Source organism: Bordetella genomosp. 13 (assembly GCF_007679965.1).
Classification (GTDB): domain Bacteria; phylum Pseudomonadota; class Gammaproteobacteria; order Burkholderiales; family Burkholderiaceae_B; genus Bordetella.
The window spans coordinates 169,278-226,948 of record NZ_VEHL01000004.1 but is presented as its reverse complement, the minus strand read 5'-3'; the positions used below and the strand labels follow the sequence as shown (position 1 = coordinate 226,948).

General features: G+C 70.0%; 39 protein-coding genes (2 of these 39 cut by a window edge). 6 read left to right on the top strand and 33 right to left on the bottom strand.

Going from position 1 to position 57,671, the window contains the following annotated elements; all coding sequences use genetic code 11:
• From FS845_RS12335 to FS845_RS12305, 7 genes are all read right to left on the bottom strand, one after another.
• Positions 1-4,303: the start of a non-ribosomal peptide synthetase gene (locus tag FS845_RS12335; RefSeq protein WP_144635198.1), read on the bottom strand. The gene continues 4,937 nt to the left of window position 1, outside the view; the window shows 4,303 of its 9,240 coding nt (coding positions 1-4,303); the start codon lies at positions 4,301-4,303; its stop codon lies beyond the left edge, outside the window.
• Positions 4,304-4,306: 3 nt separating this feature from the next.
• Complete coding sequence (locus tag FS845_RS12330) at positions 4,307-10,777, bottom strand: non-ribosomal peptide synthetase (RefSeq protein ID WP_144635194.1); 6,471 nt, start codon at positions 10,775-10,777, stop codon at positions 4,307-4,309.
• On the bottom strand, positions 10,774-11,787 hold the full coding sequence (locus FS845_RS12325) for a TauD/TfdA family dioxygenase (RefSeq protein ID WP_144635191.1): 1,014 nt from the start codon (positions 11,785-11,787) through the stop codon (positions 10,774-10,776). The genes FS845_RS12330 and FS845_RS12325 overlap by 4 nt, the downstream gene beginning before the upstream one ends.
• 38 nt (positions 11,788-11,825) lie before the next feature.
• Positions 11,826-12,560, bottom strand: coding sequence for a thioesterase II family protein (locus FS845_RS12320; protein ID WP_144635188.1), 735 nt, complete (start codon positions 12,558-12,560; stop codon positions 11,826-11,828).
• A gap of 5 nt (positions 12,561-12,565) precedes the next feature.
• On the bottom strand, positions 12,566-12,823 hold the full coding sequence (locus tag FS845_RS12315) for an MbtH family protein (protein ID WP_144635185.1): 258 nt from the start codon (positions 12,821-12,823) through the stop codon (positions 12,566-12,568).
• A gap of 210 nt (positions 12,824-13,033) precedes the next feature.
• Positions 13,034-13,282 (bottom strand): FecR/PupR family sigma factor regulator, encoded by a 249-nt coding sequence (locus tag FS845_RS12310; RefSeq protein WP_144635182.1) that lies wholly within the window; start codon positions 13,280-13,282, stop codon positions 13,034-13,036.
• A gap of 101 nt (positions 13,283-13,383) precedes the next feature.
• Positions 13,384-13,914: a sigma-70 family RNA polymerase sigma factor gene (locus FS845_RS12305; RefSeq protein WP_144635179.1), complete on the bottom strand. Its 531-nt coding sequence runs from the start codon at positions 13,912-13,914 to the stop codon at positions 13,384-13,386.
• 327 nt (positions 13,915-14,241) lie between these two features.
• On the opposite strand from FS845_RS12305, the gene FS845_RS12300 reads away from it, so the two are divergent.
• Positions 14,242-15,594 (top strand): alpha/beta hydrolase family protein, encoded by a 1,353-nt coding sequence (locus FS845_RS12300; protein ID WP_186332256.1) that lies wholly within the window; start codon positions 14,242-14,244, stop codon positions 15,592-15,594.
• 379 nt (positions 15,595-15,973) lie between these two features.
• Positions 15,974-17,566 carry a TerC family protein gene (locus tag FS845_RS12295; protein ID WP_144635173.1) on the top strand — a complete coding sequence of 531 codons (1,593 nt, stop codon included), beginning with the start codon at positions 15,974-15,976 and terminating at the stop codon, positions 17,564-17,566.
• A 79-nt stretch (positions 17,567-17,645) separates the two neighbouring features.
• On the opposite strand, the gene FS845_RS26525 is transcribed toward FS845_RS12295, so the two are convergent.
• The 22 genes from FS845_RS26525 to clpS form a co-directional block, all read right to left on the bottom strand.
• A complete protein-coding gene (locus FS845_RS26525) occupies positions 17,646-17,801 on the bottom strand; it encodes a hypothetical protein (protein WP_186332255.1) in 156 nt (51 codons plus the stop codon).
• Between the two features lie 211 nt (positions 17,802-18,012).
• Complete coding sequence (locus FS845_RS12290; protein ID WP_186332254.1) at positions 18,013-18,744, bottom strand: ABC transporter ATP-binding protein; 732 nt, start codon at positions 18,742-18,744, stop codon at positions 18,013-18,015.
• Positions 18,741-19,538, bottom strand: a complete 798-nt coding sequence (locus FS845_RS12285) for an ABC transporter ATP-binding protein (RefSeq protein ID WP_144635170.1) — start codon at positions 19,536-19,538, stop codon at positions 18,741-18,743. Before FS845_RS12285 ends, FS845_RS12290 begins: the two co-directional genes overlap by 4 nt.
• Positions 19,535-20,614 (bottom strand): ABC transporter permease subunit, encoded by a 1,080-nt coding sequence (locus FS845_RS12280; protein WP_144635167.1) that lies wholly within the window; start codon positions 20,612-20,614, stop codon positions 19,535-19,537. The genes FS845_RS12285 and FS845_RS12280 overlap by 4 nt, the downstream gene beginning before the upstream one ends.
• 55 nt (positions 20,615-20,669) lie before the next feature.
• Positions 20,670-21,521, bottom strand: a complete 852-nt coding sequence (locus tag FS845_RS12275) for a branched-chain amino acid ABC transporter permease (protein ID WP_409929292.1) — start codon at positions 21,519-21,521, stop codon at positions 20,670-20,672.
• Between the two features lie 169 nt (positions 21,522-21,690).
• Complete coding sequence (locus tag FS845_RS12270) at positions 21,691-22,836, bottom strand: branched-chain amino acid ABC transporter substrate-binding protein (RefSeq protein ID WP_144635161.1); 1,146 nt, start codon at positions 22,834-22,836, stop codon at positions 21,691-21,693.
• Positions 22,837-23,092: 256 nt separating this feature from the next.
• Entirely contained in the window at positions 23,093-24,157 is a 1,065-nt protein-coding gene (locus tag FS845_RS12265) for an extracellular solute-binding protein (RefSeq protein WP_144635158.1), read from the bottom strand.
• A 151-nt stretch (positions 24,158-24,308) separates the two neighbouring features.
• A complete protein-coding gene (locus tag FS845_RS12260; protein ID WP_144635155.1) occupies positions 24,309-25,307 on the bottom strand; it encodes a CobW family GTP-binding protein in 999 nt (332 codons plus the stop codon).
• The gene (locus FS845_RS12255) at positions 25,285-26,898 is read right to left on the bottom strand and encodes an amidohydrolase family protein (protein WP_144635152.1); all 1,614 of its coding nucleotides are present in this window, start codon (positions 26,896-26,898) and stop codon (positions 25,285-25,287) included. The genes FS845_RS12260 and FS845_RS12255 overlap by 23 nt, the downstream gene beginning before the upstream one ends.
• Before the next feature lie 23 nt (positions 26,899-26,921).
• Positions 26,922-27,896 carry a N(4)-(beta-N-acetylglucosaminyl)-L-asparaginase gene (locus tag FS845_RS12250; protein ID WP_144635149.1) on the bottom strand — a complete coding sequence of 325 codons (975 nt, stop codon included), beginning with the start codon at positions 27,894-27,896 and terminating at the stop codon, positions 26,922-26,924.
• An 11-nt stretch (positions 27,897-27,907) separates the two neighbouring features.
• Entirely contained in the window at positions 27,908-31,726 is a 3,819-nt protein-coding gene (gene putA, locus FS845_RS12245; protein WP_144635144.1) for a trifunctional transcriptional regulator/proline dehydrogenase/L-glutamate gamma-semialdehyde dehydrogenase, read from the bottom strand.
• 7 nt (positions 31,727-31,733) lie between these two features.
• Entirely contained in the window at positions 31,734-32,981 is a 1,248-nt protein-coding gene (locus FS845_RS12240; protein WP_144635141.1) for a metal-dependent hydrolase family protein, read from the bottom strand.
• A gap of 48 nt (positions 32,982-33,029) precedes the next feature.
• Positions 33,030-33,917 (bottom strand): ABC transporter permease, encoded by an 888-nt coding sequence (locus FS845_RS12235; protein ID WP_144635138.1) that lies wholly within the window; start codon positions 33,915-33,917, stop codon positions 33,030-33,032.
• A gap of 10 nt (positions 33,918-33,927) precedes the next feature.
• Positions 33,928-34,977 carry an ABC transporter ATP-binding protein gene (locus tag FS845_RS12230; RefSeq protein ID WP_144635135.1) on the bottom strand — a complete coding sequence of 350 codons (1,050 nt, stop codon included), beginning with the start codon at positions 34,975-34,977 and terminating at the stop codon, positions 33,928-33,930.
• 6 nt (positions 34,978-34,983) lie between these two features.
• On the bottom strand, positions 34,984-35,742 hold the full coding sequence (locus tag FS845_RS12225) for an ABC transporter permease (protein WP_144635781.1): 759 nt from the start codon (positions 35,740-35,742) through the stop codon (positions 34,984-34,986).
• Positions 35,743-36,018: 276 nt separating this feature from the next.
• A complete protein-coding gene (locus FS845_RS12220) occupies positions 36,019-36,777 on the bottom strand; it encodes a membrane integrity-associated transporter subunit PqiC (protein WP_144635132.1) in 759 nt (252 codons plus the stop codon).
• The gene (locus FS845_RS12215; RefSeq protein WP_144635129.1) at positions 36,778-38,451 is read right to left on the bottom strand and encodes an intermembrane transport protein PqiB; all 1,674 of its coding nucleotides are present in this window, start codon (positions 38,449-38,451) and stop codon (positions 36,778-36,780) included.
• 33 nt (positions 38,452-38,484) lie between these two features.
• A complete protein-coding gene (locus tag FS845_RS12210) occupies positions 38,485-39,852 on the bottom strand; it encodes a PqiA/YebS family transporter subunit (RefSeq protein WP_144635126.1) in 1,368 nt (455 codons plus the stop codon).
• Positions 39,853-39,862: 10 nt separating this feature from the next.
• Positions 39,863-42,184 (bottom strand): ATP-dependent Clp protease ATP-binding subunit ClpA, encoded by a 2,322-nt coding sequence (clpA, locus tag FS845_RS12205; RefSeq protein ID WP_260986273.1) that lies wholly within the window; start codon positions 42,182-42,184, stop codon positions 39,863-39,865.
• A 37-nt stretch (positions 42,185-42,221) separates the two neighbouring features.
• Positions 42,222-44,414 (bottom strand): penicillin-binding protein 1C, encoded by a 2,193-nt coding sequence (gene pbpC / locus FS845_RS12200; RefSeq protein WP_144635119.1) that lies wholly within the window; start codon positions 44,412-44,414, stop codon positions 42,222-42,224.
• The gene (locus FS845_RS12195) at positions 44,411-49,705 is read right to left on the bottom strand and encodes an alpha-2-macroglobulin family protein (RefSeq protein WP_144635116.1); all 5,295 of its coding nucleotides are present in this window, start codon (positions 49,703-49,705) and stop codon (positions 44,411-44,413) included. Before FS845_RS12195 ends, pbpC begins: the two co-directional genes overlap by 4 nt.
• A gap of 91 nt (positions 49,706-49,796) precedes the next feature.
• Positions 49,797-50,111 (bottom strand): ATP-dependent Clp protease adapter ClpS, encoded by a 315-nt coding sequence (clpS, locus tag FS845_RS12190; RefSeq protein WP_144635112.1) that lies wholly within the window; start codon positions 50,109-50,111, stop codon positions 49,797-49,799.
• A gap of 220 nt (positions 50,112-50,331) precedes the next feature.
• On the opposite strand from clpS, the gene FS845_RS12185 reads away from it, so the two are divergent.
• Together FS845_RS12185 and FS845_RS12180 are read left to right on the top strand one after the other, a co-directional pair.
• Entirely contained in the window at positions 50,332-50,577 is a 246-nt protein-coding gene (locus FS845_RS12185; protein ID WP_012417758.1) for a cold-shock protein, read from the top strand.
• 125 nt (positions 50,578-50,702) lie between these two features.
• Positions 50,703-51,191, top strand: coding sequence for a DUF192 domain-containing protein (locus FS845_RS12180; protein ID WP_144635108.1), 489 nt, complete (start codon positions 50,703-50,705; stop codon positions 51,189-51,191).
• Positions 51,192-51,343: 152 nt separating this feature from the next.
• Here the strand turns inward: FS845_RS12180 and pcaF are convergent, their stop codons facing one another.
• The 4 genes from pcaF to xseA form a co-directional block, all read right to left on the bottom strand.
• Entirely contained in the window at positions 51,344-52,552 is a 1,209-nt protein-coding gene (gene pcaF, locus FS845_RS12175) for a 3-oxoadipyl-CoA thiolase (protein ID WP_144635104.1), read from the bottom strand.
• 133 nt (positions 52,553-52,685) lie between these two features.
• Positions 52,686-54,095, bottom strand: coding sequence for a chloride channel protein (locus tag FS845_RS12170; protein WP_144635100.1), 1,410 nt, complete (start codon positions 54,093-54,095; stop codon positions 52,686-52,688).
• A 152-nt stretch (positions 54,096-54,247) separates the two neighbouring features.
• Positions 54,248-54,826: a superoxide dismutase [Fe] gene (gene sodB, locus FS845_RS12165; RefSeq protein WP_144635097.1), complete on the bottom strand. Its 579-nt coding sequence runs from the start codon at positions 54,824-54,826 to the stop codon at positions 54,248-54,250.
• A gap of 154 nt (positions 54,827-54,980) precedes the next feature.
• Entirely contained in the window at positions 54,981-56,339 is a 1,359-nt protein-coding gene (gene xseA, locus FS845_RS12160) for an exodeoxyribonuclease VII large subunit (RefSeq protein ID WP_144635094.1), read from the bottom strand.
• 322 nt (positions 56,340-56,661) lie between these two features.
• Between xseA and FS845_RS12155 the strand changes: the two genes are divergently transcribed.
• Positions 56,662-57,327, top strand: coding sequence for a MotA/TolQ/ExbB proton channel family protein (locus tag FS845_RS12155; protein ID WP_144635091.1), 666 nt, complete (start codon positions 56,662-56,664; stop codon positions 57,325-57,327).
• Positions 57,324-57,671, top strand: the 5' portion of a protein-coding gene (locus FS845_RS12150) for an ExbD/TolR family protein (protein ID WP_144635088.1). The gene runs 66 nt beyond the window's last position; only the first 348 of its 414 coding nucleotides appear in the window; the start codon lies at positions 57,324-57,326; its stop codon lies off the right edge, out of view. Before FS845_RS12155 ends, FS845_RS12150 begins: the two co-directional genes overlap by 4 nt.

The window sequence follows — 57,671 nt, the reverse complement described above, 5'->3', positions numbered from 1 at the left end:
AGGTCACGCCGATGGTGACCTCGTCGGTGCCGCCCAGGCGCGCCAGGATCAGCGCCCATGCGGCCTGGAACAGCGTGTTGACGGTGACGCGCGACTGCTGCGCGGCGCGCTGGAATCCCGCGGTTTCCTGCTCGTCGAACTGCAGCACGCCCTCGCGCACGGCCGACACGACGCCGCCGCGCTGCCCGCCCTTCCGGCCGCGCATCCACGGGATCGGGGTGGTGGCATCCATGCCGCGCAGCGCGTCGCTCCAGAAGCGCAGCGCCGCCGCCCGGTCCTGGCCGCGCAGCCAGTCGATGAAATCGCGGTAGGGACGCTTGCGCGTGGTGCGCGGCGTGCGGCCGGTGCGGTAGGCGTCGTAGTGTTCGAAGAAATCGATCAACATGATCGAGCGGCACCAGGCGTCCATCATGATGTGATGGAAGCTCTGCACCAGATGGAAGCTGCCGTCGGACAGCTTGACCAGGCGCTCGCGCATCAGCGAGGCGCGGCGCAGGTCGATGCCCTGCTCGCGTTCTTCGCGCAGTTCATCCTCCAGGCGCCGCAGCGCCTCGTCCTCGCCGATGCCGCTCCAGTCGCGGAAGTCGACGACGCTGGGAACGCTTCGGTACACGATCTGCAGCGGCTCGCCTTCGTCCTCCCAGGCCAGGGCGGTGCGCAGCGCCGGATGCAACGCCACGACGGCGTCCCAGGCGCGCGTGAAGGCCGGCACGTCGATGCCCACGCCGAACCGGTAATGGTCCTGCACCACGTACATGCCCGAGCCGGGGTTCATCAGCGAATGCAGCAGCAGGCCGTGCTGCATGGGCGCCAGCGGATAGACGTCCTCCACCTCGGCCGGGTCCAGGCCCAGCGCCTGGATGCGCTCGACGGCGTCGCTCTCGGCAGGCCGGCCGGCGTGTTGTTCCTGCGCATGCCGCGGCTCGGACCACGCCGGCGGCTGGGGCGATCCGGCCTGCGGCGCGGCTGCCTGCGTCGGCGTGGACGATGCGGCGGACGGCGAGTCGGCGGGCGCGGCCGCCTCGTCCAGCAACGCGGCGACCCGCGCCACCGTCTGGTGGGCCAGCAACTGCTTGGGCAGCAGGGCCAGGCCCCGCTTGCGGGCGCGCGCGACCACCTGCAACGCCAGGATGGAATCGCCGCCCAGCTCGAAGAAATTCTGGTTGCGGCCGATGCCTTCGCGTCCCAGCACCGTGCCCCACACCGCGGCCAGCATGGCCTCGGTGCCGGCGCGCGGGGCCTCGTCGTCGGCGCTCTCGCCGTCGGCCACGGGGCCGGGCAAGGCGCGCGCATCCACCTTGCCATTGGGCGTCAGCGGCATCGCGGCCAGCACCACGATGGCGGACGGCACCATGGCGTCGGGCACGCGCGCGGCCAGGGCATCGCGCAGCCCGCGCGCGTCCAGCGCGGCGCCCGCGTGCGGCACCACGTAGGCCAGCAACTGCGCGCGGCCGTCCGGACCGTTGCGCACCACGGCGTGCGCCTGCGCCACGCCCGGCTCGGCCAGCAGGCTGCCGGCGACTTCGCCCAGTTCGATGCGGTAGCCGCGCACCTTGACCTGCCCATCGGTACGGCCCAGGAAGGCCAGGCTGCCGTCGGCCAGCATGCGCGCGCGGTCGCCGGTGCGGTACAGGCGCAGTCCCGTGCCGTACGGATCCGCCACGAAACGTTCGGCGGTGGCGCCGGGCCGGCCGCCATAGCCTTGCGCCAGGCCGGGACCGCCCAGGTACAGCTCGCCCGGCAAGCCGGCGGGCAGCGGGTTCAGGTCCGCGTCCAGCACATAGGCCCGGGCGCCCGGCAGCGGCCCGCCCAGCGGCAGGCTGGACGTGTCGCGCTGCGCCCGCGCGGCCTCCTGCGTCAGGATGCCCACCGTGGTCTCGGTGGGCCCGTAGTGATTCATGACGCGCAGCTCGGGCCGCAGCTGCGCCACGCGCCCCAGCAGCGGCCAGCCCGTGGCCTCGCCGCCCAGCACCAGGCGGCGGCGCGGCAGCACGCCCGCGGCATCGGCGGCGGCCAGCAGCGCCTGCAGGTGGCTGGGCACGATCTTCAGCACGTCCACCTCGTGCTGCCGCATGTAGGCCGCGAAACGGTCCGGATCGAACGCCAGGTCCGTCGGCATCATGTGCAGCGCGCGGCCGGCGCACAGGGCGCCGAACAGCATGGTGTGGCCCAGGTCCGCGGCCACGGTCGACGCCATCGCCATGCTGCGCGCCTGCTCGGGCAGGTCCATGCGCGCCAGCACGCCGGCCACGTACGCGGCCAGCGCGCCGCGGCCGATCACCACCGGCTTGGGCTGGCCGGTCGAGCCGGACGTGAAGATGACGTAGGCCGGCTGCGCCGGATGCACCGGGACGTCGGAGAAACCGGCGGCCGCCTCGGCCTGCGGGACCTGGGCGGGACGCGGCAGCGGCAGCACCCGTGCGTCCTGCGCCCAGGCGGCCACGGCGCCGGCATCGTCGGCCGACAGCACCAGGCGGGCGCCGCTGGCCTGCACCTGATAGGCCAGCCGTGCGGCGGGCAGCGCGGGATCGAGCGGCACGTACACCCCGCCCGCGCGCAGCACGGCCAGCATCGCGGCCACCATCCCCGCCGAGCGCGGCGCATGCACGCCCACCGCCACCCCGGCGCCCACGCCGTGCCGGCGCAGTTCGTACGCCAGCGCCGCGCTGCCGGCCCGCAACTGGTCCTGGGTCAGCGCGCCGTCCTCGCCGGTCACGGCCAGCGCCCGCGGCGCGCGCTCGGCCCACGTCCGCCACGCCTCGACGACATCGGGAGCGGCAGCCGTCATGGCGGCCTGCATGGGTGCGGACTCCGAGGCCGCCGGTGCCAACGCCTCGCCTTCCACCATCGCCAGTCCGGCCGCATCTCCGACGTGCACGGTCGCGCCCAAAGGCTCGGCAGGACGGCGCATCGCCCGCGCCAGCGTCTGCACATACACGTCGCGCAGCGCCTGGATCGTCGCCGGCTCGAACAGTTCCGACGCATACGCGAAGTAGCCGCGCACCTCGTCGCCCTGATCGGTGAAATCGAAGGTCAGGTCGAAGTGCGCGCGCTCCCCGGACAGCGCCTCCAGCTCCATCGACAGATCGCCATGGCGCCGCGCGGGCGGCAGCGGCGGCAATTCCGCGCACTTCACCTGGAACAGCGGATGCGCGCCGCTCGCGCGGGCGGGCGCCAGGGCGTCGACCAGCGCATCGAACGGCAGGTCCTTGTTCTCCTGGGCATGCAGCACCGCGTCGCGCGTGGCCGCCAGCAAGGCATCGAAGCCGGCCTTGGGATCGACGCGCAAGGCCAGCACCACCAGGTTCACCAGATGGCCGACCATGTCGCGCGTCTCGCTGCGATCGCGGCCGGCCAGCGGCGTGCCGATGCGCACGTCCGCCTGGCCGCCGCAGCGGTACAGCGTCCACGCCAGCACCGCGACCATGTAGATGTACAGCGATACGCCATGGCGGCGGGCCGCCGCGCGGAGGTCCGCCGCCACGCCGGCGGGCAGGTCCAGCGCCACGCGCGCCTCGGCGTGCGTGGCGGCGGCGTCCCGCGGACGATCCGGCGGCAATGCCAACGTGCCTTCGTCCGAGGCCAGCCGGTCGCGCCAGTACGACAACTGCCGATCGCTCTCGCCGGCCTGCATCCACGTGCGCTGCCAGGCCGCATAGTCGGCATACTGGATCGCCAGCGCCTGGCGCGCCGAAGCGCGGCCCGCGCGGGCGTCCTCGTACAGCCCTCCCAGTTCGTCGATCAGCACCTGGATGGACAGGCCATCGGCGACGATGTGATGCAGCACCAGGCACAAGGCGTGCGTCCGCGCGTCGACCCGGGCCAGGGCCACGCGCAGCGCGGGCTCGGCGTCCAGGGCGAACGGCTTGACGGCATGCTGCCGCGCCCACCCGCGCACGGTCGCCAGCGCCATCGGCTCGGGCTCGAGCGCCACGGGTGCGGCCGGCAGCACCACCTGCAGCGGACCCTCGCCATTGCCCGCCGCGAAGTGCGTGCGCAGGGTCTCGTGCCGCTGCACCAGTTGCGTCAGCGCGGTCCGCAGGGCCTGCAGATCCAACGGCCCGCGCAGCCACAGGATGCCGGGCAGGTTGTAGGCCGGGCTGGAAGGATCCAACTGCCACGTCAGCCACAGGGCGCGCTGCGCATACGACAGCGGCAGGGCCCGGTCGCGCGGGCTGCCGACGATGGGCAGTTCCGCGAAGCTCAGCCCGGTGGCGCGCAGCCGCTCCAGGAACGTGCGCTGCGCCGCCGCGTCCAGGCGCGCGAAACGCCGCGCCAGCTCGATGCCTACAGGCTCAGACATGCTTCATCCTTCCAGTTCGTCCAGCAGGGAGGCCAGTTCCGACAGGCGTTGCGCCTTGGCGTCGGGTGCGTCGAACGGGGCCGGGTCCAGGGTGGCCGCCATCTCGCGCAGGGTCTGGTGATCGAAGAAACTGCGGATCGGGATCTCGCAGCCATACCGTTCCGCGACCATCGCCTTGACCCGTATGGCCAGCAGCGAATGACCGCCTATCTCGAAGAAGTTGTCGTCCCGGCCCACGCTGTCCAGGCTCAACGCCTGACCCCAGACCTGCGCCAGGGCCTGTTCGACGGCCCCTTGCGGCGGCTCGGACGCGGCGGGCCGCGCGGCCACCTCGGGCTCGGGCAGGCCGCGGTAATCGAGCTTGCCGCTGGGCGTGCGCGGCAGGGCATCCACCAGCGCGTAATGGCCGGGCACCATGTACTCGGGCAGCAGGCCCGCCAGGCGGGTGCGCACGCGCGCCGGCAAGGCGGCCAGCCGCTGGGCGCGCAGGGGGTCGGTGGCCACTGAGCGCCCGTCGTGCCTCGGCGCCGGCGCGGCCGACCGCGCCGCGCCGGGCCGCGCGAATTCGACGTCGTAGCCGCCCTCCGGGTCCGCGCCGCGCCAATCCGCGTGGGCCTCGCAGCCCAATGCCTCGGCCAGCGCAAGCAGCTCCTGCGGCTCGATGCCGACGGCCCGGACGTCCTGCATCTCGGCGCGCAGCGCGGCCGCCGTGACCTCGGCGCGCGCCGCGTCCCGCAGCGCCCGCCACACGGCCGCGTCGCGCGACAGCCTGGCATTGGGGATGCCCGTCACGCGCAGCGCGGCGTCCGGCTGCTGGCGCAGCAGAGCCTCGACGTCCGCCACGCCCGCGGGCAGCGCGTCCCAGGGCACCTCGCGGACATCCCGCGCCTGGCCCAGCGTCTCGGCCGGGCCCAGGGCCACGTCGTAGCGGTAGCGGGTCAGCTCGTTGCCGTCGCCACCTCGCTTGAGCATGACCCGGGCCGCGCCCAGGCCCAGGCGCGCCGCGGCCTCGTGGAAATACGCCGGATCCACGACGAGTTCCTTCTCGCGCTCCACCGCGCGCTCGACGCGCTGGCGCAGCTGGCGCAGCGGCGTATCGGGATCGGCCTTGTGCAGCAGCACCGTCGCATGGAACAGATGCAGGTGCGCGGGATGCCGCAGGTCGCCGACGAAGATCCGCCCCCCGGGCGCCAGCGCGGCGGACGCATTGCGCAGCACCTCGCCCAGATAGGCCAGCGCCGGGAAATACTGCGCGACCGAGTTCAGCACCACCACGTCGTGCGGCCCCGGCGGCACGTCGGTCGCCTGCGCGCGAACCAGCTGGACGTGGCGCAGCGCCGGCTGCGTCGCCAGCCACTGCCGCAGGTCGCCCACCGCGCGCGCCGACAGGTCAGTGCCCAGGTATTGCTCGGCACCCGTCGCCAGGTGCTGCACCAGCAGGCCCACGCCGCACCCCAGTTCCAGCATGCGCCGCCCGCCCAGGGCACGTATGCGCGCCACCGTGTCGTCCAGCCAGCGCTGCATCTCGGCCTCTGGAATCGGCGCGTCCGTGTAGCTGCTGTTCCAGCCGCGGAAGCTGGGCGCCACGTCGGTATGCTCGTAGGTGCCGTCGAACACGGTTTCCCACTGCGACACCAGCGACGGCGCCTCGTCCTGCGCGCTGCCGGGCTGGTCCGCGGCCGGCACTACGTAGGCCACCAGGCGGCCCTGCCCGTCCGGCCCATCGCGCAGCGAGACCGCCGCGTCGGCCACGCCGGGGCACGCGCGCAGCTGCGTCTCGATCTCGCCGGGCTCGATGCGAAAGCCACGCAGTTTCAGCTGATGATCGATGCGGCCGAGGTACTCGGTCTCGCCGTCGGCGCGGCGGCGCGCCATGTCGCCCGTGCGGTACAGGCGCGCGCCGTCGGCGGCGAACGGATCCGCCAGGAAGCGCTGCGCCGTCAGGCCCGGACGGTTCAGGTAGCCGCGCGCCACGCCGGCGCCGGACACGTACAGCTCGCCGGCGATGTCCAGCGGCGCGACGCGCAGCGCGGCATCCAGCACGTACAGGCGCAGGTCGTCGATGGCGCGGCCGATGGGGCTGCGGCCGCCGTCCACGTCGGCGCGCAGGATGCGCCGGTGCGTCACGTGCACGGTGGTCTCGGTGATGCCGTACATGTTGACCAGCGCGGGGCGCTGGTCGCCGTAGCGCTCGATCCAGGGCCGCAGGCTGCCCACGTCCAGCGCCTCGCCGCCGAACACCACCAGCCGCAGGGACTGCAGCGCGCCGGCCTGGGCCAGCTGGGTCTGCATCAGCGAGCGGAACGCCGACGGCGTCTGGTTGAGCACCGTCACCGACTCGTCGCGCAGCAGCGCGGCGAAATCCTCCGGCGAACGGCTGACGGCGTGGTCCACCGTGACCAGCCGCCCGCCCAGGCACAGCGCCCCGAAGATCTCCCAGACGGAGAAGTCGAAAGCATACGAATGGAACAGCGTCCACACGTCGGCGCTGCCCAGCGCCAGGTCGGCCTGCGTGGCATCCAGCAGGCGCGCCACGTTGTGATGGGTCACGCCCACGCCCTTGGGCTGCCCCGTCGAGCCCGAGGTGTAGATCACGTAGGCCAGCGCCTGCGCGGGCAGATCGAGCGCGAGGTCGTCTTCCCGGCCGCCAGTCTCGGCCAGCGCGTCCAGCGTCCAGATGTTCAACCCGGGCGCCAGCTCCGCCGCCGAGGCCGCGTGCGGCGCGTCCGCCACCAGCCCCGCCATGCCGCAATCGGCCACCATGTAGGCCAGGCGATCCGCCGGATAGGCGGGATCCAGCGGAACGTATGCCGCGCCGGCCTTGAGGATGCCCAGCAAGGCGACCACCAGGTCCGGCCCGCGCGGCATCATCAACCCCACGCGATCCTGCGCGCCGATGCCGCTCGCCCGCAGCGCATGCGCCACGCGGTTGGCGCGCGCATCCAGCTGCGCGCGGGTCAGCGTCACCCCGCCGCCCGTCAGCGCCGGCGCGGCGCCGTCGCGCTCCGCCCATTGCGCGATACGGCGATGCAGCAGCGCCGTGCAGCCCTGCACCGCCACGGCGGCCGGCGCGGCAGGCGTCTCGATCAGCCGCATCGGCTCCTGCAATTCCACGTCCTCGACGCGTGCGTCGGACTGTTGCGTGCAGGCGCGCAGCATGCACAGGTAGTAAGCCGCCAGCCGTTCGATGGTGCCGGCGTCGAACAGCGCCGGCGCATAGGTCAGGCGCATCCGGATGTCGCCGGGACCGTATTCCATGGTGTCCAGCGCCAGCTCGAAGCGCGCCGCCTGGCGACCTTGCGTCAGATCCTGCAGGCTCAGCCCCGGCAGCGCGCGCAGCAGTCCGTCGTCCAGCGCCTGGTGGTTCATCAGCACGCGGAACAGCGGGCTGTGGTCGGGGTCGCGGCCCGGCTGCAGGGCCTCGACCAGCATCTCGAACGGCAGGTCCGCGTGCGCCTGCGCGCCCAGCACCGCCTGGCGCGCCTGGCGCAGCAGGTCGGCCAGCGTCATGCGGCCGTCGACGTCGGCGCGCAGCACCTGCAGGTTCACGAAGAAGCCGACGATGCCCGCGATCTCGGGCTGCGTCCGGTTGTTGTGGGTGGTGCCCACGCGCACGTCCGACTGCCCGGCATAGCGGAACAGCAGGGCCTGGAAGGCCGCCAGCAGCACCATGAAGGTCGAGGACGACGCCTGGCGCGCGGCCTGCTGCAGGGCCAGCGCATCGCGTTCGGGCAGCGCGAAGGCATGCACGGCCGCCGCGCCATGCAGCGCCCCCGCGCGGCGCGGACGGTCCGTGGGCAGTTCCAGCACGGGATGGTCCTGCCCCAGCTGGTCGCGCCACCAGGCCAACTGGCGCTGCGCCTCGCCCTGCGCCAGCCGGTCGCGCTGCCACAGCGCATAGTCCGCGTACTGCAGCGCGGGCGCCGGCACGGCATCCTGAGCGCCGCGCACCCGCGCCGCATAGCTGCGCGCGAAGTCGTCGAACAGCACCTGCATGGACCAGCCGTCGGCCGCGATGTGATGCACGGTCAGGGCCAGCACGTGGCGCCCTTCCCCTTCGTCGATCACGCAGGCGCGCAGCATCGGGCCAGCCGCCAGGTCGAACGGGGCCTCGTGCGCATCGTGCAGGGCCTGGTCGCGCCGGGCAGCCCGTGCCTGCGCGGGCAGCCCGGCCAGGTCCACGGTCGCCATCTGCAGCGCGGCGCGCGGCAGCACGCGCTGACCCACCAAGCCCGCCGCGTCGCGCACGTACACCGTGCGCAGTGCCTCGTGGCGCGCCAGCAGGCCCTCCAGCGCCGCCCGCACGGCCGCCAGGTCCAGCCTGCCCTTCAAATGCAGCGCGCACGAGATGTGATACGCCGTGCTGGCGGGCTCCATGTGCCACAGGAACCACAGCCGCTGCTGGGCATGCGAAAGCGGCATCACGTCGGCACGCACGGCGGGCGCAAGGCGCGCGATGGTCTGGGGCGCTGCATGCGGCGTGCCCTGCCGCCCCCGCACCTGCCGCACTGCCTGCGACAGGCGGGGATGCTCATAGACCAACCGCACCGGATAGTCCACGGCCCAGCATGCGCCGATCCGCGCGGCCAGCTGCACGGCCGCCATCGAGCTGCCGCCGAGCGCGAAGAAATCGGGATCGCCGGCCAGCTCGTCCCACGGGCGCTTCAACACCTGCGCCCAGATCGCCTTCATGCCCACCGCCAGGGGATCGCCGTCCCATTGCGCATCCGCGGCGGGAGTCCCGCCGGAAACCGCGTCGTCCTCGCGCAGCACGGACCATGCGTCCAGCGTGCCGTCCTGCAGCGCCGCCCGGCAGGCCCGCCGCTGCAGCTTGCCGCTGGAGGTCTTGGGCAGCCCGCCCGGATTCAGCAGCACGACCACGCTCGGTACTTCGGCGCAGGCCTCGGCCACCGCGGCCGAGATCGCGGCGCCGATCTGCCGCGCCGTCGCGCGCTTCTGCGTGCCCCGGCCGATCTCCGCGGCGATGCCCACTGCCTCGCTGCCATCGGCGCGCGCGCAGGCGAAGGCCGCCACGCGGCCCTTGCGCACGGCCTCGACGCGGTCCTCGACCGCGCGCTCGATGTCCTGCGGATAGAGGTTCTGGCCGCGCACGATGATCAGGTCCTTCAGCCGGCCGGTGACGTACAGCTCGCCGTCCTTCAGAAAGCCCAGGTCGCCGGTGCGCAGCCAGTGCCCGCCCTCGCCCGCCACGAAGGTCTCGGCGCTGGCTTCCGGGTCGTTCCAGTAGCCACGCGCGATGCTGCCGCCCTGCACGCGGATCTCGCCCACCGCGCCGTCCTGCACGGGCAGGCCGGTGGCCGGGTCGACGACGGCCAGCCGGTGCAGCGGCGCCACGTAGCCGCACGACACCTGCGGATTGCCGTCCGCCCGCTCGCTGGCCTGCCCGCGCGTCAGGGCATCGGCGTCGCAGCGCAGCGCGCGCAGGCCCGCGCCGCGCCGCCCGCCCGCCACCAGCAGCGTGGCCTCGGCCAGGCCATAGCAGGGATACAGCGCCTGCGCATCGAAGCCGGCCTGCCGGAAGGCGCCGGCAAAGTCTTCCAGCGTGTCGTGCCGAACCGGCTCGGCGCCGCAGAACGCGACGCGCCAGCTCGACAGGTCCAGGCCGCCGTCGCCTTGCGCGATGCGCTCGGCGCACAGGCGATACGAGAAGTCCGGCCCGCCGCTGATGGTGCCGCGATAGCGCGAGATCGCCTGCAGCCAGCGCACCGGCCGCTCGAAGAAGAAGCGCGGCGACATCAGCACCACGGGGATGCCGCGGTAGAGCGGCTGCAGCAGGCCGCCGATCAGCCCCATGTCGTGATAAAGCGGTAGCCACGAGACGAACACGTCGTCCGCGCCCACGGACAGCGACGCCTCGATGGCGGCCTCGTTGGCCATCAGGTTGCCGTGCGTGACGATCACGCCCTTGGGCTGCGAGGTCGAGCCCGACGTGTACTGCAGGAAGGCAATCTCGTCCGCGCCGGGCAGCCGGCATGCGGGCATCTCGGCGCGCGCCGCCGCGCCGGCGGTCAGGATGGGCACGCGCACCACGCCCGTCAGCGCCTGCCGCACGTCCTCCAGGCAGGCCTCGGACGTCAGCACGCAGGCCGGATCGCAAGCCTGCGCGATCGCGGTCACGCGCGCGGCCAGCTGCGGCCGCGAAGCGTGCGGCGGATAGGCGGGCACGGCCACCAGGCCCGCGTACAGGCATGCCAGGAAGCCCACGACGTAGTGATCGTCGTTGTCCAGCATCAGCAGCACGCGGTCGCCCTGCCGGCCGCACTCGCGCAGCCCCGCGGCCACCGCGCGCGCACGGGTGTGCAAGGCTTCGTAGCTGATGCGCCGATCCGCGGCCGGACCGTCGTCGCTGTCGACCACCACCAGCGCCGTGTCATGGGGCCTGTGCGCAGCATGCTCGCACAGGCGCGCCACGATGCTGTCCGCCACTCCGGTATCGCCGCTCATCGATTTCATCTCGCGTCCTGTTCCACCAGGGCGGGCTCGCCCAGCCCCGCCGATTGCCCATGGGCATGCGCCATGGCCACCACCACTTTGCGAGCCCCGCGATAGGGATCCCGCGCATGCGCCACCAGCATGTTGTCCAGCATCAGCACGTCGCCCTGCTGCCAGTCGAAGCGCACCGTCTCCGCGTCCAGCACGGCGCGCACCTCGTCGAGCACGCCGTCCTCGATGGGCGACCCATCCGCGTAGTAGGCGTTGCGCGGCAGGTTCTCCACGCCCAGCACGGCCTCCAGCGACTCGCGCACTTCCGGCATCAGGTTGGAGACGTGGAACAGGTGCGCCTGGTTGAACCACACGGGCTCGCGCGTCCACGGGTGCACCGCCACGCCCTGGCACAGCTGGTCGGTGCGCAGGCCGCCGTCGGCCAGCCACTCGCACTTGATGGCGGACGCGGCGCAGTAGCGCTCGACCTCGCCCCGATCGTCCGTGTTGAACACCTGCTGCCACGGCACGTCGAAATCGCCGTAGTTGCGCACGTAGCGCACGCCCGGCTCGAAGCGGCGGCGCAGCGCCTCGGGCATGCGGCGGTAGATCGCGCGGCTGTCGGCGATCGGCGTGGCGCCGCCCTGCTCGGCCGCCGTCACGCAATGGAACCAGATGCGCATGGGCCATTCCGTCGTGTAGGCCTGCTCGTTGTGCAGGGGGATCGACTGGTGCGCGGGATACTCGGTCGAGGTGTAGACGCCGGACGCCGACACCGCGCTGCGCGGCGTGGATCCGAATTCGTACTTCAGCAAGGGATGACCGAACGACGAGGCGAACGCCTCGAAAGCCTGCACGTCCGGCACCCCGAAGCCGCGCAGCAGCACGGCTCCGTGGGACAGCAGCGCCGTGTCGATGTCATCCCGCAGGCGCGGCAGACTGCCGCCCAGCGACTCTCCCGGCACGGCCGGCGCGATCAGCGCGGGCAGCGACGAACCGTCCGGCGCGGTTCGGACGAAGCGCGCAATCTCCAGACTCATGATTCCTCCGTGGCCCCGGGGCCAGCGATGCCGCGCGCCTACGCGGCCACGGGCCGCGCATCGCCGGACACCTGCGTTGTTCGAACCTGCAGCCGCCGCTGCAGCATGCGCAGCACGTCGGCTTCATCGTGCCGCACGAAGAAATGCCCGCCCTCGAACCAGTCCAGGGTGCAGGGCTGCGCGGCCTGCTGCCACGGCAACAGGCTGTGCAGCGCGATCTCGTCGGCACGGCCCGCGAACACGTGCACGGGCAAGGGCAGCGGCGCTTCCTGACGCAGGCGGAAGCTGCGGCACACGTCGTAGTCGGCGCGCAGGATGTCCAGCGTCATGCGCAGCATTTCCGCATTCGCATAGACTTCCTCGGGCGTTCCGCCCTGCTTGCGCAGGTCCTCGATCAGGCTGGCGTCGCTGTCCAGGCCCGCGAAGCGCTGCGGATCGCGGTGCGACGGCGCGGGACTGCCCGAGGCCACCAGGGCGCGCGGCAGCTCACGGCCCTGGGCCCGCAGGCGCACGGCGATGCCGTAGGCCAGCAAGGCGCCCATGCTGTGGCCGAACAGCACGTAGTCGCCGGCCAGCGACGGGGCCAGCTCGTCGCACAGCGTATCGACCAGCGCGTCGAAGTCCGTGGCGATGTCTTCGGCCAGGCGCGCGCCGCGGCCCGGCAGTTCGGCCGGCATGACTTCCAGCCAGGCCGGCAGCAGGCGCCGCCAGCGCAGATACATGGTGGCGCTGGCGCCCGCGCACGGCAGGCACACCAGCCGGGTCGGCGCCATGGCGCTCAGGCCCCTTCCCTGGCGGCCTCACCCTGCGGCGCGGCATCCTGGGCGGACATCCATTCGCGCAGCGAGCGCGGACGCATGTCGGTCCAGGTGTCCTCCACGTACTGGAGCACGGTCTTCTTGTCGCCGCGCACGCCCTGCACGGCGGTCCAGCCGTCCGGCACGGCCTTCCAATGCGGCCAGATCGAGTATTGATCTTCGTGGTTGACCAGGACGATGAACGTTTCGTCTTCGCGGTCGAAGCAACTCGTAGACATGCGGCACCCTCGTTTCTATTGCGGTTGGGCCCGAGCGCGGCAAGCGCGCAGCGGCTTCTCCGGATATGACGAGGGAGCGATGGATTTGTTTAGTGGGATGGCGGGAAGCGGCGTCCTGCCAGGCCTGCGCGCGCCTGCGCCCAGGCGGCGTCACATGGGGCACCGCGTGCGGCGCGTCGAAGCGGAAACTCGGGGCACCCACCGGCCGGCTCAGGCGTCGGTGGGCCCCTTACAGTCCGGCGGGGGATCGAGGTCGTTCGCGGGAGGCACCAGCCCGGCAAGCAGCCACAGCCGGGCGGCCTTGTCGTACGCGCGGCGGTGTTCGGGATCCTGGCGCAGCCAGTCGATCAGTGCCTGCCGTGCCTGGTCATCGAAGGAGGTGTCGTCGTGCTGCCGCTGGACCCAGGCCAACGCGGCTTCCCAGACCTCATGATCGGGAGAGGATGAAGTCGGGTTCATGGACTCACTATTGCTGTGCCGCCTGCACCCGCGCGGCGGCCGGTTGTATCCGTGTGCGCGTGGCGCTCGACTTTCTGGCGTATCGTCGTCCGCCTGTTCAATCAGCCACGGCCCTGCCTGTAAAGATCATAGCAGGAGGCCAAAGCCTTGCTGGCGTCCTTCAGCAGGAAATTGACCATGGTGGCGGAAATCCCCAGTTTCTCGCCGATGCCGCGCTGCGTGAGGCCTTGCAGCCGATAGAGCTCGAAGGCGTGGCGCGTGCGCGGCGGCAAGGTGGCCAGCACGTCGCTGACCACTTGCAGCAGGCGGCGCTCGTCCACGCCGTCGTCCGGCTCGAAGCCGCCCGCCACGTCGGGCAGTTCGCCATCCGGAGACTGCGCGCAATAGGCGATCTCGACGCTCTTGCGGCGGCGGTAATCCAGCGCCATGTTGCGCACCACCTGGCAGCAATACGCGTACGGCTTCTCGACGTCGCGGGCGCATGCGCCTTCGACCAGTTTCAGGTACGCATCCTGCAGCACGTCGTCCGCTTCGTCCGCCCCTCCCACGACCTTGCGCGCCAAGCCTCGCAGCTCGGCCCGGTGCGCAATGAACACCCGGCCTAACGTCACGCTGGACGGATTCGCTGACATGGACCACACCTCCGATTCGTCGCGCCTGGCTTCGCGGGCGGGACGCATTGCACACGGTTAGCTATTCTGTTCTTGCAAACAGGCCTGCCTCGAGTTCGCACTCGACATTCGCCAGACTCTCTGTGCCGTGGATGCCGCAGGCTGTTTTCAGGCGCATGCGGGCCCGGGCCCGCACCTGCGTGCGGCCCAGCCACGATGCGCACGACGGCTCCTGCTTGTGGGAGCGCCGCCTTGCGGGTGCCGGTTCCAAGGCAGAGCTTCCACGCCTTGTAACTAACAATGATTCTCATCCATATTTATACTACCTTCAACTTTACGGGGCTACTCATGTCGATCGTGTGTCCGAAGTTCAGAGGGTCGTCAGGTCTGTCGTTCGCCGTCCTGCTGCTGCTGGGCGCGCCCTTCTCGGGCCTTGCCCAAGTCCTTCCGCAGACGCATTCCCAGGCGCGGACGGCACCGCGCGGCGACTTGCTGCAAACCCGGCCGGTGACCGAGTACACCCGCGCGGCGATCGACCGCGCGAACCGCGGCGCGGCGCCCGGCGGCCAGGCCGCGTGCGACGTGCAGGTCGTCGAAGCCACCTACCGCAGCATCGGCGTGCGCGGCGAACCGGAAGACCTGTCGGCCGCGCTGTACCTGCCGCGCCGCTGCAAGCCGGCGCCGCACGACGCCGCTGCCGGCGACTCCGCCCGCACGCCGCTGCTAGCCAGCGCGCCGGGCACGCAGAGCAAGCGCCGGGTGCGCGCCAGCCAGGCGGCGGCATCGGACCCGGTGCTTTCGACCTTCGCCGCGCATGGCTATGCGGTGGTGGTGCCCGACTATCTCGGCCTGGGCGGCTCGACCTATCCCTATCATCCGTACCTGCATGCCGACTCGGAAGCGAGCGCCGTCGTGGACGCCATCCTGGCGGCGCGCGAATTCATGCGCGCGCGCAAGCCGGACTGGTCCGGCCTGACGCTGCTGATGGGCTATTCCCAGGGCGGCCACGCGGCCATGGCCGCGCAGCGCGAGATCGAGCGCCATTACCTCGACCGCATCCCGCTGGCCGCGGCGGCGCCGATGGCCGGACCGTATGCGCTGCAGCAGACCTTCCTGCAGGCCTGGGCCGGCCTGACCAACGGGCAGCCCAACGTGCTGGCGCCGCAGCTGCTGGCCTACACGATGATCAGCTACCAGCACGTCTACGGCGACATCTATCGTTCGCCCCGCGACGTGTTCAAGGAGCCTTACGCGCAACGGATCGAGGCCTGGTATCCCGGCGACCAGACGCTGGGCGCGCTGCGCGCCCGGTTCCCCGCCGATGGCGGCATGGACACGCTGCGCCAGCCCGCGTTCACCGCGGACTTCCGCGACAACCCCGCCAATGCGTTGCGCCGGCGCCTGGCCGCCAACGACCTGCTGGACTGGACGCCCCACGTCGCCACCGCCCTGTGCGGCAGCAGTCAGGACACGATCGTGGCCTATGCCAATAGCCGCGCCGCCTATGCCGCGTTCAGGCAGCGCGGCGCGCCGGTGCAGTTGCTGGACGTCGCGGACGCCGTGCCGCCCGGAGCGCCGGGCGCGTCGCACCACACCACCTACGGCGCCCCGCTCTGCTATGCGCGGGTCAAGGCGCAGGTGTTCGATCCGTTGGTGGATGCGGATGCGAGGCGCCGCGCGCGGCCGCCGCTGCACCTCTGACGTCTCGCCACGCCGCCCGCCGCTGGAAAAAACCGGCGGCTGCTGTATTATTCAGCTTTCCGTAAGAAAGGATGGCCCCGCAGCCCAGGCCCCTGGCCGGCAGCACCGCGGCACCGTCCTTGCCTATGACCAGCGAACCTCCCAGTAGCACCGCGCCCCGGCCGATCCCGCCGTGGCGCTTCTTCCCGGAAGACCGCCGCCGCGCCGTCTTCGCCGTCAGACCGAACGTCATCCCCGACGCGTCCGTCCCGCGTGCCGCCCCTGCGAAGGACCGCGCGCCGCGCGCCCTCTCGCGCACCGCCCCCTTTTTTTCCGGCTGGCCCGCCGCCGCGCCCGACGCGCGCCGCGCCGCCCGAACGCGTCCCTACTGGATACACACATGATTTTCGACTGGATGTCCGACCCCACCGCCTGGCTGGGCCTGGCGACCCTGATCGTGCTCGAGATCGTCCTGGGCATCGACAATCTGGTGTTCATCGCCATCCTGGCCGACAAGCTGCCGCCCGAGCAGCGCAACCGCGCGCGCATCATCGGCCTGTCGCTGGCCATGGTGATGCGCCTGGGCCTGCTGGCCAGCATCGCCTGGGTCGTCACGCTGACCGCGCCGCTGTTCACCGTACTCGGCGCCGAGATCTCGGGCCGCGACCTGATCCTGATCTTCGGCGGCGTGTTCCTGCTGTTCAAGGGCACGATGGAACTGCACGAACGCGTGGAAGGCAGCACGCACACCGGCACGCAGAAGGTCCAGCACGCGGTGTTCTGGCAGGTCATCCTGCAGATCATCGTGCTGGACGCCGTGTTCTCCCTGGATTCGGTCATCACCGCGGTCGGCATGGTGCAGGACCTGAGCATCATGATGATCGCCGTCGTGGTCGCCATGGCCGTGATGATGCTGGCCAGCCGTCCGCTGATGGCCTTCGTCGGCCGCCATCCCACCGTGGTCATCCTGTGCCTGGGCCTGTTGCTGATGATCGGTTTCAGCCTGGTGGCCGAAGGCCTGGGCTTCCACGTGCCCAAGGGCTATCTGTACGCGGCCATCGGCTTCTCGATCCTGATCGAGGCCTGCAACCAGCTGGCGCGCCGCAACCGCAGCCGCCGCAGCCAGGGCCTGACCGGCCGCCAGCGCACCGCGCAGGCCGTGCTGCGCCTGCTGCGCGCGGGCAGGCATGATCCCGCGCATGCGCACAACCCCGCCGAGGACGTCGCCGCGCTGGTCGACGGCGTGGGCGACGAGCCCGCCTTCGCGCCCGAGGAGAGCAGCCTGATCGAGCGCGTGCTGGCGCTGGGTTCGCGCGACGTGCGTTCGATCATGGTGCCGCGCGGCGAGATGACCTGGCTGGACGTGAAGGACGACACCGACACCGTGGTGCGCAAGTTCGCCTCGGGCCACGCGCGCCTGCCGCTGTGCGAGGGCGACGCGTCCAACGTCATCGGCGTGCTGCACTTCAAGGACGTGATGCCCAGGCTGCAGGTGCCGGGCGCGGTCGACCTGATCGAGCTGGCGCGCAAGCCGCACTACATCATCGAGAGCGTGCCGATACTGAAGGTGCTGGAAGAACTGCGCCAGACGCGCGACCACATGCTGATCGTGGTCGACGAGCACGGCAGCTGCGAAGGCCTGGTCACCCCGCTGGACGTGCTGACGGCGGTGGGCGGCGACCTGCCCGAGTCCCCCAACGAGGCGCCGCCCGCCACGCGCCTGGGCGACGGCCTGTGGCTGCTGGACGCCGACATGCCGGTGGAGGAAGCGCGCATGCTGCTGGAGGACCCGGCGCTGCAGAGCTCGGTGCAGGACGCCACGCTGGCCGGCGCGCTGCTGCGCGTGGGCGGACGCCTGCCGGAGGTGGGCGAAACCATCGATTGGGGCGACTGGCGCTTCGAGATCGTGCAGCGCGATGGGCTGCGGATCGGCCAGGTGCGCGCGGGCCGGCGCGAGCCGGCGCAGGACGGCGCGACGGCCGGGCAGGCATAAAAAGGCGGCTCCGGACCGCGTGTGTCCGGAGCCGCCCTCGCCCGCCTGCGCCGGCGGGAGCCTGGCGTCCACAGGGCGCCTACAGCCAGGTGGCCAGGCAGCCCCCCGTCGACATCACGCCCACGCTGGCCAGCGCGACGCTGTCGCGACTCTCGCAGCCTTCGCGGCGCGAGGACCAGGCCGCGTAGAAACTGGCCAGCGCGAACAGCGCCAGGCCGATACCGAATCCGCTCATGATCGATGATTTCCTGTGAAGGCGGCGCATCGGAAGGCGCCGTCCGAACGGGATCGACCCGACGGGCGCGGAGCGGTTCCGACACATGGACCAAACGCCCCCCGCGCGGTCGTCGATGGCGCGAGGCGTGGAATGTGGAATGTGACGACAGGCGCCCTGCAATGCGAAAGCCGGCGCCTACCCGGAACGGCATCGACGACCGCGCCGCGCCCTATTCCCCTAGGTACGCCGCCCGCACCTTCGGATCGTCCAGCAACTGCGCGGCCGGACCGGACAGCGTCAGCTCGCCCGATTCCATCACGTAGCCGCGGTCGCTGTGCTCCAGCGCCAGGCGCGCGTTCTGCTCGATCAGCAGGATCGTCACGCCCTCGGCCGCGATCGCGCGCACGGCCTCGAAGACCTTCTCCACCATCAGCGGCGCCAGTCCCATCGAGGGCTCGTCCAGCAGCAGCAGGCGCGGCCGGGCCAGCATCGCGCGGCCCATGGCCACCATCTGCTGCTCGCCGCCCGACAGCGTGCCGGCGGCCTGCCGGCGACGCTGCGCCAGGCGCGGGAACAGTTCGAACACGCGCTCGACGTCGCGCCGGATCTGCGCCGTGTCGCGGCGCACGTAGGCGCCCATGGAGAGGTTCTCTTCGATGGTGAGCTGGCCGAAGATGCCGCGCCCCTCGGGCACCATCACCAGGCCCTGGCGCACCAGTTCGAAAGGCGGACGGCCGCCGATGGACCGGCCCTCGTAGCGCACCGCGCCGCCGGCCAGCGGCACCAGGCCGCAGATGGCCCGCAGCGTGGTGCTCTTGCCCGCGCCGTTGGCGCCGATCAGGCAGACGCGCTCGCCGGGCTCCACGTGCAGCGTGACGCCGCGCACCGCGCGGATACCGCCGTAGGCCACCTGCACGTCGTCCAGGGCCAGCATGGGGGCGCCGGAAGCCAAGGCCGTCATTGCGCCGCCCCCTTCGGCAAGGCCGCCGCCGCCGCGCCCGCGCCCAGATACGCCTCGATCACGCGCGGATCCCGCTGCACCTCGGCGGGCCGGCCCATCGCCAGCACCTTGCCGTATTCCAGCACCAGCACGCGGTCACACAGGCCCATCACCAGTTTCATGTCGTGTTCGATCAACAGCACCGTGACGCCGTCGCCGCGGATTTTCTCGATCAGCCCGCGCAGCACGCGCGTCTCGGAGGCGTTCATGCCGGCGGCCGGCTCGTCCAGCGCCAGCAGCTTCGGATCGGTGGCCAGCGCACGCGCGATCTCCAGGCGGCGCTGGTCGCCGTAGGACAGCGCGCGCGCCACGTCGTTGGCGTGAGACCCGATGCCCACGTAGTCCAGCAGGCGGTGCGCGTGCGCCTCGATGGCGGCCTCTTCCTCGCGCTGCGCCCGGGTGCGCAGCACCGCGCCCAGCAGGCCCGCGCGCGTGCGCACGTGGCGGCCGATCATCACGTTCTCGATGGCGCTCAGGTTGGCGAACAGGCGGATGTTCTGGAAGGTGCGCGCCAGGCCGGCATGCGCCACCTCGTGCGGCTTGCGACCCAGCAGCGCCTGGCCGTCGAAGTGGCAGCGCCCTTCCTCGGGCACGTACAGGCCGGTCAGCACATTGAACAGCGTGGTCTTGCCCGCGCCGTTCGGGCCTATCAGGCCATAGATCTCGCCCGCCTGGATGTCGAAGCTGACCTCGGACAGCGCCTGCAGGCCGCCGAAACGCTTGCTCAGGTTCTGGGCTCGCAGCAGTGCCGTCATGCCGCCCCTCCTTCGCGGCTGGCCAGCTCGCGCCGGCGCACCGCCGACGGCCACAGCCCCGCGGGACGGAACAGCATCACGCACACCATCGCCAGGCCAAACAGCAGCATGCGGATGCCCTCGGGATCGAGCACCACGTCACCGAACAGCATGCGCTGCGCCGGCTCGACCACCGCGCGCAGGAACTCGGGCAGGGCCGCCAGGATCAGCGCGCCCAGGATCACGCCGGGTATGTTGCCCATGCCGCCCAGCACCACCATGCACAGGATGGAGATCGACTCGGTCAGGCTGAAGCTCTCGGGGCTGACGAAGCCCTGCATGGCCGCGAACATCGCACCCGCCACGCCGCCGAACGACGCCCCCATCGCGAAGGCCAGCAGCTTCACGTTGCGCGTATTGATGCCCATGGCCTTGGCGGCGATCTCGTCCTCGCGGATGGCTTCCCACGCGCGGCCGATGCGCGAATTCTGCAGCCGCACGCACACCAGCAGGATCAGCAGCACCATCGCCAGCAGCAGGTAGTAGTACTTCTCGGGCCCCGTGACGCGCACGCCCAGGATGGTCTGCGCGCGGCTGAACGTGAAGTCGCCGATCATGAACGGATCGATGCGGTTGATGCCCTGTGGACCGTTGGTGATGTTGACCGGCGCGTTCAGGTTGTTCAGGAAGATGCGGATGATCTCGCCGAAGCCCAGCGTGACGATGGCCAGGTAGTCGCCGCGCAGCTTCAGCGTGGGCGCGCCCAGCATCACGCCGAACAGCGCGGCCACCGCCAGCCCGATGGGCAGGATGGCCCAGAACGGCAGGTGCAGGCCGAAGTGCGGCGAGGCCAGCAGCGCCCACGTGTACGCGCCCACCGCGTAGAACGCGATGTAGCCCAGGTCCAGCAGGCCCGCGAAGCCCACCACGATGTTCAGCCCCACCGCCAGCATCACGTACAGCAGCGCGAAGTTCAGGATGCGCACCCAGCCCTGCCCGGCCAGGCCGAGCACGAAGGGCAGCACGGCCAGCACGGCGCCGATCATGACGATGGCCGCGACCTGCCGCGGCGCCCAGGATTTGGCGGACACGTTCATGGCGTGGCTCCGGCATGGCGCGGGGGAACGCATGCGTAAACGCAGGCGATGCGCATCATGCCCGGTCCCCCACGCGCTCGCCCAGCAGGCCGGACGGACGGAAGATCAGCACCATCACCAGCACGACGAACGCGAACACGTCCTGGTAGTGGCTGCCCAGGAAGCCGCCCGTCAGGTCGCCGATGTAGCCCGAGCCCATGGCCTCGATGATGCCCAGCAGCAGCCCCCCGGCCATCGCGCCGCCCAGGTTGCCGATGCCGCCCAGCACCGCGGCCGTGAACGCCTTCAGGCCCAGCATGAAGCCCATGGTGTACTGCGACACGCCGTAGTACGTGGTGACCATGACGCCCGCCACGGCCGCCAGCGCCGAGCCGATCAGGAAGGCCGCCGAGATGACCGTGTTGATGTTCACGCCCATCAGCCCCGCCACCTCGCGGTTCTGCGCGGTGGCGCGCATGGCGGTGCCCAGCCGCGTGCGGTGCACCACCGCCAGCAGCAGCGCCATGATGGCGGCGGCGATCAGCACGATGGCGATCTGCAGCGTGCTGATGCGCGCGCCGCCCAGTTCCAGCACGCGCGGCGACAGCACCTGCGGAAAATTCAGGTAGTTGCGGCCCCATACCATCATGGCCACGTTCTGCAGGATGATGGACACGCCGATGGCGGTGATCAGCGCCGCCAGCCGCGGCGCGCGGCGCAGGGGCCGGTAGGCCACGCGCTCGGCGGTCCAGCCCACCGCCATGCACAGCGCGATGGAGGCGATCAGGCCCAGCCCGATCACCGCGAAGGCAGAGACCGACGGATCGGCGCCCACCATGGACGCGGCGATCATGGTGGCCGTCATGGCGCCCAGCATGACCACGTCGCCGTGCGCGAAGTTGATCAGCCCGATGATGCCGTACACCATGGTGTATCCCAGGGCGACCAGCGCGTACACGCTGCCCAGCGTCAGGCCGTTGATGAGTTGCTGCGTGAAGATGTCCATGGGGCCCTTGATGTGGCAGGCCTTGCCGCGTGCGACGCGGCGGCGGGAACCGGCGCGCCCGCGCGCGCCGGCACTGCGAACGATGCAGGCCTTAGTTGTTGGCCTGGCTGACCATGGTCTGGACCATCTGCCACTTGCCGTCGCGCACCTGGTAGATGGTGACCGAGATTTCCTTCAGGTCGCCATTCTTGTCGTAGGCGATGTGCTCGCTGGTCGCGCCCTTGCGCTCGATCTTGGCCAGCACGGGCAGGTACTTCGAGGGCTCGGCCGAGCCCGCCTTCTGGATGGCCTCGATCAGGGTCCACGCGCCGTCGTAGGCGTACGGCGCATACACGCCCGGCGCCTTCTTGAAGCGCGCCTCGTAGCGCTGCGCGAACTCCTTGCCGGCGCTCATCTGTTCGAGCGGCACGCCGGCCAGCGAGGCATAGGTGCCGTCGGCGGCATCGCCGGCCAGCTTCAGGAAGGTGTCGCTGCGCGTCATCTCGCCCGACACCAGCGGAGCCTTGATGCCCAGCGCCGCCAGCTGGCGCTTCATCGGGCCCGACTGCGCGTCCAGGCCGCCGTAGAAGATGGCGTCCGGCGCCACGCCCTTGATGTTGGTCAGGATGGCGTTGAAGTCCGTGGCCTTGTCGGTGGTGTACTCGCGGCGCGCGACGGTGCCGCCGGCCGCCTTCACGGCCTTCTCCACCTCGTCGGTCAGGCCCTGGCCATACGCCGTGCGGTCGTCGATCAGCGCGATCTTCTTGGCCTTCAGGGTCTCAACCATGAACTTCCCGACCGCGGCGCCCTGCTGGGTGTCGCTGGTCATCATGCGGAACGTGTTGTCGTAGCCCTGTCTGGTGTATTCCGGCGCGGTGGCCATGGCGATCTGCGCGATCCCGGCATCGTGGTAGACGCGCGAGGCCGGGATCGTGGTGCCCGAATTGAAGTGGCCCAGGATGCCGTCGACATCCTCGTCCACCAGTTGCTGCGCCACCTGCACGCCCACGCGCGGATCGGCCTGGTCGTCGCGCGACACCAGCACGAAGCGCGCGGCCGAGCCGCCCACCTTCACACCCTGCTTGTTGGCCTCTTCGATGGCCAGCGTCAGGCCGTTCTGCATGTCTTCGCCGTAGTGCGACTGCGGGCCCGTCAACGGACCGGCGAAGCCGAACTTGATATCCGCGGCATGGGCGCCGCCGGCGACGCAGACGGCCGCGATACCGGCCGCCAGGATTTGTCGGGTAAGTGCAAACATCGGAGTGCCTCCAGGGGGGTGAGGGAGGGTACAGGTCGTCCCGCCACTTGTGGTGCGGCCGCCCGCCTGACCGGGCGGCCAGTTGCACCGGGATTTTGCGCCTCGGTAAAACCGCGTCGTATTGGCGATAACCCCTGCTGACAAGCGCGTGAAATGATGATGCGCCGCGGCCCTGAAAACGATACGGCCCGCGCGAGGCGGGCCGTCCTGGACGGCGGGCCGCGATGGCCCGCCGAGGATCGATGCAGGGCGCGGCCTACAGGTCTGCCTTGAACGACTTGGTCCAGTACTCGAGGAACGCGGCCTTCTGCGCGGTCAGCTTGGGCAGGTCGTAAGGACGGATGCGCTTGAGCTCGGCCTCGGTGAAGCTGACGCGCTTGCGCAGGTCTTCGGGCAGTTCTGCATTGCGCACGGTGGGCGCGTAGCCCATGGCACGCGCGAAATTGACCTGGCCCGAGGGATCCAGCATGGCGTTCAGGTAGCCCCAGGCCGGCTCGCCGTTGCGCGAGTTCTTGGCGACGGCGCCTTCGAACACGACCGGGATGCTGCCTTCCTTGGGAATGACGAAATCCAGCGGCAGGCCGGCGTCGCGCCATTGCAGCGCACGCGCCTTCCACATGGCGGCGACCCAGATCTCGCCCGACTTGAACGCGGCGGCAACGGCCTCGTTGGAGGGGTACACGCGCGGCGAATTCTTCTTCAGCTCGGCCAGGAACTTCTTGCCCGGCTCGTAGCTGTCGAACTTCTCGCCCGCGCCGCCCGCGCCCACGAACACGCCGTTGTACTGGTACAGGATGTCAGAGAAACCGACACGGCCCTTGTTCTTCGGATCGAGCATGATGTCCAGCGAATCCGGCGCCGTCGGGAATTTCTCGGTGTTGTACACCAGGACCATCGCGCTGAAGATGTGCGGGATGGAATACGGCGTGCGGAACTGGTCGAACACGTTGCCCAGGTTGGGCAGGTACTTGGTGTTGTCCGCGACCGGGGCCAGGGCGCCCGACAGCGAGGCGTCGAACATGTCGACCTCGCCCAGCAGCGCCACGTCCATGCTGCCGCGGCGGGAATTGCGCTCGGCGCGCAGCTTGGTCACGCGGGCCACGGCGTTGCCGGTGTCGAACGTGACGTCGATGCCGGCCTTCTGCACGATGGGCCCGATGTGTTGCTGCAGCAGGTTCTGGTAGTCGCCGCCCCAGGTACCCACGACCACGTTGCCGCCGGCGGCGTGAGCCAGGCCCGGGATCATCGGCAGCGCGGGTGCCAGCACCAGGCCGGATGCGGTTTTCAGAAAGCTGCGGCGGTGCATGCCCCGTGAATTCATGATTGTCCTCTTTACGTGCGTGGGTACTGAAGAAGTGATGTGAACGACTGACTTGCGGATGTTCTACTGCTTGTGCAACCGTATTCTGCCTGCGGTGGCACCCCTCGGGTACTACCGATTACCCCTACTGGTGAAACGCGGTAACGCCGCCCTATTCCAGCGCCCGCAGCCGCACCGGCGCGTCCGGCGCCATGGCCTGCAGGTCCGCCAGTTCCAGGTCGCGCGTGATCACCACCAGCACGTCGCGGTCGGTCGGCGCCGAGGCCATGCGGCGCGGCATGCCGAACGTGCTGCCCACGCCCTGGATCAGGATGGGCTCGGCGCAGTCCGTCACCCGCAGCAGCGCCTTCACGCGCAGCAGGCGCTCGCCGCAGAAGCCGGTCAGATCATCCAGCCACATCGAGAAGTCGGTCCAGCTGATGGGGCCCGTGGCCTCGCCCGTCCATACGCGGATGCGCGGATGGCGCAAGGGCCCCGCGGCGCCCGCCTCGCGCAATGCCTGCAGGGCCAGGTCGACGGCCTGCGCGCCGGGCAGCGCGGCAAAGGCCTCGCGCACCGCGGCGGCACGGTCGGCCTCGGCCACGACGCGGGCCAGCGGATTCAACGCCTGCGCGCGGGCGCGATGCATGTCCAGTTCGCCGGCGGGCACCAGGTCGGTCTTGGTCAGCACGATGCGCTGCGCGGCGGCGAACTGCGCGGCCGCCTCTTCGAACTGCGGGTCGCCCAGCGCGCCGGCCCGGCAGTCGTAGGTGGTGACCACCGTCAGCCGCAGGCCGCGCGAGGCCAGCTCGGGATCGGCCAGCGAGGCGATGATCGGGCCGGGCCGCGACAGGCCGCTGGTTTCCAGGATGATGCGCTTCAACGGACCGTGCCCCGCCGGACGCGGCGCGTCCAGCAGCGCATTGACCGTGTGCACCAGGCTGCTGCGCAGCGAGCAGCACACGCAGCCGTTGGCCAGCAGCGTCATCAGCACGTCGTCCTTGCTGTCCGCCACGATGGCGCCGTCGATGCCGATCTCGCCGGCCTCGTTGACGATCACGCCCGTGTCGGCGCCGTCGTCCCCTTGCAGGAAATCGACCAGCAGGCTGGTCTTGCCGCTGCCCAGGAAGCCCGACAGGATGACCAGGTCAACGGGCGTGGGGGGGACCATCCGGATCTCCATCCCAGCTGCCGCGCACCAGTTCGCGCACGTCGGCCAGCAGTTGCTCGGTGTCGTACACCACGCCGCCCTTGACGGTGTAGCGCAGCGCGCGCTTCCATTCGACTTCGCCGGTGTCGTCGTTCAGGCGCATGGCGCCCGTGCCGAACAGCAGCTTGAAGTCTTCCAGCGGGTTCTGGTCCAGGATCAGCAGGTCGGCGCGCTTCCCCACGTCCACCGAACCCGTTTCCTCGTCGATGCCCAGCAGCTCGGCGCCCAGCGAGGTGGCCGCGCGCAGCACCTCCAGCGGGTGGAAGCCGGCTTCCTGCAGCAGCTCCAGTTCGCGCACGAAGCCGAAGCCGTAGATCTGGAAGATGAAGCCCGAGTCGCTGCCCGCGCACACGCGTCCGCCCAGGTTCTTGTACTCGTTGATGAACTGCATCCACAGGCGGTAGTTCTGCTTCCACTCGATCTCGTTGGTGGTGCTCCAGCGATACCAGTAGGCGCCGTGGCCGCCGCGCTGCGGCTGGAAGTACTTCCAGATGGCCTTCCAGGTGTAGTCGTCGTGCCAGTCGGCGCGGCGCGCGCGCATCAGGTCGCGGTTGGCGTCGTAGATGTTGAACGTGGGCACGAAGGTGTGGCCCAGTTCCAGGAAGCGGTCCATCACCTCGCGCCACTTGGCGCTGCCCGGCTGCGCCGCCTGCATGAAGGTCTGGCCGGCCAGCGCGAAGCGGTAGTACTCGTCGCTGTAGTTGTAGTCGGTGGGGAAGTCCTGCACCACGCGCGTCTCGAACAGCGCCTCGGGCAGGCCGTAATAGTGTTCGGAACTGGTCAGGCCCCACTCGGCCGACTTCAGCGCGTTCACGCGCGTCACCGCCATCTGCGCATGGTGGCAGCCCGAACGCAGGCCCAGCTTGCGGGCCTCGTCCAGCGCGGCCTGCATGATGGCCGGCGGCGCGCCGAAGAACTTGATGCCGTCGGCGCCGCGCGCATGCAGCTTGCGCACCCATTCGCGGCCCTGCTCGGGCGTGTGGATGGTCTTGACGCGGTCGTTGACGGCCGGAAACGCCACGTGCGCCACGATGTTCGGCGCGGCGATCTGGTTGCTGGCGGCCAGCTGCTTCTGCTCCAGGTTCCAGCCCAGGCCGTTGATCGAGCCCATCTCGCGGATGGTGGTCACGCCGTGGGCCAGCCACAGCTTGTAGATGTAGTCGGCGGGCGGCACCTCGCCGCTCATCGAGTGGTACGGCGTGCCGATGTGCGCGTGCGAATCGATGAAGCCCGGCGTGACGTACTTGCCGTGGCAGTCGATCTCGTGCTCGCCCGCGGCCGGGCGGCGCGCGGGATTGATCGCCTTGTGCGGCGTGCCCACGTTGACGATGGCCACGATGCGGTCGTTCTCGACCACGATGTCCACCGGCCCCCAAGGCGGCGCGCCGGTGCCGTCGATGATGGTGGCGCCGCGCAGCACCAGGCGCCTGTACGGGCCGTCGCCGCGGTCGCGCGCGCTGGCCGCGTGCGGCGGATGCCAGCCCTTGGCGGCGTTCAGGTCGCGCGACTCTTCGCCGACCTCGGCATTGGCATGGGGATTGTCTGTGGACATGGATGGGTTGCCTCGATGTGGCGTCATGTGGTGTAGCGCGTCATTGCGTTGTTCTTGATCTGGGGCGTGCCTTCCGAGATGGGGATGATCTCGGCCGGCCGCGACTCGGGCTCGGCCATGCCGGGCACCCAGAACCAGTAGTGATTGGTGGGCAGGCCGTTGACCGCCACCACGCGGTGCTTGCCGCGCGTGTCGATGGCGTGGATCGTCACGCGGCTGATCAGCCCGCCCTTCAGGGCGCGCAGGTCGTTGACGGCCTCTTCCACGGCGCGCTCGACGCTCATGCCCATCTTCATGTACAGCACCACGGCGCGCGCGGTGCCGGCGCGGATGGTCATCTCACCCGCGCCCGTGCACGCGCAGGCGCCGTAGCGGCTGTCGGCGTACGAGCCCGCGCCGATCACCGGGCTGTCGCCCAGGCGGCCCGGATACTTCCAGCCCCAACCCGAGGTGCTGGTGCCCGCCGCGACGTGGCGGCCGGCGTCGATGGACAGGAACACCGTGGTGTCGCGGCCGATCTCGGGATCGACGGCGGACCGGCAATAGTCCGCCAGCGGCACCTCGGGCCAGGCGCCCTTGTCCTGCTCGCGGACCTCTGCCTCGTACCAGCGCCGCCAGGCGCGGCGCGAATGATCGGCCAGCAGGTCGCACGGCTCGGCGCCGATCTCGCGCGCGAAGCGCGCGGCGCCCTCGCCCACCAGGAACTCGTGCGGCAGGCGCTCAAGCAACTGGCGCGCCACGCTGACCGGATGGCGAAAACCCTGCAGCGCGCCCACGGAGCCGGTGCGCAGCGTGGTGCCGTCCATCAACGAGGCGTCCAGCTCGACCTGCCCCAGCAGGTTGGGCCAGCCGCCGGTGCCGACGGTGCGCACGTTCTCGTCGTCCTCGACGACGCGCACGCCCGCCTCGATGGCGTCCAGGCCGCGCGCGCCCTCGGCCAGCATGCGCGCCGTGACGCGGATGCCGGACTTGCCCTCGTTGTTGGTCAGGACGATCATGCGCGCGCCCCTCAGCCTATGGTCATCAGGCTGGCGTTGCCGCCGGCCGCCGCGGTGTTGATGCTCAGCGAGCACTCCGTCAGCAGGCGGTCGGGCACGTAGGCCGCGCCCGCCGCCAGCGCGTCGGACGTGAGCCCCTGCACCGACAGGATCGGTCCGGGACGCGCCGCCACGCGGCGGTTCAGCTCGCGCAGCGCGTCGCCGTCGCCCTCGAACAGCACGGCGTCGTAGGCGGCGCCGTCGATGCCGCCGTCCTGCACCAGCTCGATGCGATCGCGCGCCGCGGCGTCCTGCCTGTCGCGCCACTGGCGCGCCGCGGGCGTGTCCAGCAGCAGCAAGGCATTGCCGGTGAGCTGCGCCGCGGCCCACTGCGCCTGCGCGCCGGCCGCCGTGGCGGCTACGCCCAGCACGCGGCCGCGCGGCAGCAGGCGGTACGTGTTCTGTTCGCCGGTCGGGCCGGGCAGCGCCAGGGCCAGCGGCTGGTTGTGCGAGGCCTCGGCCCAGGCCGGCAGCCCGGTGGGACGCACGGCCAGCAGGCGGTACAGGTACAGCGGACCGCCGGCCTTGGGACCGGTGCCCGACAGGCCCTCGCCGCCGAACGGCTGCACGCCCACCACGGCGCCCACGATGTTGCGGTTGACGTACATGTTGCCCGCGTGGATCTTGCCGGTGACCTTGGCGATGGTCTCGTCGATGCGCGTGTGCACGCCGAACGTCAGGCCATAGCCCGTGCCGTTGATCTGGTCCAGCACGCCGTCCAGGTCGTCGCGCGCGTAGCGCAGCACGTGCAGCACGGGGCCGAACACCTCGCGCGTCAGTTCGCTCAGGTCGTCCAGCTCGATCAGCGTGGGCGGCACGAAGGTGCCGTAGCGCGTGCGCGCATCCATCTCGATCTGGTCGACGCGGCGGCCGGCCGTGCGCATGGCCTCGATGTGGCGCTGGATGCCGTTGCGGGCTTCCGCGTCGATCACCGGGCCCACATCGGTGGACAGCTGGTCTGGATTGCCCACGCGCAGCTCGCGCATGGCGCCGCGCAGCATGGTCAGCACGTGGTCGGCGCTGTCTTCCTGCACGCACAGCACGCGCAGCGCCGAACAGCGCTGGCCGGCCGAGTCGTAGGCCGAGTTCAGCACGTCGGCCACGACCTGCTCGGCCAGTGCCGACGAGTCGACGATCATGGCGTTCTGGCCGCCGGTCTCGGCGATCAGCGGGATGGTGCGGCCGGCGTCGTCCAGGCGGTCTGCCAGGGCGCGCGCGATCAGGCGCGCCACCTCGGTCGAGCCCGTGAACATCACGCCGTGCACGCCCGGACTGGCCACCAGTTCGGCGCCCACGGTCTCGCCGCGGCCCGGCAGCAACTGCACCGCGCCCGCGGGCACGCCGGCCTGGCGCAGGATCTCGACCGCCTGCGCGGCGATCAGCGGCGTCTGTTCGGCGGGCTTGGCGATGACGGTGTTGCCCGCCGCCAGCGCGGCCGCGACCTGGCCGGTGAAGATGGCCAGCGGGAAGTTCCACGGGCTGATGCACAGCACGGTACCCAGCGGGCGGTGCGTGTCGTTGCCGAACTCGCGTTCGATCTGGTCGGCGTAGTAGCGCAGGAAGTCGACGGCCTCGCGCACCTCGGCAATGGCGTTGGGCAGCGACTTGCCGGCCTCGCGCACGATCAGGCCCAGCAGGCCCTGCATGCGTTCCTCCAGCAGCTGCGCGGCGCGGCGCAGGCACTGCGCGCGCGCCTCGACCGGCGTGGACTGCCAGATCGGCGCGGCGTTGGCGGCCTCGCGCAGCGCGGCCTTCACCTCGCTGGAATCGGCCTCGATGACCCGGCCCACCACGTCGCGGTGGTCGGCCGGATTGCGCACGTCGGCGGCGCGCTCGTCGTTCCAGGTAGCCGCCTCGCCCAGCATCGGGCCCGCGCGCCACGCGGTCGCGGCGCTGGCCAGCAGCGCGGCCGAAAGGGAACTGAGGCGATGCTCGTTGCTCAGGTCCAGGCCGGCAGAGTTGATGCGCTCGCCCTTGGCCGCGGACCCGTACAGCTCGCGCGGCAGCGGAATCTTCTCGTGCGGCGCGCCCAGCGGCACCACGCGCGCGGCCGCCTCGACGGGATCGGCCACCAGCTGGTCGACGGGGATGCTTTCGTCGCCGATCAGGTTGACGAAGGAGGTGTTGGCGCCGTTCTCCAGCAGGCGGCGCACCAGGTAGGCCAGCAGCGTCTCGTGCGTGCCCACCGGCGCGTAGATGCGGCACGGGCGGTTCAGCTTGCCCTGCGCCACCGGCCCCACCACCTCTTCGTACAGCGGTTCGCCCATGCCATGCAGGCACTGGAACTCGTACTGGCCGGGATAGTAGTTCTGGCCGGCCAGCTGGTAGATGGCCGCCAGCGTGTAGGCGTTGTGCGTGGCGAACTGCGGATAGACGGCCTCCGGCGCGCCCAGCAGCTTGCGGGCGCACGCCAGGTACGCCACGTCGGTGTAGATCTTGCGGGTATAGACCGGATAGCCTTCCAGGCCGTCGACCTGGGCGCGCTTGATCTCGGTGTCCCAGTAGGCGCCCTTCACCAGCCGCACCATGATGCGGTGGCGGCTGCGGCGCGCCAGGTCGATCACGAAGTCGATGACGAACGGCGCGCGCTTCTGGTAGGCCTGGATGACGAAGCCGATGCCGTTCCAGCCCTCCAGCTCGGGCGTGTGACAGAGCGCCTCCAGCAGGTCCAGCGAGATCTCGAGGCGGTCGGCCTCTTCGGCATCGATGTTCAGGCCCACGTCGTAGCCGCGCGCCAGCACGGCCAGCGCGCGCACGCGCGGCAGCAGCTCGCTCATGACGCGGTCGCGCTGGGCGCGCGCGTAGCGCGGATGCAGCGCCGACAGCTTGATCGAGATGCCGGGGCCTTCGTAGATACCACGGCCCGCGCCGGCCTTGCCGATGGCATGGATGGCCTGCTCGTACGAGGCGTAGTAGCGCTCGGCGTCCTCGGCCGTGGTGGCGGCCTCGCCCAGCATGTCGTACGAATAGCGGAAGCCGCGCGACTCCATCTTGCGGTTGTTGGCCAGCGCCTCGGAGATGGTCTGGCCCGACACGAACTGCTCGCCCATCATGCGCATCGCGAGGTTCACGCCCTTGCGGATCAGGGGCTCGCCGCCCTTGCCGATCAGGCGCGTCAGCGCGCGCGACAGGTTCTGCTCGCTGTTCACGGCCACCAGCTTGCCCGTCAGCATCAGGCCCCAGGTGGCCGCGTTGACGAACAGCGACTGGCGTCCGCCGATGTGCGACTTCCAGTCGCCGCGGGCCACCTTGTCGCGGATCAGCGCGTCGCGCGTGGCGCGGTCGGGAATGCGCAGCAGGGCTTCGGCCAGGCACATCAGCGCCACGCCTTCCTGGCTGGACAGCGAGAACTCCTGGATCAGGCCTTCCACGCCGCCGCCCGTGCGCTTGCCGCGCAGGGCCTGCACCAGGCCTGCGGCCATGGCGTGGATCTTCTCCAGGTTGGGCATGCGCGCCTGCCCCAGCAGCAGCGGCACGCATTCGGGCTCGGGGCGCCGGTAGGCCGCGGTGATGGCCGCGCGCAGCACGGATTGCGGCTGCACGTCCTGGCCGAACTCGAAGAAAGGCGGGGTGGCGGCCGAAGCCGCGTTGTCGGTGTCTTCGCTCTCGGCCTCGTCGGCCGACAGGTGCGCCATCTCGGCGGGCAGCTGCCCGCGCTCGATCTTGTCGAGGTAAGACAGCAACGCCTGCTTGTGCAGCCAGTGCGGCGTGCAGTTGAGCTTCTGCGCGGCCGCTTTGAGGCGGTCACGCAGGGCGTCGTCCACCTTGACGCCCAGAGTTGTACTGACCATGGCGAATTCAGGCCTTGAGTTCGTTGTGATGGATCGCGCCGTCTTTCATCACCAGGGGAATATGGTCGCCCTGGCCCAGCAGGCACGACACGTCGCGGTACGGATTGCCGTCCACCACCAGCACGTCGGCGGTGGCGCCCGGCACCAGGCGGCCCAGGCGGCCTTCCATGCGCAGCACCTCGGCGGCCGTGGTGGTGGCGCTCTGGATCACTTCCCAGTTCGACAGCACTTCGGCGCGGATGCGGAATTCGTCGCTCTGCAGGCGCTGCGACGGACCCAGCAGGTCGGAGCCGAAGCCCATCTTCACGCCGGCCTTCTTGTAGATTTCCAGCGAATGCAGGCCGGCGGTGCGCACCGTGGCGATCTTGGCGACGCTGTCGGGCGGCAGGCCGTAGTCGGCGCCTTCGTTGGCCAGCGCTTCGTAGGTGACCAGCGTGGGCACCACGAACGCGCCCTTCTCGGCCATGATCTTGGCCACGCGCTCGTCGACCAGGTTGCCGTGCTCGATGGTGCGCACGCCCAGGCGCACGGCGCGCTCGATGGCCTCGGCCGTGTACGAGTGGGCCATCACATAGGTCTGGCGGCCGGCGGCTTCCTCGACGATGACGCGGATCTCGTCCTCGGAGTAGCCGAACGAGGCGATGGGGTCGGTGGGCGAGGCCACGCCGCCCGAGGCCATCATCTTGATCTGGTCGGCGCCCATCTGCAGTTCCTGGCGCACGGCCTTGCGCACGTCCTCGATGCCGTCGGCCACGCGGCCGATGTCGCCGGCGCGGAAGCAGCAGCCGCAGAAGCTCATGGGACGCAGGTGGTCGGAACGGGGACGCGGATCGCCGTGGCCGCCGGTCTGGCTGATGGCGCGGCCCGAGATGAACAGGCGCGGGCCCGCCACGACGCCCTCTTCCACGGCGCACTTCAGGCCCCAGCCGGCGCCGCCCGCATCGCGCACGGTGGTGAAGCCGCGGCGCAGCATGGCGGACATGATGGGCACGGCGCGCATCATCACCAGCGCGTCGGGCAGCACGCCCTGCGAGCTGAGGTTCAGCTGCGTGGCCATGACGTGGGCGTGCAGGTCGATCAGGCCGGGCATCAGCGTCTTGCCGGCCACGTCGATGACCTGGGCGGATGAGGCCGACAGCGGCTTATCGGACACTTCCTTGATCTTCCCGTCCTCCACCAGCACGTGGAAGCCCTCCTGCAGCTCGGGCTGCGTGGGATCGAGCAAGGCGGCATTCTTGAACAGTACAGCGGTCATTCTGGTTGCTCCGTACGTATCGTTATCGGAATCAGGTCGGAAGGAAAATCAGGAGCCCATCGTCTTGACGTAGCGGCGATGGATCAGCCAGTTGGAAAAGGTCGCGATCAGCAGCGTGGCGCACACCAGCACCAGCGCCAGCGCCGAGCCGAACGGCCAGTTCGAGGCGCGCGTGATCTGGTCGTACAGCGCCGGCGCCATCATGGTCAGGCCGGTGCCGCCCAGCAGCACGGGCGTGGCGTAGGCGTTCATGCACAGGATGAACACCAGCATGGTGCCGGCCGCCACGCCGGGCGCGGCGATGGGCAGCAGCACGCGGCGGAAGGTGGTGAAGAAGCCCGCGCCCAGGTTCTGCGCGGCCTCCTCCACGGAGAAGTCGATGCCTTCCAGAACGCTCTGCAACGTGAGGATGAGATAGGGCATGACCACCGCGGTGGTGCCGATGACCACGGCCGTGGGCGTGTACATGAACTTCATCGGCTGGCTGATCAGGCCCAGGGTCGACAGCAGCGCGTTCAACGCGCCGGCGTTGCCCAGGATCACCATCCAGCCGGCGGCGCGCACCACGTTGCCCACCATCAGCGGGAACACCAGCAGGATGATGAACAGGCTCTTGTAGCGGCTCTGCGTCTTGGCCAGGAAGTACGCCACCGGAAAGCCCAGCACCAGCGCCAGCACCGTGCACAGCGCGGCCACCCAGATCGTGTTGAAGAACACGTCGTGGTAGTACGGGTCGGAGAAGAAGCGCACGTAGTTCTCGAACGTGAACGCCTCCTGCATCATTTCCTGCGGATCGAACTTGTTGAAGCTGTAGCGGAACAGCAGCAGGATCGGCACCATGATGATCAGCAGCACCACCAGCGAGGCCGGGAAGGCCATGCTGGGGCCGAGCAGGCGCGATTCGCGGCTGGGTCGGGCGATAGCGGTCGTCGTCATCGCGGCCCCGTCATTCCGAGAACAGCACGCAGTCGGCCGGCTGGAAGCTGGCGTACACACGCGTGCCCGTGGCCAGCGTCAGGTCGTTGCGCGCCGCGCCGTTGGCGACCTGGCTGGCGATGATCTCGCCGCTGTCCAGCTTCACGCGCACCTCCAGCAGCGACCCCAGGTACACGGCCGACTCGACCGTGCCGGCCAGCGTGTTGCCCTGCCCCGGCTGCGCCGAGAGGTAGACGCGCTCGGGCCGCACGCCCAGGTGGCGCGCATTGGCCACGCCGCTTCGCGCCGCGATGCGCGTGCCCTTGTCGGTGACGAAGGCCGAGCCGTCCAGGCCGCCGCGGAAGAAGTTCATCTTGCCCAGGAAGTCGGCCACGAACAGGTTGGCGGGCCGCTCGTACAGCTCTTGCGGGCCGCCGACCTGCTGCACCTTGCCGTCGTGCATGATGGCCATGCGGTCGGCGATGGCCAGGGCTTCTTCCTGGTCGTGCGTGACGAAGATGGTGGTCAGGCCCAGGCGCTGCTGCAGCGCGCGGATTTCCTCGCGCACCTCGACGCGCAGCTTGGCGTCCAGGTTGGACAGCGGTTCGTCCAGCAGGAACACCTTGGGCTGGATGGCCAGCGCGCGGGCGATGGCCACGCGCTGCTGCTGGCCGCCGGACAGCTGGCGCGGATAGCGGTCGCGCAGGTCGGTCATGCGCACCATGTCGAGCACCGTGCGGATGCGCGTGTCGCGCTCGGCCGCCGGCACCTTGTGCATCTCCAGGCCGAAGGACACGTTCTGCGCCACGGTCATGTGAGGGAACAGCGCGTAGCGCTGGAACACCATGCCGGTGTTGCGCTTGTGCACGGGCAGCGGCGTGACGTCGGTCTCGCCGATGCGGATCGTGCCCGCCGTGGGTTCGATGAAGCCCGCGATCATCCGCAGCGTGGTGGTCTTGCCGCAGCCGCTGGGGCCGAGGAAAGCCACCAGCTCGCCGTCGGCGATGTCCAGGGAAAAGTCGGAAACCGCAACCGAGTTGCCGAATTGCTTCTTGAGTCGTTCGATGGAGACCTTGGCCATTTTTTCTTAAACCACCTGGCTGAGTTTCACGAAGCGGTCGGTCACCAGCATGACGATGCCCAACAGCAGGATCTGGACCGATGCCACCGCCGCGATGGTGGGATCCAGATTGAATTCGAGGTATTGCATGATTGCGATGGGCAGGGTCGTATGGCCCGGGCCCACCAGGGAAAGCGACAGTTCGAGGTTCTCGAACGAGACCACGAAGCTGAACAGCGCCGCCGCCACGATGGCCGGCCGCAGCATGGGCAGCGTGACGCGCAGGAAGGCCACTCGGCCGCTGGCGCCCAGGTTGCGGGCCGCCTCTTCGATGGAAGGATCCAGGCCGGCCATGCTGGCCGACACCAGGCGCACGGTCCAGGGAATGGTCAGGCACACGTGGGCGATGACCAGCCCGCCGTACGTGCCCACGATGTCCATGTCCAGGTAGTTCTCGGCCGCCAGGTAGAACAGGTAGATGGCGATGCCGGCGACGATGCCCGGGATGAGCAGCGGCGACAGCAGCAGCGTGTTGACGCTGCGCCCGCCCGCGAACTTGTAGCGGACGATGCCCAGTGCGGCCAGCACGCCCATCGCCACGCCGGCGACGGCGGCCAGCACGGCTACCTGCAGGCTGAACAGGAAACCGTTGGCGAAGGCGTCGTTGTCCCAGGCCTTCAAGTACCACTGCGTGGTGTAGCCGGACGGGGGGAAGAAAAGGATGGCGTCCTTGAAGAAGCTCAGCCACACCACGAAGATCAGCGGGCAGAGCATGAAGAAGTACATCAGGACGACGAAGGCGCGATGCAGGATGCGCGCCAGGGGAAAGCGGCCTCGCCGGACGGGAGCCGGCGCATCGGCGCCCGGGGCGGGCGTAGCGGTGATTGCCAAGACACTTCCTTAGTAAGACACCGCGCCACGGACAGGCCCGTGAAAAAGAACGCGGTGTATCTATCGGTAAACCGGGATACTAAGGAAGTTGCAACCGATTTGAAATGCTGGTTAACCTTTAAGGGTTTACCCTTGACAACATGCCTGGAGCCTCACGCACAGACATGCGTCTCAGGCACTCACGCAGCCCAGCACCCTCACCCGAGCGGACGCCGGCGTGGCGGACTTGCCCTGCGACCGGATGGCCGAGGCGATGGTGTCGCCCAGCAGCACGACCGCCTGCTGGTGCGCCTGCACCAGCGAGGCCTCGGTCTGGCTGCCGGCGTCTGCCGCGGCGGTGCCGTTCGGCACGGGCACGTCGACCCGGCTGCGGCACAGCAGGCCCGCGGTCCTGTCCAGCGCGTCGCGCCGCACGCGCCACGTGGCCTCGATCACGGAGGCCGCGCCCGGCGTGGACTCGAAGCGCTGCACGTCCACCAGCACGCGCCACACGGGCGTATCGCCCAGGGGCTTGACCACGCGCACGTCGGGCACGCCCAGGCGCTGCGTCAGCGCCGCGGACAGCGCATCGCGGAACTCGTCGGACAGCGGCGAGCTCCAGCGGTCGGAATACTGGGCGGTAAGCTGCCCCGTGCCGCTGCGCAGCATCAGCTGCGGCTGGTCCACCTGCGGCGGCACGCTGACGGGCAGCACCTCGATCATGTAGCCGGCGGGCACGGCTGCGGTCTGCGCAGGGGCATCGGCCACCCCGGCAGCGGACGGCGGTGCCACCAGCGTGTGGTACCGCACCGGCGGGGATCCTGCGCATCCGGCCAGCGTGGCGGCGGCCAGCGCGGCCGCCCCCGCCAATCGGAACAGGGACGCGCGCGCGGTCCGCGCGCGGCCGTTCGAGCGCGCGGCGGACGGCAAGGCGAAAAGGCGTTGTGTCATCTAGTTCCTCACGGGGCCGGCGCCCGGGATGGGATCGTCGCCGCGCCCGCGCAGCAGCGATTCCGGATTGGTCTGCAGGAATTCCGACAGGGCTCGCAGCGACCGCGCCGCGCGCGACAGTTCCTGCATGGCGCGCTCGGCATTGACCGGCAGCGAGGCGTCGGGCGCCAGCATGCGGTCGACGCTCTGCAGCGACTGCTGGGCCTGCCGCAGCACCTTGCGCGCATCGGGCGCCAACTGCTTGTCGATCTGGTTGACCACGCGCGAGGTGCTCTGCAACGTATTGTGCAGGTCCTTGCCGATCTGCTCGAACGGGATCTTCTCGATCTTGCTGACGATGCTGCCGATCTGCTCCTGCAGCTGGTCGAGCTGGCCCGGCATGGTCGGGATCATGGCGGGATCGCTGGGCACGAACTCCACCGGCTTGGCTTTCGGGAACGAATCCAGCACCACGTACAGCTGGCCCGTCAGCAGGTTGGCCGAACGCAGCTGCGCGCGCAGGCCGTACTTGATCATCGTGCCCAGCAGCTTCTGGCCGGCCTGGAGATTGCCGCCGGTCTCGGCCTGCAGCTTCTCGTAGACGCCGCCCAGGCGTTCGGGATACAGCGTGGCGTCGGCCAGCGCGTAGAAACGCTTCTTCTCGGTATCGAAGTCGATGGTGACCGCGGTGACGTCGCCCAGCGTGATGCCCTGGAAGTCGACCGGCGCGCCCACCGCCAGCCCGCGCACCGACTGGTCGAACCGCATGCGGATGCGGAACGGCGTGCCGTCGGGATTGGACTTGGCGTCGGCCTCGCCGGAATACAGGTCGAACTGCGCGTCCGCCTTGGCCGGCTCGGCCTGGCGGGTGGACAGATGCTCGAACGCGATGCCGCCAATGGCCATGGACACCAGCGACTGCGTGCGCATCTTCAGGCCGTCCGCGTTGACCGACACATCGACCCCGCTGGCATTCCAGAAGCGCGTGCCTTCGGTGACGAAGCGGTCGTTGGGCGCGTCGATGAACACCTCGATGTTGACCGCCTGCCCATCCTTGTCCAGCGCATAGCCCACCACGCGGCCCACGTTGATGCGGCGGTAGTAGACCGGCGATCCGATGTCCAGCGACCCCAGGTTGCTGGCCCGCAGCACGAAACGTTTGCCCGTGCGGTCGTGCGTCACCGCGGGTGGCGTCTCCAGGCCCACGAAACTGAGCTTCTCGGGCTTGCCCTTCTTGTCGGCCACGCCCTCGGAAGCATCCACGCCGATGTAGGCGCCCGACAGCAGCGTGCCCAGCCCCGATACGCCCGTGAAGCCCAGGCGCGGGCGCACCACCCAGAAGTTGGTGCCGTCGCGCGCCAGGTCGGCCACTTCCTTGGCCAGCGCCGCCTCGACGACCACCTTGCTGCGATCCTCGTTGAAGCGGATGCCCTTGACCACGCCGATGACGACGTCCTTGTAGCGCACCTGGGTCTTGCCGACCTCCAGGCCCTCGGCGGTCTCGAACTGGATGGTGATCTCGGGGCCCGCCTGCATCCAGGTGCGGACCACCAGCGACAGGCCCGCGATGGCCGCCACGATGGGCACCAGCCAGATCCAGGACATGCGGCGCTTTTTCTTCCTGACGACGTCCGGTACGCCTACGGTTGCCCGGGAAGCGGGCTCGATCTTGTTGTCTGGCGTAGGGTCAGCCATGGGCTCGTGACTCTTAGTCTTACGGTAATGGGCTTATATCCTACCGGAGCCTTGCTCCGCCTGGGTGGCGGGTGCGGTTACAGCTGCCACCGGTTGTACGGGGCCCGGCGGGATGACGTGCGGCGCAGACCGTGCGTCGTCGGGATCGGGCTCGTCGTCGGCCCCGGCATGGTCCCAGCCGCGGCGGGGATCGAAGCTCATGGCGGCCAGCATGGTCAGTATGACCACCAGGCCGAACGCCGCCGCGCCCGGGCCGGCACTGATCGTCATCAGCCCCGGGAAATCGGCCAGCGCGGCCAGAACGATCACCACGAACACGTCCAGCATCGACCACTGGCCGATGAACTCCACCATCTCGTACATGCGGGTGCGCGAGCGCAGGTTGCCGGTACGGCGACGCTGCGTCGACCACGCCAGGATGGCCAGGGCCAGCAGCTTGGTCAGCGGCACCATCACGCTGGCCACGAAGACGATCAGGGCGATGTCCCACGACCCGCCGTTCCACAGTTCGACCACGCCGCCCAGGATGGTGTGCTCGCTATCGCCCAGCAGCGACGTGATGCTCATCACGGGCAGCACGTTGGCGGGAATGTAGAGGATGCTGGCGGCGATCATCAGGGCCCAGGTGCGCGACAGGTGATCCGGCTTGCGCACGTGCAGGACCGCATCGCAGCGCACGCATTGGTGCGGATCGCCGGCATGGTCGGCATCGCCCGGCAGGGCCTGCACCTGGCCGCAGACGTGGCAGCCGGCCAGCACCTGGCCAGACTGCGGATCGGGGATGTGCACGGGCGCAACGCCGCGCGCTTCGGCATGGCGCCACAGCGCGTGCGGCGACAGGCGGCCCAGCAGCGTCAGCAGCAGCGTGAGAAGGAAGAACGCCCCCAGCCCGATCTCGGGGTGTACGGCGGCCATGCCGGCCAGCTTGACCACCGACACCAGCAAGCCCAGCAGGAACACGGGCACCATGCTCCAGGGCCGCAGCAAGGACAGCAGGCGGATCGCCGTGGCCATGCCCGGCGCGGCGCGGCCCTGCGCCAACGGAACCAGCAACCATGCCAGCAGCAACAACTCGAGCAGGGGCAGCACGAATCCGGCCATGCCGGTCATGATGGCGACGACCTCGTGGCCCTGCTGCCAGGTGATGGATACCGCGTCCAGCAGCGTGGCCCGCTGCACCACGCCCTGCACACTGAGGCTGGCCACCGGATAGGCATTGGCCAGCGCGAACACGACCAGCGCGGTGATGACCAACGCCAGCCATTCGGCTGGCGTCAGGCGGCTGTAGCGCCACAGCAGCGTACCGCAACGCCCGCAGACGGCGGCCTCGTCGCGTTGCAAGGCGCGCCGGCGATAGACGCTGGCGCAGTGCTCGCAGGCGATGAGCGGCTCGCGATCCAAGGTGTGCTGCTTACTCGGCCAGGGCGACTTCCTGCTTGGCCGCGGGATCGCCCGACGACTTGTCCTGGTCGAAGCGCAGCACGACCTTGTCGTCCTTCACGTCGACCGTGACGTTGCCGCCATCGACCAGCTTGCCGAACAGCAGCTCGTCGGCCAGCGCGCGGCGGATGGTGTCCTGGATGAGGCGCTGCATCGGCCGCGCGCCCATGACGGGATCGAAGCCCGCGCGGGCAAGGTGCTCGCGCAGCGCGTCGGTGAAGACGGCCGCCACGCGGCGTTCGTGCAACTGGTCTTCCAGCTGCATGAGGAACTTGTCGACCACGCGCAGGATGATGTCGCGCGTGAGCGCGCCGAACGGAATGATCGCGTCCAGGCGGTTGCGGAACTCGGGCGTGAACATGCGGCGGATCTCCGCCATCTCGTCGCCCGCCACCCTGCTGTTGGCGAAGCCGATGGACGGACGGTTCAGGGTCTCGGCGCCCGCGTTGGTCGTCATGACGATGATGACGTTGCGGAAGTCCGCCTTGCGGCCGTTGTTGTCCGTCAGCGTGCCGTGGTCCATGACCTGCAGCAGGATGTTGAAGATGTCCGGATGCGCCTTCTCGATCTCGTCCAGCAGCAGCACGCAGTGCGGCTGCTTGGCGATGGCCTCGGTCAGCAGGCCGCCCTGGTCGAAGCCGACGTATCCCGGCGGCGCGCCGATCAGGCGCGACACCGCGTGGCGTTCCATGTATTCGGACATGTCGAAGCGCAGCAGCTCGACGCCCAGCGTGAATGCCAGCTGGCGCGCGACTTCGGTCTTGCCCACGCCGGTGGGACCCGAGAACAGGAAGGCGCCGATGGGCTTGTCGGGCTTGCCCAGCCCGGAACGCGCCATCTTGATGGCGGCCGCCAGCGCTTCGATGGCTAGGTCCTGCCCGAAGACCACGGTCTTCAGGTCGCGCTCCAGCGTGGCCAGCTTGCTGCGGTCGTCGTTGGACACCGACTGCGGCGGGATGCGCGCGATCTTCGAGACGATGCTTTCGATGTCGCCCTTGCCGATGACCTTCTTCTGCTTCGAGCGCGGCAGCAGGCGCTGCGCGGCGCCGGCCTCGTCGATGACGTCGATGGCCTTGTCGGGCAGGTGGCGGTCATTGATGTAGCGCGCGGACAGCTCGGCAGCGGCGCTGAGCGCTGCGGCCGAGTAGCGCACGTTGTGGTGCTCTTCGAAGCGGCTCTTCAGCCCGCGCAGGATCTGCACGGTCTGCTCGACGCTGGGCTCGGGCACGTCGATCTTCTGGAAGCGGCGCGACAGGGCGTGGTCTTTCTCGAACACGCCGCGATACTCGGTGTACGTGGTGGCGCCGATGCACTTCAACTGGCCCGACGACAGCGCGGGCTTGAGCAGGTTGGAGGCATCCAGCGTGCCGCCCGATGCCGACCCGGCGCCGATCAGCGTATGGATCTCGTCGATGAACAGGATGGAGTCGGGGTTGCTGCGCACCTGCTTCAGCACGCCCTTCAGGCGCTGTTCGAAGTCGCCGCGGTACTTGGTGCCGGCCAGCAGCGCGCCCATGTCCAGCGCGTAGACCTGCGCAGCCTGCAGCACCTCGGGCACCTCGCCGCGCGTGATGCGCCACGCCAGGCCTTCGGCGATGGCGGTCTTGCCCACGCCTGCCTCGCCCACCAGCAGCGGGTTGTTCTTGCGGCGGCGGCACAGCACCTGGATCACGCGCTCGACCTCGTGCTCGCGGCCGATCAGCGGATCGATGCGGCCCGCCAGCGCGGCGGCGTTGAGGTCGGTGGCGTACTGGTCGAGCGGGGACTGGCGGCTTTCGCTCTGCTCTTCCCCGTTGGTCTGCTGCTCTTTCTGCACGGCGGAGGTCTCCTCCTGCGGCTGCTTGGTGATTCCGTGGGACAGGAAATTGACCACGTCCAGCCGGGTGACGCCCTGCTGCTGCAGGTAATAGACGGCGTGCGAATCCTTCTCGCCGAAGATGGCGACCAGCACGTTCGCGCCGGTGACCGGCTTCTTGCCGGTACCGCCCGCGGACACGTGCATGATGGCGCGCTGGATGACGCGCTGGAAGCCCAGGGTGGGCTGGGTATCGACCTCGGCGCCGCTGGGAATGACGGGGGTGTTCTCGGTGACGAACTGGCGCAGGTTGCGGCGCAGGTCGTCAAGATTGGCGGCGCACGCGCGCAGCACCTCCACGGCCGATGCATTGTCCAGCAGCGACAGCAGCAGATGCTCCACGGTAATGAATTCATGTCGGGCAGAGCGAGCCTCGACAAATGCCATATGCAGGCTGACTTCAAGCTCTTGGGAAATCACGCTTCCTCCGTAACGCATCGAAGCGGTCACGTACACGTTTCATATTCTATGCCGATCATGGCGTAACGCCAGAGATTTCAAATTTCAGACCGGCATACCGGCCCTGCTCGTCCATGACGGTCAACGCATACCGTCCATTACGCGACAGGGACAAACTTTGCTGCTGGCCCGCTGCGCCCTGTCGGTGCACCCGGCCGTCCAACATCCACCATACCTCGCCCCGCGCGCCGGTCACGCCGACATCCAGCGTGACGCTGTGCTGCCCCGGCACCGGCCGCAGCACCGAACCGTCGGCCACGCCCTCGATCCGCAACGGCCCTTGCGCCACGTCGGCGTAGCCGGGAAACGAGGGCGGGACGGTATCGTCCAGCGCCCAGGCCCGCCGCGCCTCGGGGCACCGCCCATCGGGCGAGCTGCCCTGCCGCCAGCCCAGCGGCCAGCACGTGACGACCGCCTTGACCGAGGCCGGCTGCATCCGGACCACCGGCGACCCGGCGGGCAGCGCCTGCACGATATCGTGCAGCAGGGGCGCGGCCACGTTGGCGCCGAAGAACCCGGGATTGGGCGTGCCGTCGGGACGGCCGACCCAGACCCCGATGGTCCAGTGGTCGGTGACGCCCACGGCCCACGCATCGCGAAAGCCGAAGCTCGTGCCGGTCTTCCAGGCCAGCCGTCGTCCCGGGGCGCCGCCCTGGAAAAAGGGCCGGTCGGGGTCGCCCCCGGCCTCGAGGATGTCACGGATGATCCATGCCGCCCCCACACTCATCATACGGGACTCGACGCGCGGGTCCGCCGGGTCCAGCCGGGGCTTGCCGGCCAATCCGCCGCGGGCCAGCGCACGATAGGCGCCCACCAGTTCTTCCAATGTGGTGCCGCCCCCGCCCAAAATCAAGCTCAGGTTCGGCTGGGCTCCCGCCGGCATGCGCAGGAAGACGCCTCCTCCCAGCATAACCGATGCGAAGCGGGTGGGTCCGACACGGTCCAGCAGGTCGACGGCCGGCACGTTCAGCGAGCGCTGCAGGGCCTGCGCCACGCTGACCGGACCCGAGAAAGTGGCCTGGAAATTACCCGGCGCGTACCCGCCGAAGGACATGGGCGCGTCCATCAACAGGCTTTCGGAGTGGATCAGGCCCTCGTCCAGCGCCAGGCCGTACAGGAACGGCTTGAGCGTCGAGCCCGGCGAGCGCACGCCCCGCACCATGTCCACGTGGGCGTATCGGGAATCGTCGGAGAAATCGGCGGAACCGGCATAGACCTTGATGGCCAGACTGTCGTTGTCCATGACCAGGGCCGCCATCGACACCTTGGGCGGCAGCACGTCCACGCGGTCCAGCAGCATCTGCTCGACCACGCTCTGCATCTCGGCATCCAGATTGGAGCGCACCAGCGACGCGTCGGCGCCGCGCCGCCGCGCGGCCATCAGGCGCTGCGCGGCCAGCGGCGCCAGCCAGCGGGCGCGCAGCGGCGGCGCCAAGACGTTCTCGATCTTGGCGTCCGCCACGATCTCGGGCGTCCAGACGCCCAGCTCGGCCATGCGGTCCAGCACCTTGTCGCGGGCGGCCTGGGCAGCTTGCGGATGGCGGTCGGGGCGCAGGCGCGACGGGGCCTGCGGCAGCGCCACCAGCAGCGCGGCCTCGGCGCGGCTCAACTGAGCGGCGGGCTTGCCCAGCCACAGGCGCGAGCCCATCTCGGCGCCCTGCACGATGCCGCCCATGGGCGCGTGCGTCAGGTACAGCGACAGGATCTCGTCCTTGCTGTAGTGCAGCTCCAGCTGCACCGCGCGCCAGATCTGGCGCAGCTTGGCGGACATCAGGCGCGAGGGCTGGCCGGCCAGCGCCGGATCGGCCAGCCGCGCCACCTGCATGGTCAGGGTGGAACCGCCGGACACGATGCGGCCGGTGGTGGCCCACTGCCAGCCGGCGCGCACCAGCGACAGCGGATTGAAGCCCGGATGCCAGTAGAACCAGCGGTCTTCGTAGGTCAGCAGCGCCTGCACGTACAGCGGCGAGACCTGCGAGGGCTGCACCGGGTAGCGCCAGGCGCCGTCCCGGCTGGGATAGGTGCGCAACGGCGTGCCGTCCTCGGCCACCACGACCGCGGCGCCGGCCGCGCCGATGCGCGGCAGCGGCATCAGGCGGTCCAGCACGAGCACCGCCAGCACCAGGATCAGCAGCGTGCCGCCCGCCGCGATGGCCGCCCGCCTGGCGCGGCGGCGCCAGGCGGCGGAACGGCCCGACTGCTGCTTCACGATCCCGGCGTTCCCCGATCCAGGATCTGGATGTCGCTCCAGGGCGTATCCACGCCGCGCACCTCGGGACGGTACATGTCCTCGGCCACCGTGGACGGCACGTGGAAGCGGCCCGGCGTGACCACGCGCACCAGGTAGAACACGTCGACCTTGCCGCGTCCCAGCGACACCGCGGCCACGTAACGGTCGTCACGGAACTCGCGGTGCTTGATGTTGGGATCGGACAGCGCGTCGGTCACGCGGCGTCCGCCGATGGTCCAGTCCTGGGTGTCCTGGGCCTGCGACAGGTTCAGGTTCTCGACCTCGAAGCCGGCCGGCACGCGGTCGACGATCAGGCCATCCGGCACGAGCTGGCGCGCGTCGGCCTCGATGCGCACCACCATCATGTCGCCGGTGCGCAGCGTGCCGCCGTTCCACAGCTCGCCCTCCGGCGTGTACCAACTGCGCTTGAGGCGGATGATGTCGCTGCGCGGCGCAGGCGGCTGCAGCGTGGTGCCCTGGATGTCGAACTCGGCGTACAGCGGCTGGCTGCCGGTGTTGCGCACCTGCAGCGTGGCCAGCTGGGCCGGCGTGATGGCCACGGTCTGGTCGGCCTTGCCCGTCATCGCCTGCTCGCCGGCGCCCGCGGCGCGGGTCAGCGCCGCTTGCCACGGGCTGCCGTCGCCGGCGGAACGCGCCGCCAGCAGCAAGGCCATCTGTTCCTGCGTGGACAGGTACGAACGCTTGCCCAGGCGCGCCGCCACCTGGTCCAGCAGGGTTTCCGCACGCGCGTCGCGCAGGCCGTACTGCATGGCGATGGCATAGGCCAGCGCGTAGTCGCGCACGCCGCTGCCGTAGTCGCCCAGCCAGTCGTCGTAGTACGAATTCTGCCGGCCCAGGCCGTACGGACGCGTCATCGCCGCATCCAGCGCCGCCTTCATGCGACCCTCGTCGCCCATCAGCTTGAAGGCCGCGGCCAGCTGCACCAGCGGCAGCGGCGAACGGGCGCGCTCGCCGTAGTTGTCGTACAGCAGGCGCAGGGCCGACAGCGGCACCTTGCCGTCGCGGGCCAGCGCCAGCGAGGCCGTGGCCAGGCCGGCGAAGCGCTGGTGATCGCGGCGCAGGGTCTCGGCGTCATTGCTGTCGAAACGGCCCGTGGCGACGTTGCGCTGCAGGTTGGCCGACCACGTGCCGAAGTTGCCCGAGGCCTGCTGCACCTGCGCCAGCAGCCAGTTGCGCGAACCCTCGAACGTGGCCTGCGGCACCTCGAAGCCCTGGTCGCGCGCGTCCTGCATGAAGCCTACCGCATAGGCGGTCAGCCACACGTCGCGCGACGAGACATCGCCCCACAGCGAGTACGCGCCGGTGGAGCCGCGCATGCCCGACAGGCGCTGCAGCGCGCCGGCCACCTTCGTCTGGCGCGCCTGCATGGTGAGCGCCTTCAGGCCGAAGCGCTTGGCGGTGGCCTCGTCGATCAGCACCCACGGCAGGGTGGCGCTGATGGTCTGCTCGGTGCAGCCATACGGATAGTTCAGCAGGCCATCGACCAGGCGGTTCACGTTGATCGGCGGGCGGTTCGACAGCGTCAGGCTGATCGTCGCCGAATCCGCGTAGTAGCTGCGGATCCAGTCGGCCTGGCCGGCCAGCGTCTCGCCCGGCGCCAGGCGCAGGCGCCGCACGTTGCGCTCGGGCGAGTGCGCGGGCTGCACCTGCAGCACCGACTCGCGCACGATGCGGATCGGCTCGGGACCGCCATCGGCGTTGACCGACAGGCGCATCATCCCCAGGCCGTACGAGCCCGTGGTGGTGGCCGTGAAGCGCACGGTGGCGCGCTGCTTGTCGCGCAGCGAGACGGTGCGGGTACTGTCGGCGATGGCCAGCGGATCCAGCGCCTGCAGGGTCACCGTGACCTTCTGCGGCGCGCCGCTCAGGTTGGTCAGGTCCAGCGCGATGGCGGCCTGGTCGCCCGGCGTGATGAAGCGCGGCGTGTTCAGCTCGGCCACGATGGGCGCGGCCACCTGCATCTGCGCGTCGGCGCTGCCGTAGCGCTCGGCGTCGAAGGCCACGGCCATCAGGCGCAGCGTGCCGTTGAAGTCGGGCACGTCCAGCGGGATGTCCGCCTCGCCCTGGTCGTTGAGCTTGACCGGACCGGAGTACAGGTCGACCAGCTTGACCTTCTTGGGCAGGCTGTTGGTGTTGCCGCGTCCGGCGGCGTCGCCGCCCCACTTCAGGCGTCCGGCCGTGCCGTCCATCTTCTCGATCAGCTTGCCGTACATGTCCAGCAGGTCGGGCGCGTAGCGGTGCTTGCCGAAGAAGAAGTCGAACGGATCGGGCGTCTTGTAGTTGGTGATGTTGAGGATGCCGACGTCGACCGCCGACAGCGTCACCATCGCCTGGCCGCCTTGCGCACCGGCCACCTTGACGCGCACATTGGCGCGCGTCTCGGGCTTGATCTTGGCGGGCGCGGTCAGTTGCACCGACAGCTTGCGGTCGTCGTTGTTCAGGGGCAGGTACACCAGGCCCACGGCGCGCGCCGGCGTGACGCGGTCGCCCTGGCTGCCCGGACGCAGCACCGTGGCCGACACGTACAGGTCGTTGCGCTTCCAGGCCGGATCCAGCGGGATCTCGACCTCGGTGCCGGCGGTGCTTGCCGCGACCCACTTGGACCACAGCATGCGATCGCCCTCGACCGTCACCAGCGCCTGGCCGTCGTGCGGCGGAACGATGGTCACCTTGACCTTGTCGCCCAGCCTGGCAGGGACGCCCGCCAGCTTCATCTGCACGCGGTCGGGCCGGTTGCCGACGGCTTCGGCGTCCTGCGCGCCCCAGCCCGCATAGAAGCGGTAGCGCTGCATCTGGCCGGTTTCCGGATCGGTGATCTCCAGGCGATACGTGCCGTAGCCAACGGCCAGCGTCAGCGAGGTGCGGCCGGCGATGTCGAAGCTGCGCGAGTCGGTCAGTTCGTCGTTGACGACGTAGCCGCTGTTCCAGCCGCGCTGGTCGTCGTAGCGCCAGTAATAGCGGCGGTCTTCGCGGAACAGGCGCATCTTCGCCTGCTTGAGCGGCATGTCCTTGCCCTGCGCGTCGACGCGGATCACCTCGAAGCCTGCCGGCGCGCCTTCGCGTGCGACGTCGTTGTCGAACAGCGGGCGCACGGCGATCAGCTTGTCGGCGGGCCACATCGTGCGCTGCAGGGTGCGGACCACCGGCCGGCCGCCCGACTCGAGCAGGCTGGCGGTGACGCCGACCAGCATGGGCGACTTCGCGCCGCCCGCCAGCTCGTCCAGGTCCAGGTCCAGCGTGGCATGGCCCTGCTCGTCGACCTCGGTGTCGGGCAGGCTCTGGCGCTTGAAGGAATTGTCGTCGGCGATGTCGCCGAAGATGAAGCCCGGCCACTGTTGCGGCAGCGCGATGCGCTCGCGGCGGGCGAAGGCGGTGGACAGCAGGCGGTTGCCCGCGGCGGGCGCGCCGTACAGGTAGTCGCCCTGCACGTCGACGCTGAGCGGCTGGCCCGGCAGCAGCGCGCCTTCGGGTGCGGTCAGCGCCAGCTTCATGCGCTCGGGCAGGAACTCCTCGACATTGAACCACCACGTCGTGTCGGCGGTGCGGCTGGCCGGGTCGACCCGCAATTCCAGCGACCACGCGCCGGTCTGCGCGTCGACGGGGATGTCGATGCGCTGCTCGACGTAGTTGGCCGCCTGGGCATGCGGATGCCACAGCGCCGTGCGCGCCACGCGGCCATCGGGGCGCTTCAGCGTGGCCGTCAGCGGCGCGGACGGCAGCGGCTTGCCGCCGGGGTCGCGCGGCAGCACCGACACCGTGAAGGTCTCGCCCGGCCGGTACAGGTCGCGGCCGGAATACACGAACAGGTTGTTGTTGCGCGCCGGATGGCCGCCGATGTCGAACTCGGACAGGTCCAGCGACGGTTCGCCCAGCGCCAGCACCGTCATTTCCTGGCCGCGCGAGGCGCGGATCAGGCGGGCGGCCAGGTGGCTGCCGTCGAAGCGCACGTGCCCGTCGCCGTCGGCGGCAGCCTTGGCCAGCACCTTGCCGGCCTGGTCCACCAGCTCGACCTGGGCGCCGGACACCGGCTGGCCGGTCTTCAGCGACACCGTATAGCCCTCGATACGGTCCGGATAGCGGCGCACCATCAGGCCCATGTCGCTGACGTAGAAGTACGTGACCTGCGATTCGTAGCGGAAACGGCCGGGCTGGCTCATCACCGCGATGTAGATGCCCGGCTGCTTCAGCTCGGCGATGCTTTCCACCGGCAGGAAGGTGACGTGGCGGCGGTTCGGCGTGGGATCGGTGACGAAGCGACCCTGGTAGACGCTTTCGGTCAGCGAGTGCAGGCGGTCCAGTTCGTAGTTGCCGATGGAGCCCTTCAGGCTGCGGTTCTCGGAATAGCGCCAGTCGTCCTCGTAGTCGCCTTCCTCGGAATCATCGCCGGACTCGGCATCGGCCTCGGCGTCCTTGGCGGACGGCGGACCGATGCGCAGCACGTCGCCGAAGAACTCGGGCATGCGTTCGGGCGGCACGCGCAGGAACTGCACGTCGACCTCGGCCTGGTTGACCGTGACCACGGGCAGGCCGCCGTTCTGGCCGGCCGGCAGCACCACGCCGCGGCTGGCGAAGTAGTACGACGGCGGCATGGCCTGCGTGCTGACCTGGCAGTAGCCGGCGGCGGGCAGCTCGGTCTTGGCGGTCTCGGCGGGCAGGCCGGCGCGCACGCGCACGGTGTAGGCGCGCTGTGGCTGCACGTAAGGGAAGAACACCACGCGCGGGTTGTCGCCGACCACCCAGCGGCCCTGGGCCGTCTTGCCCTTGACGCCGGGGTCGCCCGACTTGATGGCGCCCGGGCCGGCAGCCTCGCCGGCACCGGCCGCAGCCGCGTCGTCCGCCTGCGCGGCCTCGACGGGGTCGCCGTCGGCATCCTTCGAGGCCGGACCGGTCTCGATCACTTCGAGGAAAGTATCCAGGTTGGCGCGCCGGTCGACCGGCTGCGTGAAGGTGACGGCCAGCGCGGGCGCGTCGCCGTATTCACGCTCCTGGCAACTCAGCGCGGAGAAAGGGTCGGCCTGGCCGACCATCGCGCTGGCCGGCAGGGGAGCCGGCTGCGCGACGGGCGCGGGCGCCTTGACCGGTGCGGGCGTGCCGGAGGCCGCCTGCCGCTGGGTCGCCACCGGCTTGGCCGGCTGCGTCACCGACGGCTGGCTGCCGCCCCGCCCCACCCACCATCCCCCCGCCGCCGCGGCAACGACGACCACGGCGACGCCTAAGGCCAGAGCGGCCCCATTCCTCTTTCCCGACACAGCTCACCTCACGCGACCTGAATTCTGATTCTCGCGTCAGCCGGCTTGCTCGAGGCTGCGCGCCGCTTGCTTACTTGTTAGAAAGGCAACGCTAGACAGGCTCCATCACGCATTGAAGCGGATGTTGCCGCGCGCGGGCGTACTGCGCGACCTGGGCTATCCGGGTCGCCGCGACGTCGCGCGGATAAACGCCGCACACGCCCCGGCCTTCGTGGTGGACCTGCAGCATGATGCGCGTCGCTTCTTCATGGCTCTTGCCGAAGAATTTCTGCAGGACTTTCACCACGAATTCCATGGGCGTGTAGTCGTCGTTCAGCAGCAGGACCTGGTACATGGGCGGCGGCGCGGCTTTCGCGGGCGCCTTTTCCACGACCTGATCGTGCTGGGTATCCAAGGAAGAACTCATAGGGCGGCTATTCTAGTTAAACGGCGCAACGCGTTCGCTGCAATTACGTAAAATTACATGCAGACATGCGTAGTTTCCATACTTGACGTGACAAAGAAAAGCAGCGCATTATCAGCGCATTCGGGAGGCTTACAAATCGCTGTTGGCCACACCGGACGCCTGGGAGGGAAGGGGCTATAACGGCTCTTCTATCAACATACGATTCAATGAGGCAGTCCGCATGTCTGATACGACCGCTACCGCTGTCCAAGGGGACAATCCTAAATCGACGGGTACCGTCAAATGGTTCAACGATGCCAAGGGTTTCGGGTTCATTACCCCTGACGACGGCGGAGAAGATCTGTTCGCGCATTTCTCGTCCATTCAAATGAACGGCTTCAAAACGCTCAAGGAAGGCCAGAAGGTCTCGTTCGAGATCATCCAGGGTCCGAAGGGCAAGCAGGCGCTGAATATTACGTCAGCCTGACGCCGGCCGTTCGGAGTCAGCAAAACCTACACGCTGGCGCGGTGCGCCGAGTATCATGCAGGGCGGGCTGACACCCGCCTTTTTTGTCGCCCGTCGTCCGCCCATTTTCCGCCGTTCTCCTTCCCATGTCGAACCTCCGCGCGCGCCTGTCGCCCTGCTTCCTCGCTCTACGCCTGGCCGCCCTGCTGGCCCTGGCTCCGGCCCTGCCGATGCCCGCCGCGGCCCAGGGCCCCTTGCCTGCCGGCCCGCAGCCGAAGCTGGCCACCACGCCGCTGTCGATCGGCATCCACGCCATCCAGGCCGAAGTCGCCGACACAGAGGAAGAGCGCCGCATCGGCCTCATGTTCCGCGAAACCCTGCCGGGCAACGAGGGCATGCTGTTCGTCTTCGACGCGCCCGACGTCCAGTGCTTCTGGATGCGCAACACGCTGGTGCCGCTGTCGGCCGCCTTCATCGCCGACGACGGCACCGTCGTCAACATCGAGGACATGGCGCCCAAGACCGATACGCCGCACTGCAGCCGCAAGCCCGTGCGCTACGTGCTGGAAATGGCCCAGGGCTGGTTCGCCGAACGTGCCCTGAAGGCCAACGCCAAGGTCGACGGGCTGCCCTGACACGAAGCACGCGCCAAGAAAAGGGAGCCCGCGGGGGCTCCCTTTTTTTGACGGCGTCGCCGGGCCAGGCCAGTGGTGTCCCCGGATGGGCGCCGCGCCCGGCCGTCCGCGAGGCCAGCCAACGGCTTCGCGGTCGGCGTGGCCCGACCCGCTTACACCCGCTCGATCACCAGCGCGATGCCCTGCCCCACGCCGATGCACATCGTGCACAGCGCATAGCGGCCGCCGGTGCGGTGCAGCTGGTTGACGGCGGTGGTGACCAGGCGCGCGCCGCTGGCGCCCAACGGGTGGCCCAGCGCGATAGCGCCGCCGTTGGGGTTGACGCGTGCGTCATCGTCGGCGATGCCCAGGTCGCGCAGCACGGCCAGGCCTTGCGCCGCGAAGGCTTCGTTCAGTTCGATCACGTCCATCTGCGCCAGCGTCAAGCCGGTCTGCGCCAGCACCTTGCGGGTGGCCGGCGCCGGGCCCATGCCCATGATGCGCGGCGGCACGCCGGCCGTGGCCATGCCCACCACGCGGGCGCGCGGGGTCAGGCCATGGCGGGCGGCGCTCTGCTCGTCGGCCAGCAGCAGCGCGGCAGCGCCGTCGTTCACGCCCGAGGCGTTGCCGGCCGTGACCGAACCGCCCTCGCGCACCACGCCCTTGAGCTTGGCCAGCGATTCCAGGCTGGTTTCGCGCGGGTGCTCATCCTTGGAGACGATGACCGGGTCGCCCTTCTTCTGGGCGATGGACACCGGGGTGATTTCCGCGTCGAAGAAGCCCGACTGCTGGGCGCGCACGGTCTTGGTCTGGCTGGCCAGCGCGAACTTGTCCTGGTCTTCGCGGCTGATGCCGAAGTCGTCGGCCACGTTCTCGGCGGTCTCGGGCATGGAGTCCACGCCATATTGCGCCTTCATCAGGCGGTTGACGAAGCGCCAGCCGATGGTGGTGTCGTAGATGGCCGCGTCGCGCGCATAGGCGGTGTTGGCCTTGCCCATGACGAAGGGCGCGCGGCTCATGCTTTCCACGCCGCCCGCCAGCATCAGGTGCGCCTCGCCGGCGCGGATGGCGCGCGCGGCGCTGCCAACGGCGTCCAGGCCCGATCCGCACAGGCGGTTGAGCGTGGCGCCCGGCACGTCGACCGGCAGGCCGGCCAGCAGCGTGGCCATGTGGGCCACGTTGCGGTTGTCCTCGCCGGCCTGGTTGGCGCAGCCGAACAGCGTGTCGTCCAGCTGGTCCCATTGCACGTTGGGGTTGCGCGCCATCAAGGCCTTGAGCGGAATGGCGGCCAGGTCGTCGGTGCGGACCGAGGCCAGCGCGCCGCCATAGCGGCCGAAGGGCGTGCGGATGGCGTCGCAGATGAAGGCATGCAGGGTGGTCATGGAGTGTCTCGTCTCGTTGTCTGGGAAAAATTCCGGATGGCCATCGATGGTATCGCAGGGTCGAGGCGGCCGATGAGGGAAAGGCCATGCCGTCCATGCAATGGACGGCCGATACGTTCACGAGACGGACGAATCACGCCGACGCGGCACGGGCGCCGCGCGCCGCCTCCAGCGTGGCCTGGCGCCGGAAGCGGCCCGCCGCCAAGTGGTAGAACGGCTGCGGGCAGAACTGCCGCGCCACCACCGACGCGACGAGCGACGCCGCCAGCAGCCAGAACAGCAGCGGCTGGCTGCCCGTCATCTCCATCACCACCACGCTGGCGGTCAGGGGCGCCTGCGTCGCGGCCGCCAGGAACGCGGCCATGGACAGCAGCACGATCAACCGCTCGTCGAGCGCCCCGCCGGTCCACTGCCACAGCTCGTGGCCGATGCCCGCGCCGGTGGTCAGTGCGGGCGTGAAGATGCCGCCCGGGATGCCCGCCCAATACGACGCCACCGTGGCGGCCAGCTTGGCCAGTCCGAATCCATCGGCCGGCGTCGCGTCGCCGGCCAGCAGGCCGGCGGCGGTCTCGTAGCCCGTGCCGTATACCGCGCCGCCGGTCAGCGCGCCCAGGCAGGCCACGGCCAGTCCCAGGCCGGCCGCGGCCAGCACAGGATGGCGGCGCAACCGGTCGCGCCAGGCGATGGGCGCCACGCCGGGCAGGCCCTTGCCCAGCAGGCGCGCGAAGACGCCTCCCAGCACGCCGTTGACCAGGCCGCACAGCAGCACCCACAGCAGCATGTCCGAGCCGGAGGCCTGCCCCGCGAACTGGCCGAAATACGGGTTGTTGCCCGCCAGGGCCACGACCATGAAGCCCGAGGCCAGCACGCCGATCATCACCAGCCGCTGCCAGCGCAGCGACGTGCCGCGTCCCAGTTCCTCGATGGCGAACACCACGCCGGCCAGCGGCGCATTGAAGGCCGCCGCCAGGCCGCCCGCGGCGCCCGCGGCGATCAGCTCACGGTGTCGCAGGCCCTGCATCGGCGCGCCCAGGCGCTCCCACAGGCGCCCCCAGGCCAGCATCACCGCCGCGCCCACCTGCACCGACGGCCCTTCCCGGCCGACCGACGCGCCGGCCAGCATGCCGGCGAAGGTCAGCGGTATTTTCCAGAGAGTCTGCCGGATCGACACCAGGCTGGTCTGGGCCGCGCCCGCCGGCAGGTTCAGCGCCCCGATGACCTGCGGGATGCCGCTGCCACCCGCATTGGGCGCGACGCGCTGGGTCAGCCAGCGCAGTCCCGCCAACGCGGCGGGCAGCACGATGAAGGCCAGCCAGCCGTGGCGCGTCGTCCATTCGCGGTTCCATTGCAGCGCCGCGTCGGCCAGCCGCGCGAACCCCAGCGATACCAGCGCCACCAGCGCGGCGCCGCCCAGCGGCAGCCCCAGGTGCAGGCTCTTGCGCGACAGCCGCCGCGTCTGCCGCCACTTGCGCCGCGCCGCCAGGCGCAGCCGCGAGGAGGGGGAAGACGGGCTAGCGGGTCGGGTGGGCGGGATGTCGGCCATGAGGCGGCGGTCGGGGCGCTCGGTTGGAGGTGTTCGGGACAACCATGAAGTGTACGCCCGCCCTGCTTACGCGGCCGGAAACGCACAAGCCCTCCGCGAGGGAGGGCTTGTTACAAGCATCGGATTCGATGCGGGCCGCGAGGCGCTGGAAATCAGCCGAAGTTCTTGGCCGCGAATTCCCAGTTCACCAGCGCCCAGAAGTTTTCCAGGTACTTGGGACGGGCGTTGCGGTAATCGATGTAGTAGGCGTGTTCCCACACATCACAGGTCAGCAGCGGCACGTCGGCGGTGGTCAGGGGGGTAGCGGCGTTGCTGGTGTTGACGATGTCCACCGAGCCGTCGGCCTTCTTCACCAGCCAGGTCCAGCCCGAACCGAAGTTGCCGGCGGCCGACTTGTTGAAGGCTTCCTTGAAGGCGTCGAAGCCGCCCCACTTGGCCTTGATGGCATCGGCCAGCTTGCCGGCGGGCTCGCCGCCGCCCTTGGGCGACAGGCTGTTCCAGTAGAAGGTGTGGTTCCAGACCTGGGCCGCGTTGTTGAACACGCCGCCCGAGGACTTCTTGACGATGTCTTCCAGCGAGGCGTTCTCGAATTCGGTGCCCGGGATCAGGTTGTTCAGGTTGGTGACATACGTCTGGTGATGCTTGCCGTAGTGGAACTCCAGCGTCTCTTTCGAGATGTGGGGGGCCAGGGCGTCCAGCTCGTAAGGCAGGGGGGGAAGAGTATGTGCCATGTGTCGGTTCCTTCTTGGTTGGGTGTACGCGATCAAGCTTGGCCATTGTATCGGCTGTCGCGGCGCCCACCGCCCTAACCCCGGGGCAACATGGGGTTAAGGATCGCAACACGATACGCCCCGCACGGGGCCGGTTGCGACGGATCGCCGCGCGTCAGTCTTCCTGGCGCACCTGCGTGACCTCGACCTCCGCGACGCCGCGCGCCAGGCTCAGGTCCAGCCGCTGCCCGGCCGCCAGTTGCGCGGCATCGCGCACGATAGCGCCGTCGGCGTCGCGCACGATCGCATAGCCGCGCGCCAGCGTGTGCTGCGGATCGAAGGCGCGCAGATGCGCCGCGGCGCTCTGCAGCCCCGTGCGGCGCGCGGCCAGCAGTCGCGCGTGGGCGCGGCGCAGTTGCTCGGCCAGCACGCGCACACCTTGTTGCGCCGGCGCGATGCGCGGCGCGCGGTGTGCCAGCCGCTGCGTCAGCAGCTCGACGCGCGCGCCGCGCCGGGCCTGCGGCGCGCGCCAGGCGGCCAGCAGCCGATGGCGCAGCGACGCCAGGCGTTCGCGCTGGTGGGCCAGGCGCTGCGCCGGCGACACCAGGCCGGCCGAGGCGCGGTCCAGCCGCTGCGCGGCCTGGTCCAGCGCCCGGCGCTGCGCACGGGCCAGCGCCTGGGCTTCCTGCCGCACGGCGCGCAGCAGCTCGGCGCGTGGCACGCAGGCCAGCTCGGCGGCCGCGGTGGGCGTAGGCGCCCGCACGTCGGCCACGAAGTCGACGATGGTGAAATCGGTCTCGTGCCCCACCCCGCTGATCACGGGGATGGCGCTGGCGGCCAGCTGGCGCGCCAGCGTCTCGTCGTTGAAGCTCCACAGGTCTTCGATGCTGCCGCCGCCACGCACCAGCAGCAGCGTGTCGACCTCGGCGCGGGCATTGGCGTGGGCCACCTGCGCGGCCAGCCGCGGCGCGGCGTCTACGCCCTGCACCGGGGCGGGATAGACGATGACGGGCACCTGCGGCGCGCGGCGCGCCAGCGCGGACAGCACGTCGCGCAGCGCGGCGGCATGCAACGAGGTGATCACGCCGATGGCGCGCGGCAGGCGCACGGGATCGCGCTTGCGCTCGGGATCGAACAGGCCTTCCTCGGCCAGTTGCGCCTTCAGCCGCAGGAACGCTTCGTAGAGATTGCCCACCCCGGCGCGGCGCATGCCGTCCGCCTGCAGCTGGAAGTCGCCGCGGGCCTCGTATAGCGAGACGCGCGCCCGGACCTCGACCTGATCGCCCGGCCGCGGCACGAAGCCGACCAGGCTGGCGCGGCTGCGGAACATGACGGCACGCACGGCGGCGCGGCTGTCCTTCAGGGTGAAGTACCAGTGCCCGGAGGCGGCCTGGGTGAAGTTGGAGACTTCTCCGCGCACCCAGATGGCGGGGATGCTGCGCTCCAGCAATTGGCCCACGGCCTGGTTCAGCTGGGCAACTGTCAGGATATCCCGCGTGAATACGTCGTTTATGACGGAGACTCCAATTGTCATGAGGCTTTCCGACGAGATATATGTCCACAGGCCGCATGAAGCGGGGCTGAATGATACCGCAAAGCGGCACGGTGGCCAGCGCGGCCTGGAGCGCTAGCAATTTCGGTATAAGTTCATGTTTCTTATACAGAAACTGGCAAAGGCGAAATGCCCGCTTTTTGAGCGATCTACCGGGGAACCAACGCAGATACGGCTTGCAGCGAAGTTCTGCACAGAATTATCCACAATTTCTGTGGACAATTAGGCCAGCTTGTCACGGCCCCGCCGCGCCGTTACAGTCTCGCCCTGAAGCGCGCCCCGTCCCTCCCCCGGAGTCCCCGTCTTGCTAGCCATCCTCCATGCCGCGGGCTGGCCGATCTGGCCCCTGCTCGCCACGTCCGTCCTCGGCCTGGCGCTCATCGTCGAACGCCTGCTGTCGCTGCGCCGCGGCCTGGTGGTGCCTCGTGGCCTCAACGAGCAGGTCGCCGACATGCTGCGCACCCGCCAGGACACCCCCGAGGCGATTGCCCGGCTGGAACGCAATTCGCCGCTGGGCCGCGTGCTGGCAGAGGTGCTGCGCCAGCGCCACCTGCCACGTCCGGAACTGCGCGCGGCGGTCGAGGACGCCGGCCGCGCGGTGGCGCACGACCTGAACCGCTACATTCCGGCCATCGGCACCATTGCCATGGTCGCGCCGCTCATGGGCCTGTTCGGCACCGTGGTCGGCATGATCGAGATCTTCGGCGCCTACGCGCCCAATACCAGCGATCCCGCGCAACTGGCGCACGGCATTTCCGTCGCGCTGTACAACACCGGTTTCGGCATCCTGATCGCCATCCCGGCCATGATCGCCCACCGCTACCTGCGGGCCCGGGTGGACGGCTACCTGGCGGCCATGGAGCTGATGGCCGGCCGGCTGGCGCGGCACGTGGGGATGGATGCCCGCGCGGACGGCATGCACGCCGAGGGCCGTCCTGGGGAGCCTCGCGCCGGGCAGGCCCGCCCATGAACTTCCGTGGACCCGACTCGGGGCGCGACGAGCTGGACATCAACCTGATCCCGCTCATCGACGTGCTGCTGGTGATGCTGATCTTCCTGGCGGCCACCACCTCGTTCGCGCGCTTCACCCAGCTCAAGGTCACGCTGCCGCAGGCCGCGGCCGAGCAGCAGGCGCCCGCGGCCATCGAAGTTGCCATCAGCCAGGACGGCCACTACGCGCTGGACGGCGTGCTGATGGATGCCGCCACCCCGCCCGACATCGCCGCCGCGCTGGCGCATGCCGCGCAGGGCAAGGCCGAGGCCTTGCTGGTCATCAACGCCGATGCCCAGGCCACGCACCAGTCGGTGATCAAC

Bases quoted from the DNA above. Each gene is read 5' to 3' on its own strand.
- clpS (WP_144635112.1), bottom strand. From the start codon at position 50,111: ATGAGTTCTTCCTTGGATACCCAGCACGATCAGGTCGTGGAAAAGGCG.
- FS845_RS12310 (WP_144635182.1), bottom strand. From the start codon at position 13,282: ATGAACCCGACTTCATCCTCTCCCGATCATGAGGTCTGGGAAGCCGCG.
- FS845_RS12215 (WP_144635129.1), bottom strand. From the start codon at position 38,451: ATGGCTGACCCTACGCCAGACAACAAGATCGAGCCCGCTTCCCGGGCA.
- FS845_RS12300 (WP_186332256.1), top strand. From the start codon at position 14,242: ATGTCGATCGTGTGTCCGAAGTTCAGAGGGTCGTCAGGTCTGTCGTTC.
- FS845_RS12305 (WP_144635179.1), bottom strand. From the start codon at position 13,914: ATGTCAGCGAATCCGTCCAGCGTGACGTTAGGCCGGGTGTTCATTGCG.
- FS845_RS12295 (WP_144635173.1), top strand. From the start codon at position 15,974: ATGATTTTCGACTGGATGTCCGACCCCACCGCCTGGCTGGGCCTGGCG.
- FS845_RS12230 (WP_144635135.1), bottom strand. From the start codon at position 34,977: ATGGCCAAGGTCTCCATCGAACGACTCAAGAAGCAATTCGGCAACTCG.
- FS845_RS12325 (WP_144635191.1), bottom strand. From the start codon at position 11,787: ATGAGTCTGGAGATTGCGCGCTTCGTCCGAACCGCGCCGGACGGTTCG.
- FS845_RS12270 (WP_144635161.1), bottom strand. From the start codon at position 22,836: ATGTTTGCACTTACCCGACAAATCCTGGCGGCCGGTATCGCGGCCGTC.
- FS845_RS12235 (WP_144635138.1), bottom strand. From the start codon at position 33,917: ATGACGACGACCGCTATCGCCCGACCCAGCCGCGAATCGCGCCTGCTC.
- FS845_RS12330 (WP_144635194.1), bottom strand. From the start codon at position 10,777: ATGAAATCGATGAGCGGCGATACCGGAGTGGCGGACAGCATCGTGGCG.
- FS845_RS12185 (WP_012417758.1), top strand. From the start codon at position 50,332: ATGTCTGATACGACCGCTACCGCTGTCCAAGGGGACAATCCTAAATCG.
- FS845_RS12280 (WP_144635167.1), bottom strand. From the start codon at position 20,614: ATGAACGTGTCCGCCAAATCCTGGGCGCCGCGGCAGGTCGCGGCCATC.
- FS845_RS12285 (WP_144635170.1), bottom strand. From the start codon at position 19,538: ATGACGGCACTGCTGCGAGCCCAGAACCTGAGCAAGCGTTTCGGCGGC.
- FS845_RS12320 (WP_144635188.1), bottom strand. From the start codon at position 12,560: ATGGCGCCGACCCGGCTGGTGTGCCTGCCGTGCGCGGGCGCCAGCGCC.
- FS845_RS12265 (WP_144635158.1), bottom strand. From the start codon at position 24,157: ATGAATTCACGGGGCATGCACCGCCGCAGCTTTCTGAAAACCGCATCC.
- FS845_RS12180 (WP_144635108.1), top strand. From the start codon at position 50,703: ATGTCGAACCTCCGCGCGCGCCTGTCGCCCTGCTTCCTCGCTCTACGC.
- sodB (WP_144635097.1), bottom strand. From the start codon at position 54,826: ATGGCACATACTCTTCCCCCCCTGCCTTACGAGCTGGACGCCCTGGCC.
- FS845_RS12170 (WP_144635100.1), bottom strand. From the start codon at position 54,095: ATGGCCGACATCCCGCCCACCCGACCCGCTAGCCCGTCTTCCCCCTCC.
- xseA (WP_144635094.1), bottom strand. From the start codon at position 56,339: ATGACAATTGGAGTCTCCGTCATAAACGACGTATTCACGCGGGATATC.
- clpA (WP_260986273.1), bottom strand. From the start codon at position 42,184: ATGCGTTACGGAGGAAGCGTGATTTCCCAAGAGCTTGAAGTCAGCCTG.
- FS845_RS26525 (WP_186332255.1), bottom strand. From the start codon at position 17,801: ATGAGCGGATTCGGTATCGGCCTGGCGCTGTTCGCGCTGGCCAGTTTC.
- putA (WP_144635144.1), bottom strand. From the start codon at position 31,726: ATGGTCAGTACAACTCTGGGCGTCAAGGTGGACGACGCCCTGCGTGAC.
- FS845_RS12220 (WP_144635132.1), bottom strand. From the start codon at position 36,777: ATGACACAACGCCTTTTCGCCTTGCCGTCCGCCGCGCGCTCGAACGGC.
- FS845_RS12255 (WP_144635152.1), bottom strand. From the start codon at position 26,898: ATGTCCACAGACAATCCCCATGCCAATGCCGAGGTCGGCGAAGAGTCG.
- FS845_RS12240 (WP_144635141.1), bottom strand. From the start codon at position 32,981: ATGACCGCTGTACTGTTCAAGAATGCCGCCTTGCTCGATCCCACGCAG.
- FS845_RS12260 (WP_144635155.1), bottom strand. From the start codon at position 25,307: ATGGTCCCCCCCACGCCCGTTGACCTGGTCATCCTGTCGGGCTTCCTG.
- FS845_RS12250 (WP_144635149.1), bottom strand. From the start codon at position 27,896: ATGATCGTCCTGACCAACAACGAGGGCAAGTCCGGCATCCGCGTCACG.
- FS845_RS12275 (WP_409929292.1), bottom strand. From the start codon at position 21,521: ATGGTGTACGGCATCATCGGGCTGATCAACTTCGCGCACGGCGACGTG.
- pcaF (WP_144635104.1), bottom strand. From the start codon at position 52,552: ATGACCACCCTGCATGCCTTCATCTGCGACGCCATCCGCACGCCCTTC.
- FS845_RS12290 (WP_186332254.1), bottom strand. From the start codon at position 18,744: ATGACGGCCTTGGCTTCCGGCGCCCCCATGCTGGCCCTGGACGACGTG.
- FS845_RS12225 (WP_144635781.1), bottom strand. From the start codon at position 35,742: ATGTACTTCTTCATGCTCTGCCCGCTGATCTTCGTGGTGTGGCTGAGC.
- FS845_RS12315 (WP_144635185.1), bottom strand. From the start codon at position 12,823: ATGTCTACGAGTTGCTTCGACCGCGAAGACGAAACGTTCATCGTCCTG.